Origin of the sequence: Curtobacterium sp. YR515 (genome assembly GCF_900113095.1) — a bacterium.
Lineage (GTDB): Bacteria > Actinomycetota > Actinomycetes > Actinomycetales > Microbacteriaceae > Curtobacterium.
The window spans coordinates 458819-515571 of sequence record NZ_FOOD01000004.1; the positions used below are offsets into that span (position 1 = coordinate 458819).

The 56753-nt window shown below is 71.0% G+C and carries 57 protein-coding genes (2 of these 57 running past the window's edge); 23 read left to right on the plus strand and 34 right to left on the minus strand.

Annotated features, from left to right (window positions below):
- On the minus strand, window positions 1–781 hold the 5' portion of the coding sequence (locus BM028_RS13455; protein WP_070419006.1) for an SPFH domain-containing protein. The gene continues 449 nt to the left of window position 1, outside the view; only the first 781 of its 1230 coding nucleotides appear in the window; it begins with the start codon at window positions 779–781; the stop codon falls past the left edge of the window.
- Window positions 778–1251, minus strand: a complete 474-nt coding sequence (locus BM028_RS13460; protein WP_254789583.1) for an NfeD family protein — start codon at window positions 1249–1251, stop codon at window positions 778–780. Before BM028_RS13460 ends, BM028_RS13455 begins: the two co-directional genes overlap by 4 nt.
- A 153-nt stretch (window positions 1252–1404) precedes the next feature.
- Here BM028_RS13460 and BM028_RS13465 point away from each other — a divergent pair, with 153 nt between their 5' ends.
- The 5 genes from BM028_RS13465 to BM028_RS18565 all read left to right on the plus strand — a co-directional run bounded on the left by BM028_RS13465 (window position 1405) and on the right by BM028_RS18565 (window position 5932).
- Window positions 1405–2166 (plus strand): SDR family oxidoreductase, encoded by a 762-nt coding sequence (locus BM028_RS13465; protein WP_071294704.1) that lies wholly within the window; start codon window positions 1405–1407, stop codon window positions 2164–2166.
- Between the two features lie 10 nt (window positions 2167–2176).
- The gene (locus BM028_RS13470; RefSeq protein WP_071294703.1) at window positions 2177–2632 is read left to right on the plus strand and encodes an NUDIX hydrolase; all 456 of its coding nucleotides are present in this window, start codon (window positions 2177–2179) and stop codon (window positions 2630–2632) included.
- Between the two features lie 66 nt (window positions 2633–2698).
- The gene (locus BM028_RS13475) at window positions 2699–5065 is read left to right on the plus strand and encodes an ATP-binding cassette domain-containing protein (protein WP_092387097.1); all 2367 of its coding nucleotides are present in this window, start codon (window positions 2699–2701) and stop codon (window positions 5063–5065) included.
- Window positions 5066–5203: 138 nt separating this feature from the next.
- The gene (locus BM028_RS13480; RefSeq protein WP_092387099.1) at window positions 5204–5509 is read left to right on the plus strand and encodes a hypothetical protein; all 306 of its coding nucleotides are present in this window, start codon (window positions 5204–5206) and stop codon (window positions 5507–5509) included.
- Window positions 5510–5770: 261 nt separating this feature from the next.
- Complete coding sequence (locus BM028_RS18565; RefSeq protein ID WP_156794908.1) at window positions 5771–5932, plus strand: hypothetical protein; 162 nt, start codon at window positions 5771–5773, stop codon at window positions 5930–5932.
- A gap of 24 nt (window positions 5933–5956) precedes the next feature.
- Here the strand turns inward: BM028_RS18565 and BM028_RS13485 are convergent, their stop codons facing one another.
- Together BM028_RS13485 and alr are read right to left on the minus strand one after the other, a co-directional pair.
- Window positions 5957–6943, minus strand: a complete 987-nt coding sequence (locus BM028_RS13485) for a D-alanine--D-alanine ligase family protein (RefSeq protein WP_092387101.1) — start codon at window positions 6941–6943, stop codon at window positions 5957–5959.
- A complete protein-coding gene (alr, locus tag BM028_RS13490) occupies window positions 6936–8066 on the minus strand; it encodes an alanine racemase (protein ID WP_092387103.1) in 1131 nt (376 codons plus the stop codon). Before alr ends, BM028_RS13485 begins: the two co-directional genes overlap by 8 nt.
- 355 nt (window positions 8067–8421) lie before the next feature.
- Here alr and BM028_RS13495 point away from each other — a divergent pair, with 355 nt between their 5' ends.
- Both BM028_RS13495 and BM028_RS13500 read left to right on the plus strand, forming a co-directional pair.
- Window positions 8422–9015, plus strand: coding sequence for a dihydrofolate reductase family protein (locus BM028_RS13495; protein WP_092387105.1), 594 nt, complete (start codon window positions 8422–8424; stop codon window positions 9013–9015).
- A gap of 10 nt (window positions 9016–9025) precedes the next feature.
- Window positions 9026–9742: a hypothetical protein gene (locus BM028_RS13500; protein ID WP_092387106.1), complete on the plus strand. Its 717-nt coding sequence runs from the start codon at window positions 9026–9028 to the stop codon at window positions 9740–9742.
- 16 nt (window positions 9743–9758) lie between these two features.
- On the opposite strand, the gene BM028_RS13505 is transcribed toward BM028_RS13500, so the two are convergent.
- Entirely contained in the window at window positions 9759–10790 is a 1032-nt protein-coding gene (locus BM028_RS13505; protein WP_092387108.1) for an alcohol dehydrogenase catalytic domain-containing protein, read from the minus strand.
- A gap of 77 nt (window positions 10791–10867) precedes the next feature.
- Here BM028_RS13505 and BM028_RS13510 point away from each other — a divergent pair, with 77 nt between their 5' ends.
- Window positions 10868–11308, plus strand: coding sequence for a GNAT family N-acetyltransferase (locus BM028_RS13510; RefSeq protein WP_092387110.1), 441 nt, complete (start codon window positions 10868–10870; stop codon window positions 11306–11308).
- A 191-nt stretch (window positions 11309–11499) separates the two neighbouring features.
- Here the strand turns inward: BM028_RS13510 and BM028_RS13515 are convergent, their stop codons facing one another.
- A complete protein-coding gene (locus BM028_RS13515; protein WP_092387111.1) occupies window positions 11500–12180 on the minus strand; it encodes an SDR family NAD(P)-dependent oxidoreductase in 681 nt (226 codons plus the stop codon).
- Window positions 12181–12282: 102 nt separating this feature from the next.
- On the opposite strand from BM028_RS13515, the gene BM028_RS13520 reads away from it, so the two are divergent.
- The gene (locus BM028_RS13520) at window positions 12283–13116 is read left to right on the plus strand and encodes a helix-turn-helix transcriptional regulator (RefSeq protein ID WP_092387113.1); all 834 of its coding nucleotides are present in this window, start codon (window positions 12283–12285) and stop codon (window positions 13114–13116) included.
- On the opposite strand, the gene helR is transcribed toward BM028_RS13520, so the two are convergent.
- The 3 genes from helR to BM028_RS13535 all read right to left on the minus strand — a co-directional run bounded on the left by helR (window position 13103) and on the right by BM028_RS13535 (window position 16396).
- Window positions 13103–15232 (minus strand): RNA polymerase recycling motor ATPase HelR, encoded by a 2130-nt coding sequence (helR, locus tag BM028_RS13525; RefSeq protein ID WP_092387115.1) that lies wholly within the window; start codon window positions 15230–15232, stop codon window positions 13103–13105. The two genes, BM028_RS13520 and helR, sit on opposite strands and share 14 nt — an antisense overlap.
- Before the next feature lie 103 nt (window positions 15233–15335).
- Window positions 15336–15680 (minus strand): P-loop nucleotide/nucleoside kinase family protein, encoded by a 345-nt coding sequence (locus tag BM028_RS13530; RefSeq protein ID WP_254789597.1) that lies wholly within the window; start codon window positions 15678–15680, stop codon window positions 15336–15338.
- Between the two features lie 209 nt (window positions 15681–15889).
- Window positions 15890–16396 (minus strand): nucleoside/nucleotide kinase family protein, encoded by a 507-nt coding sequence (locus BM028_RS13535; protein WP_092387117.1) that lies wholly within the window; start codon window positions 16394–16396, stop codon window positions 15890–15892.
- Window positions 16397–16591: 195 nt separating this feature from the next.
- Between BM028_RS13535 and BM028_RS13540 the strand changes: the two genes are divergently transcribed.
- Complete coding sequence (locus tag BM028_RS13540; RefSeq protein WP_092387119.1) at window positions 16592–17095, plus strand: GNAT family N-acetyltransferase; 504 nt, start codon at window positions 16592–16594, stop codon at window positions 17093–17095.
- Here the strand turns inward: BM028_RS13540 and BM028_RS13545 are convergent.
- On the minus strand, window positions 17082–18302 hold the full coding sequence (locus tag BM028_RS13545; protein ID WP_092387121.1) for a beta-ketoacyl-[acyl-carrier-protein] synthase family protein: 1221 nt from the start codon (window positions 18300–18302) through the stop codon (window positions 17082–17084). The genes BM028_RS13540 and BM028_RS13545 overlap by 14 nt on opposite strands.
- 56 nt (window positions 18303–18358) lie before the next feature.
- Here BM028_RS13545 and BM028_RS13550 point away from each other — a divergent pair, with 56 nt between their 5' ends.
- The gene (locus tag BM028_RS13550) at window positions 18359–18952 is read left to right on the plus strand and encodes a TetR/AcrR family transcriptional regulator (RefSeq protein ID WP_092387123.1); all 594 of its coding nucleotides are present in this window, start codon (window positions 18359–18361) and stop codon (window positions 18950–18952) included.
- Between the two features lie 20 nt (window positions 18953–18972).
- Here the strand turns inward: BM028_RS13550 and dhaM are convergent, their stop codons facing one another.
- The 3 genes from dhaM to dhaK are packed head-to-tail and all read right to left on the minus strand — an operon-like array spanning window position 18973 to window position 21377.
- Window positions 18973–19695 carry a dihydroxyacetone kinase phosphoryl donor subunit DhaM gene (gene dhaM / locus BM028_RS13555; RefSeq protein ID WP_092387125.1) on the minus strand — a complete coding sequence of 241 codons (723 nt, stop codon included), beginning with the start codon at window positions 19693–19695 and terminating at the stop codon, window positions 18973–18975.
- Window positions 19692–20318: a dihydroxyacetone kinase subunit DhaL gene (dhaL, locus tag BM028_RS13560; RefSeq protein ID WP_070418992.1), complete on the minus strand. Its 627-nt coding sequence runs from the start codon at window positions 20316–20318 to the stop codon at window positions 19692–19694. Before dhaL ends, dhaM begins: the two co-directional genes overlap by 4 nt.
- Window positions 20319–20375: 57 nt before the next feature.
- On the minus strand, window positions 20376–21377 hold the full coding sequence (gene dhaK, locus BM028_RS13565; RefSeq protein WP_092387327.1) for a dihydroxyacetone kinase subunit DhaK: 1002 nt from the start codon (window positions 21375–21377) through the stop codon (window positions 20376–20378).
- A gap of 312 nt (window positions 21378–21689) precedes the next feature.
- On the opposite strand from dhaK, the gene BM028_RS13570 reads away from it, so the two are divergent.
- Together BM028_RS13570 and glpK are read left to right on the plus strand one after the other, a co-directional pair.
- Window positions 21690–22412 (plus strand): MIP/aquaporin family protein, encoded by a 723-nt coding sequence (locus BM028_RS13570; RefSeq protein ID WP_092387127.1) that lies wholly within the window; start codon window positions 21690–21692, stop codon window positions 22410–22412.
- A gap of 45 nt (window positions 22413–22457) precedes the next feature.
- The gene (glpK, locus tag BM028_RS13575) at window positions 22458–23969 is read left to right on the plus strand and encodes a glycerol kinase GlpK (RefSeq protein ID WP_070418990.1); all 1512 of its coding nucleotides are present in this window, start codon (window positions 22458–22460) and stop codon (window positions 23967–23969) included.
- Between the two features lie 81 nt (window positions 23970–24050).
- On the opposite strand, the gene trpD is transcribed toward glpK, so the two are convergent.
- On the minus strand, window positions 24051–25106 hold the full coding sequence (trpD, locus tag BM028_RS13580; RefSeq protein ID WP_092387129.1) for an anthranilate phosphoribosyltransferase: 1056 nt from the start codon (window positions 25104–25106) through the stop codon (window positions 24051–24053).
- Window positions 25107–25176: 70 nt separating this feature from the next.
- Between trpD and ctaE the strand changes: the two genes are divergently transcribed.
- The 5 genes from ctaE (at window position 25177) to BM028_RS13605 (ending at window position 30560) form a co-directional block, all read left to right on the plus strand.
- The gene (gene ctaE / locus BM028_RS13585) at window positions 25177–25815 is read left to right on the plus strand and encodes an aa3-type cytochrome oxidase subunit III (protein ID WP_031260857.1); all 639 of its coding nucleotides are present in this window, start codon (window positions 25177–25179) and stop codon (window positions 25813–25815) included.
- A gap of 21 nt (window positions 25816–25836) precedes the next feature.
- Window positions 25837–26646 (plus strand): cytochrome bc1 complex diheme cytochrome c subunit, encoded by an 810-nt coding sequence (qcrC, locus tag BM028_RS13590; RefSeq protein ID WP_071294687.1) that lies wholly within the window; start codon window positions 25837–25839, stop codon window positions 26644–26646.
- A gap of 33 nt (window positions 26647–26679) precedes the next feature.
- Complete coding sequence (gene qcrA / locus BM028_RS13595; protein WP_070418987.1) at window positions 26680–27747, plus strand: cytochrome bc1 complex Rieske iron-sulfur subunit; 1068 nt, start codon at window positions 26680–26682, stop codon at window positions 27745–27747.
- The gene (gene qcrB / locus BM028_RS13600) at window positions 27747–29432 is read left to right on the plus strand and encodes a cytochrome bc1 complex cytochrome b subunit (protein ID WP_070418986.1); all 1686 of its coding nucleotides are present in this window, start codon (window positions 27747–27749) and stop codon (window positions 29430–29432) included. Before qcrA ends, qcrB begins: the two co-directional genes overlap by 1 nt.
- Window positions 29433–29600: 168 nt before the next feature.
- Window positions 29601–30560: a phosphodiesterase gene (locus BM028_RS13605; RefSeq protein WP_071294686.1), complete on the plus strand. Its 960-nt coding sequence runs from the start codon at window positions 29601–29603 to the stop codon at window positions 30558–30560.
- Between the two features lie 112 nt (window positions 30561–30672).
- On the opposite strand, the gene BM028_RS13610 is transcribed toward BM028_RS13605, so the two are convergent.
- The 4 genes from BM028_RS13610 to BM028_RS13625 form a co-directional block, all read right to left on the minus strand.
- Entirely contained in the window at window positions 30673–32226 is a 1554-nt protein-coding gene (locus tag BM028_RS13610; RefSeq protein ID WP_071294685.1) for a stealth conserved region 3 domain-containing protein, read from the minus strand.
- Between the two features lie 93 nt (window positions 32227–32319).
- Window positions 32320–32661 carry a DUF6804 family protein gene (locus BM028_RS13615; RefSeq protein WP_071294732.1) on the minus strand — a complete coding sequence of 114 codons (342 nt, stop codon included), beginning with the start codon at window positions 32659–32661 and terminating at the stop codon, window positions 32320–32322.
- 113 nt (window positions 32662–32774) lie between these two features.
- Window positions 32775–33359 (minus strand): GDSL-type esterase/lipase family protein, encoded by a 585-nt coding sequence (locus BM028_RS13620; RefSeq protein WP_071294684.1) that lies wholly within the window; start codon window positions 33357–33359, stop codon window positions 32775–32777.
- Window positions 33356–34888 carry an SDR family oxidoreductase gene (locus BM028_RS13625; protein WP_070418981.1) on the minus strand — a complete coding sequence of 511 codons (1533 nt, stop codon included), beginning with the start codon at window positions 34886–34888 and terminating at the stop codon, window positions 33356–33358. The genes BM028_RS13620 and BM028_RS13625 overlap by 4 nt, the downstream gene beginning before the upstream one ends.
- Before the next feature lie 42 nt (window positions 34889–34930).
- Between BM028_RS13625 and deoC the strand changes: the two genes are divergently transcribed.
- The 3 genes from deoC (at window position 34931) to BM028_RS13640 (ending at window position 37473) form a co-directional block, all read left to right on the plus strand.
- On the plus strand, window positions 34931–35662 hold the full coding sequence (deoC, locus tag BM028_RS13630) for a deoxyribose-phosphate aldolase (RefSeq protein WP_071294682.1): 732 nt from the start codon (window positions 34931–34933) through the stop codon (window positions 35660–35662).
- 128 nt (window positions 35663–35790) lie between these two features.
- A complete protein-coding gene (locus BM028_RS13635) occupies window positions 35791–36738 on the plus strand; it encodes an ROK family protein (RefSeq protein WP_092387131.1) in 948 nt (315 codons plus the stop codon).
- A gap of 156 nt (window positions 36739–36894) precedes the next feature.
- A complete protein-coding gene (locus BM028_RS13640; protein ID WP_175496080.1) occupies window positions 36895–37473 on the plus strand; it encodes a type IV toxin-antitoxin system AbiEi family antitoxin in 579 nt (192 codons plus the stop codon).
- 26 nt (window positions 37474–37499) lie between these two features.
- Here BM028_RS13640 and BM028_RS13645 read toward each other — a convergent pair whose 3' ends face one another.
- The 9 genes from BM028_RS13645 to BM028_RS13685 form a co-directional block, all read right to left on the minus strand.
- Window positions 37500–39860: a RelA/SpoT family protein gene (locus tag BM028_RS13645; protein ID WP_229085942.1), complete on the minus strand. Its 2361-nt coding sequence runs from the start codon at window positions 39858–39860 to the stop codon at window positions 37500–37502.
- A gap of 57 nt (window positions 39861–39917) precedes the next feature.
- Entirely contained in the window at window positions 39918–40265 is a 348-nt protein-coding gene (locus tag BM028_RS13650) for a rhodanese-like domain-containing protein (RefSeq protein ID WP_092387135.1), read from the minus strand.
- Entirely contained in the window at window positions 40265–41266 is a 1002-nt protein-coding gene (secF, locus tag BM028_RS13655) for a protein translocase subunit SecF (protein WP_070418977.1), read from the minus strand. Before secF ends, BM028_RS13650 begins: the two co-directional genes overlap by 1 nt.
- The gene (secD, locus tag BM028_RS13660) at window positions 41266–43017 is read right to left on the minus strand and encodes a protein translocase subunit SecD (protein WP_071294679.1); all 1752 of its coding nucleotides are present in this window, start codon (window positions 43015–43017) and stop codon (window positions 41266–41268) included. The genes secF and secD overlap by 1 nt, the downstream gene beginning before the upstream one ends.
- Window positions 43018–43104: 87 nt before the next feature.
- Window positions 43105–43512 (minus strand): preprotein translocase subunit YajC, encoded by a 408-nt coding sequence (locus tag BM028_RS13665; RefSeq protein WP_070418975.1) that lies wholly within the window; start codon window positions 43510–43512, stop codon window positions 43105–43107.
- 95 nt (window positions 43513–43607) lie between these two features.
- On the minus strand, window positions 43608–44645 hold the full coding sequence (gene ruvB / locus BM028_RS13670; RefSeq protein ID WP_092387137.1) for a Holliday junction branch migration DNA helicase RuvB: 1038 nt from the start codon (window positions 44643–44645) through the stop codon (window positions 43608–43610).
- Window positions 44642–45259 (minus strand): Holliday junction branch migration protein RuvA, encoded by a 618-nt coding sequence (gene ruvA, locus BM028_RS13675; protein ID WP_092387139.1) that lies wholly within the window; start codon window positions 45257–45259, stop codon window positions 44642–44644. Before ruvA ends, ruvB begins: the two co-directional genes overlap by 4 nt.
- Window positions 45256–45903, minus strand: a complete 648-nt coding sequence (gene ruvC / locus BM028_RS13680; RefSeq protein ID WP_175475696.1) for a crossover junction endodeoxyribonuclease RuvC — start codon at window positions 45901–45903, stop codon at window positions 45256–45258. Before ruvC ends, ruvA begins: the two co-directional genes overlap by 4 nt.
- A gap of 7 nt (window positions 45904–45910) precedes the next feature.
- Window positions 45911–46675, minus strand: coding sequence for a YebC/PmpR family DNA-binding transcriptional regulator (locus tag BM028_RS13685; RefSeq protein ID WP_070418971.1), 765 nt, complete (start codon window positions 46673–46675; stop codon window positions 45911–45913).
- Between the two features lie 131 nt (window positions 46676–46806).
- Here BM028_RS13685 and BM028_RS13690 point away from each other — a divergent pair, with 131 nt between their 5' ends.
- Window positions 46807–48069 carry an AAA family ATPase gene (locus BM028_RS13690; RefSeq protein ID WP_092387141.1) on the plus strand — a complete coding sequence of 421 codons (1263 nt, stop codon included), beginning with the start codon at window positions 46807–46809 and terminating at the stop codon, window positions 48067–48069.
- Window positions 48069–49526 carry a tetratricopeptide repeat protein gene (locus BM028_RS13695; protein WP_092387143.1) on the plus strand — a complete coding sequence of 486 codons (1458 nt, stop codon included), beginning with the start codon at window positions 48069–48071 and terminating at the stop codon, window positions 49524–49526. Before BM028_RS13690 ends, BM028_RS13695 begins: the two co-directional genes overlap by 1 nt.
- A 27-nt stretch (window positions 49527–49553) precedes the next feature.
- Here the strand turns inward: BM028_RS13695 and pdxT are convergent, their stop codons facing one another.
- The 7 genes from pdxT to BM028_RS13730 all read right to left on the minus strand — a co-directional run.
- Complete coding sequence (gene pdxT, locus BM028_RS13700) at window positions 49554–50150, minus strand: pyridoxal 5'-phosphate synthase glutaminase subunit PdxT (RefSeq protein ID WP_070418968.1); 597 nt, start codon at window positions 50148–50150, stop codon at window positions 49554–49556.
- On the minus strand, window positions 50144–51064 hold the full coding sequence (pdxS, locus tag BM028_RS13705) for a pyridoxal 5'-phosphate synthase lyase subunit PdxS (RefSeq protein ID WP_070418967.1): 921 nt from the start codon (window positions 51062–51064) through the stop codon (window positions 50144–50146). Before pdxS ends, pdxT begins: the two co-directional genes overlap by 7 nt.
- Before the next feature lie 12 nt (window positions 51065–51076).
- Window positions 51077–51760, minus strand: coding sequence for an HIT family protein (locus tag BM028_RS13710; RefSeq protein ID WP_083413678.1), 684 nt, complete (start codon window positions 51758–51760; stop codon window positions 51077–51079).
- On the minus strand, window positions 51760–53811 hold the full coding sequence (gene thrS / locus BM028_RS13715; RefSeq protein WP_402736570.1) for a threonine--tRNA ligase: 2052 nt from the start codon (window positions 53809–53811) through the stop codon (window positions 51760–51762). Before thrS ends, BM028_RS13710 begins: the two co-directional genes overlap by 1 nt.
- A 62-nt stretch (window positions 53812–53873) precedes the next feature.
- Window positions 53874–54416, minus strand: coding sequence for an adenine phosphoribosyltransferase (locus tag BM028_RS13720; RefSeq protein ID WP_070418966.1), 543 nt, complete (start codon window positions 54414–54416; stop codon window positions 53874–53876).
- 210 nt (window positions 54417–54626) lie between these two features.
- Window positions 54627–54860 carry a hypothetical protein gene (locus tag BM028_RS13725; RefSeq protein WP_139219829.1) on the minus strand — a complete coding sequence of 78 codons (234 nt, stop codon included), beginning with the start codon at window positions 54858–54860 and terminating at the stop codon, window positions 54627–54629.
- A gap of 585 nt (window positions 54861–55445) precedes the next feature.
- On the minus strand, window positions 55446–56753 hold the 3' portion of the coding sequence (locus BM028_RS13730; protein WP_092387146.1) for an ATP-dependent Clp protease ATP-binding subunit. The gene runs 1287 nt beyond the window's last position; the window shows 1308 of its 2595 coding nt (coding positions 1288–2595); its start codon lies beyond the right edge, outside the window; it ends in the stop codon at window positions 55446–55448.

Consider the following 56753-nt stretch of genomic DNA (forward strand, 5'->3'; position numbering starts at 1 on the left):
GCAGGTACTGGTACGACAGGAGCTTGTCGTCCGGGTCGCCGGTGTGGATGGCGTCGAACACCGTGGCGATCGCCTGCGCTTCACCCTCGGCGCGGAGGACCTGGGCCTTCGCGTCACCCTCGGCCGCGAGGATGGCGGCCTGCCGCTGCCCCTCGGCCTCGAGGATCTGGGACTGCTTCGTCCCCTCGGCCTGCAGGATGGCGGCACGACGGCTGCGCTCGGCACGCAGCTGCTGCTCCATGGCGTCCTGGATCGACACGGGCGGCTCGATCGCCTTGAGCTCGACGCGGCCGACGCGGATGCCCCACTTGCCGGTCGCCTCGTCGAGCACGACGCGGAGCTGGCCGTTGATGTTGTCGCGGCTGGTCAGGGCCTCTTCGAGGTTGAGGCCACCGACGACGTTGCGGAGCGTGGTGGTCGTGAGCTGCTCGACCGCGCCGAGGTAGTTGGCGATCTCGTAGGTGGCGGCGCGGGCGTCGGTGACCTGGAAGTAGACGACCGTGTCGATCGAGACCACCAGGTTGTCCTCGGTGATGACGGGCTGCGGCGGGAAGGACACGACCTGCTCGCGCATGTCGAGCAGCGGCCGGAGTCGGTCGATGAACGGCACCAGCAGGTTCAACCCGGGGTTGAGGGTCTTGTGGTACTTCCCGAGGCGTTCGACGATCCCCGCGGTCGCCTGCGGCACGATGCGGATCGCGCGGGACAGGACGACGATCACGAAGATGACGACGACGAGGATGAGGACGAGCAGTGCGATCGTCCCGGCTGAGATGGTCACGAGGTGGCCCTTTCTCCGAGGCGGACGACAGCCGTCGACCCCTCGATGGACTCGACGACCACAGGGGTCCCGAGCGGCGGTGTTCGGTCTGTGGCATCGGCGGAGATGCGGGCGCTCCAGGTCTCGCCGTTGGCCAGGCGGACCTGGCCGGGGGCGGACGCGGTGAAGGCGACGGCGACCGTGCCCGGCAGCCCGATGAGTCCCTCGACGTTGGTGCGGTGCGGGTCGGCGTTCCGACCGAGTGCCGTCAGGAGCCGCGGCCGGACGACCGACAGCAACAGCAGGGCGACGCCCGCGGCGATGATGGCCGACAGCCACCACGGCGCGCCGAGCAGTGCGGCGACCAGCCCGCCGGCAGCACCGGCCGCGAGCATGATGAAGATGAAGTCGAGCGTGAATATCTCGACCACGCCCAGCAGGAGCACCAGTCCGATCCAGATGACGGTCTGGATCCAATCGATCCCGTTCACGCGATCTCCCTCCCTCGGTCGCGCGCGGCTGCTCGCTGCGTCGCGACGGCCGGTCCAACTCCGTTCAACATATCAAGTCCGTGCTGTGCCCGCGCGGTGGTTGGTAGGCTCGTCGGCGGCCGACCCGCCGAACCAGACCTGGAGAACACGACTGTGAGCAACCCCCTCGCCCCCGGATCCCTCGCCGACAAGCGCGCCCTCGTCACGGGTTCGTCCCGCGGCATCGGCGCCGACACCGTCGGGTACCTGGCCGAGGCCGGCGCCAAGGTCGTCGTGAACTACCGCAACAAGGCCAAGCGTGCCGAGCAGATCGCCGAGAAGATCGTCGCCGCGGGTGGGTCGGCACTCGCCGTCGGTGCGGACCTGACCGACCACGACTCCGTCCAGGCGATGGTCGACACCGTCGTGCAGGAGTGGGGCGGCATCGACCTGCTCGTGCTCAACGCCTCCGGTGGCATGGAGTCCGGCCTGGGCGAGGACTACGCGCTGCGCCTGAACCGCGACGCGCAGGTGGACATGCTGCAGACCGCCGTGCCGCACATGCCCGCCGGATCGCGCGTCGTGTTCGTCACGAGCCACCAGGCCCACTTCGTCGAGACCGCCGAGACGATGGACGAGTACGTGCCGGTCGCCAAGAGCAAGCGGGCCGGCGAGCTCGCCCTCCGCGAGCTCGTGCCGCAGCTCGACGCGGCGGGCATCGAGTTCGTGGTCGTCTCCGGCGACATGATCGAGGGCACGATCACCGCCACGCTCCTCAACCGCCTGAACCCGGGCGCGATCGAGGGCCGCCGTGCCGAGGTCGGCAAGCTCTACAGCGTCTCCGAGTTCGCCGCCGAGATCGCCGCGGCCGCGATCGAGCCGATCCCCGCCGACCACACCAAGCTCGTCGGCGACGTCAGCGGCTTCGTCGGCTAACGTCGGACGGGTGACTGCGAAGCCCGGCCTGCGCCGCACCTCCCGGATCATCCTGCTCGACCCCGACGGTCGGGTGTTCCTGATGGACACCAACTCCCCGTCGTCGGACGGAGCGCACCGCTGGATCACACCCGGCGGCGGTGTCGACCCCGGCGAGGACCACCGCGACGCCGCGATCCGCGAACTGCGCGAGGAGACCGGCATCGTCATCGACGACCCGGGCGAGCCGGTGTGGTCGTGGGACTTCACCGTCGAGTGGGACCTGGCCGACCACGACCGCGGCCACGCGGAGTTCTACGTCGTCCGGACGCCCGGTTTCACGCTGTCGGACGCCGAGTGGACCGACGACGAGCGCGTGGACATCCTGCAGTCGCGCTGGTGGACGGCCGACGAGCTCGACGCCACCGACGAGCCGTTCGAGCCCGCCGAGCTCCCTGGTCTCGTCCGCACCCACGCGCCGTCCTGACGCGCCGGCTCGTTCCGGTGCGGAACCGTCCTGTGGAACGTCACACGTCACCGCTACCCTGTGGGCATGGAACCGAGTGCCGAGCACGCCGCTGACACCCACGACCGCATCCGGGTGCGTGGTGCACGTGAGAACAACCTGCGCGACGTCGACGTCGAGCTCCCGAAGCGTCGCCTGACCGTCTTCACCGGCGTGTCCGGGTCGGGCAAGAGCTCACTGGTGTTCGCGACCATCGCGGCGGAGTCGCAGCGCATGATCAACGAGACGTACAGCGCGTTCCTGCAGGGGTTCATGCCGTCGCTCGCACGCCCCGACGTCGATGTGCTCGACGGCCTCACCACGGCGATCGTTGTCGACCAGGAACGCATCGGCGCCGATCCCCGCTCGACGGTGGGCACCGTGACGGACGCCAACGCCATGCTCCGCGTGCTGTTCAGCCGCCTCGGGACGCCCCACATCGGTGGCCCGAACGCGTTCTCCTTCAACCTCGCCACGGTCACGGCCGGTGGTGCCATCACCGTGCAGAAGGGCAAGGACGCCAAGGCGGAGAAGGTCTCGTTCTCACGGCTCGGCGGCATGTGCGCCGACTGCGAAGGCCGCGGCACGGTCACCGACATCGACCTCACACAGCTGTTCGACGACACGAAGTCCCTGTCGGACGGGGCGATCACGATCCCCGGGTACGGCACGGACGGCTGGAACGTCCGGATGTTCGCCGAGTCCGGGTACTTCGACAAGGACACGCCGATCCGTGACTTCACGGACGCCGAACGCCAGGACTTCCTGTACCGCGAACCGACGAAGCAGAAGATCGCCGGCATCAACATGACGTACGAGGGGCTCGTCCCGCGCGTGCGGCGCTCGTTCCTGCAGAAGGACCGCGAAGCGATGCAGCCCCACATCCGGGCCTTCATCGACCGCGCGGTCACCTTCACCACCTGTCCGGCCTGCGGTGGCACCCGGCTGAACGACGTCGCACGGTCGTCGACGATCGCCGGCAAGAGCATCGCGGACGTCTGCGCGATGCAGATCACCGACCTCGCCGCCTGGCTACGGGGGATCGACGAACCGACCGTCGGGCCGTTGCTCGACGGCCTGCGGGACGCGGTCGACTCCTTCGTCGAGATCGGCCTCGGGTACCTCTCGCTCGACCGCCCCACGGGGACCCTGTCCGGGGGAGAGGGGCAGCGCGTCAAGATGGTGAAGCACCTCGGGTCGTCCTTGAGCGACGTCACCTACGTCTTTGACGAACCGAGCACCGGGTTGCACCCCCACGACATCGAGCGGATGAACGGGCTCCTGCTCCGCCTCCGCGACAAGGGCAACACGGTGCTCGTCGTCGAGCACAAGCCCGAGGTCATCGCGATCGCGGACCACGTCGTCGACCTCGGGCCGGGGGCGGGGACGAACGGCGGGGCGCTCTGCTACGAGGGGCCGGTCGACGGGCTCCGCACGAGCGACACGGTCACCGGTCGCCACCTCGACGACCGGGTGTCGGTGAAGGACGTCGTGCGCGAACGCACCGGCGTCCTCGAGATCCGCGGCGCCGACGCGCACAACCTGCAGGGTGTGGACGTCGACGTGCCGACCGGGGTGCTCACGGTCGTGACGGGTGTCGCCGGCTCCGGCAAGAGCACGCTCATCCACGGGTCGCTGTCACCGCGCGACGGTGTCGTCGCGATCGACCAGGGCGCGATCCGCGGCTCCCGGCGGAGCAACCCGGCGACGTACACGGGGCTGCTGGAGCCGATCCGCAAGGCCTTCGCGAAGGCCAACGGTGTGAAGCCCGCCCTGTTCAGCGCCAACTCCGAGGGTGCGTGCCCGGCGTGCAACGGCGCGGGGGTCATCTACACGGACCTCGGCATGATGGCCGGCATCGCGACGCCGTGCGCCGAGTGCGGCGGGAAGCGATTCGACCAGTCGGTGCTCGAGTACCGGCTCGGGGGAAAGGACATCAGCGAGGTCCTCGCGATGCCCGTCGCCGACGCTGCGACGTTCTTCGCGACGGGGGAGTCGAGGATCCCCGCGGCGCACGCGATCCTCGCCCGGCTCGTCGACGTCGGACTCGGGTACCTGACGATCGGCCAGCCGCTGACGACCCTGTCCGGCGGCGAGCGGCAGCGGCTCAAGCTCGCGACGCACCTCGGCGACCCCGGCGGGGTGATCGTCCTCGACGAGCCGACGACCGGGCTGCACCTGGCGGACGTCCAACAGCTGCTCGGCTTGCTGGACGGCATGGTCGAGGCCGGGCGGACGGTCGTCGTGATCGAGCACCACCAGGCCGTGATGGCACATGCCGACTGGCTCATCGACCTCGGGCCCGGCGCGGGCCACGACGGCGGCCGCGTCGTGTTCGAGGGCACGCCGGCCGAGCTCGTCGCGGCTCGGTCGACGATCACGGGGGAGCACCTGGCGGCCTACGTCGGAGCCTGAGGCGGGGGACAGGTCCGGGCGGAGTACCTGAACACCAGCTGGTCGAACGGTCTACCGTCCTGACTGACGCTCATGCTTGGGCCACCCCGCCCGCGGCTACCCGGTCGCATGACGAGCGTTCACGACGAAGGAGACCTCATGGCCGACCAGACCGGTGGACCGAACTACCCCGCAGCGAACACGCCCGGTGCAGCACCGGCCGGCACGGGTGGCGGACTCGCCATCGCGAGCCTCGTCCTCGGCATCGTCGGTGTCGTCGGTGGCATCTTCCTCGCGATCATCGGCGTGATCGCCGGCATCATCGGGCTCGTCCTCGGCATCCTGGCTCGCCGACGCGCGTCCGGTCGGGGGATCGTCCTCGGCGGCATCATCCTGTCGGCCATCGCGATCGTCATCGGCATCGTCGGCTACATCCTCACCGCGGTCGTGCTGTCCCAGGCCTGAGTCCACATCGCCGCTGACGTCTGACCGGGGATCACCGCCCCGAGTCGCCGCGCAGCGGTCCGCCAGCGAGGCGGGTCGGCAGCGATGCCGATCCGCCTCGCTGGCGTTCGGCGTCCGCGCGTCGCACCCCACGTCCCCACGTCCCGACGCCACGGCGGACGGGAGGCGCGGGTCGGGCCCGCACCGTTCCTCCTGGACCACGCAACGCGTGTTCCGGACCGCCGGACGCGCGCCCAGGTCGGCCCCTGTAGCTTCCGCCACATGAGCTACAGCCAGCCTGACCCTGCCGAGGAGACCACCCACAGCGAGGAGCCGGAACAGCCGGACACGGACCAGGAGAACCTCGAGGAGCAGGGCGGCGAACATGCCTCCCTCGAGATCGACGCCGACGACGTCCCGACGAGCGTCGATCCGCAGTCCTGATCGCACGGCGGCACGGTTCACCGGTCAGACGGCCCGTTCCGCCGCCTGCAGCAGGGCGCGAACGAGATTGACGTAGTCCAAGCCGACCGCCGCGAACATCCGGGGCACCTGCGACTGCTCGGTGAACCCCGGCGCGGTGTTCACCTCGTTCAGCACGACGCCGTCGTCGGTGAGGAAGAAGTCGAACCGCGCGACGCCCGCGCACCCGAGCGTGTCGTAGAGGGTCCGGGCTGCGTGGTCGATCGCTGCCTCGTCGGAGGCAGACAGCGCCGCCGGCACCGTGAACCGTGCGGTCCCGTCGTACTTCTCGGTGCGCCCGAAGACGTCTCCGTCGGCGACGCCGATCTCCAGCGTCGCGCCGGTGCGGAGCGTCCCGGTGTCGTCGCGGAACACGGCGATGTCGATCTCGCGCCCGGTGACGAACGCCTCGGCGAGCACGTCGGTGCCTGCAGCCCGGGCATGTGCCACGGCAGCCGCGTACGCGTCGGGCGTCCGGACCACCGTCACGCCGTTGCTCGACCCACCGGTCGTCGGCTTCACGACGAAGGGCGTCCGGAGGGGCACCGGGCCGATCTCGTCTCCAGCGCGGATCAGCACACCCGGCGCCGTGCGGACGCCGACGGCCTCGGCCACGGTCTTCGTGACCCACTTGTCCATGCCGAGTGCGCCGGCGCGGACGGGGGAGCCGACCACCGGCACGCCGATCATCGTGAGGAAGCCGGCGACCGCGCCGTCCTCACCGTGGACACCGTGGAGCACCGGGAACGCCGCGCGGCACGACGTCAGCACGGCGACGGCGTCCGCGGGGGACAGCTCGGCACCGTTCGTGTGCCGCCAGCTGCCCGTCCGGTCGATCGTCAGGGGGACCGCGTCGAAGCCGAGGGCCCGGACGGCTCGCGTGACCGCGGCCGCGGATGCGAGCGAGACCTCGTGCTCGTCGTTCGCGCCGCCACCGATGACCGCGATCCGGGTCCGGGCCGTAGGGGTGCGGGAGTCGTGGCGATCAGGCAACGGTGGCCTCCGGGGTGGTGACGGTGCGGTGGACCCGGGCGGCGCGCGTGCCGATGCGGGTGACGATCTCGTGCTCGATGGTGTCGGCCCAGCCCGCCCAGTCGTGGACGGTCGGCTCGCCGTCGAGGCCGCGCCCGAAGAACGTGACGGTCTCGCCGAGCTCCAGCCGGTCGTCGCCGGTGTCCACGACGACCATGTCCATCGAGAACCGGCCGACGAGCGGTCGACGGCGTCCGCGCACCTGGACCTCGGCCCGCTCGGACGCCGCGCGGGGAAGTCCGTCGCCGTAGCCCAGGGGGAGCAGCGCCAGGGTGGTCCGACGGTCGACGACGTGGTCGAGGCCGTAGCCGACGCCGGCCCCGGGGCCGATCACCCGGGAACCGACGACCGGAGCCGTCAGGGAGAGCGTCGGCTGCAGGTCCGTCGATGTCCGGGAGGGGTCGATCCCGAAGAGCCCCGCGCCGATGCGGTGCAGACCGTGGCGGCCGCCGACCCCGGTGACGGTCGCTGCCGTGGCGGCGAGGTGCGTGACGAAGCCGGACAGTCCGCGACGCCGGGCAGTACGGACCGCGTTGTCGAAGAGCAGCCGTTCGCGCGTGTTCTGCGGGTCGTCGGGCTGGTCGGCGCAGGACATGTGGCCCATCACCCCGACGACCCGGACCGTGCCGAGCCGCTCGAGCTCGCGTGCGGCGGTGCACAGTGACGGCCACGACCCGGGGTCGGCACCGTCGCGGGCCATCCCGACGTCGACGTGCAGGTGGACCCGGGCACGGCGTCCGGTCCGGACTGCTGCACGGCTGACGGCACTGAGCAGCTCGGCGCTCGGGATGGCTATGTCGACGTCGGCGAGCAGCGCACCGTCGAAGTCCGCGTCGACCGGGTTGAGCCAGCTGAGCACCGGCGCGTCCGTCACGGTTGCCCGGACGGCGATCGCTTCGTCGATGGTGGTCACGCCGATCGACGTCGCTCCGGCGGCGAGGACCGACCGGGCGATTGCCCCGTGGCCGAACCCGTCGGCCTTGAGGACGGCCATGACGCCGCCGTCCGTCCGGTCGGCGAACACGGCGGTGTTCGCGCGGACGGCGTCGTCGTGGACGACGAGCTGTGGGCGCGACGGTGTCATGCCTGCCTCCTGGAGATCGCTACCGAACTGATATGCATGATATCGATGGTCACCGAAACCACGGAGGAAGTCATCGGTCCTGGGGATGACGTCGCGCGCCGCGCGACCCAAGCCGTCGATGCCGTGCGGATGACGGTCGTCGCTGCTGCAGGAGGGACGGGAGGCGCGGCTGGCGTGAGCAGACCAGCTGCGGTGATCCGCGCCTCCTGGCCCCACTCGCTGCGCGCCGATAATGTATATTATGTCAACTCAGATCCATCGGGCCGCGCTGCGGCCGCACTCTGGTGGTCGACGCCACTCCCCTCTAGCATCGCCGTCATGAGCGCCGAGCGGTGCTCGGAAGCGGCGGTGTCCGATGCGGAAGCTCGTCCTCAAGATGTCGATGTCCCTCGACGGTTTCGTCGCAGGTGCACGTGCGGAGTCCGACTGGATGTTCCGTGCCGCGAGTCCGGACTCGGCCGCATGGGTGCTCGACACCGTTTCCGGCGCCGGTGTGCACGCGTTCGGTCGGCGGACGTTCGAGTCCATCGCCGGCTTCTGGGCGAACGCGACGACACCCGTCGCCGGTGCGATGAACACCGTCCCGAAGGTCGTCTTCACCCGCCAGGCCGGGTTCGATCCCGCCACGGTCGACACGGGTGGGGCCGACTCCCCCGCGGCGGCGACCTGGACCGGTGCCCGGGTGGCGAACGGCGACCTCGTGGCCGAGGTCGACCGGCTGCGGGCCGAGGACGGCGCTGACGTCCTCGCACAGGGCGGGACGGACTTCTGCCGGAGCCTCGTGGCCGCGGGCCTCGTCGACGAGTACTGCCTGGTGGTCCTGCCGGTGGTCCTCGGGGCGGGTGACGGGATCTTCTCGGGGCTGCAGGACGAAGTCGACCTGACGCTGATCAGCTCGACGGTGTTCGACGGCGGCGCGAAGGCGGACGTGTACCGACCGAAGCGCTAGCGTTCCCGGCATGGGTGCGTACGACGAGCAGATCGGCCGGAACCTCCGACGGGTGCGTCGGGAACTCGGGCACCTGGACCGATCGACGGTGGCGTTCCGGATGCGGCTCCGCGGTTGGCCGTGGGACGAGGACGTCGTCGCGGCCGTCGAGGACGGCGCACGACCGATCCTCCGTACCGAGGCGGTCGACCTCATGAGCGCGCTGGGGTACTCGACGGCGTTCATCACGATGCGGACCGACGCGGAGTCGGTGGCCGAGATCGCGGATCAGCGACTCGTGGTCGCCGCTGCCGACCTGCGGGAGGCGTCCGACCACTGGTTCGAGACTGCCGCCAGGTTCGACGCGAACGGGCTCGCGATCCCGACGACCATCGAACGGGTGCTGGTCGAGGGTCGGGAAGCCTTCGCGGATCCGGACGCCGTCCTCGGGACGCCCGCTCCCGCGCCGGAGGGTGGCGCAGCGTCGACGACCCTGGCCGAGTGGGAGGACCTGCCCGAGCGGCCCCCGCACCCGCTCGACACGATCGGCGTCGGCGTGCCGTGGACCGACGAACAGCTCGGCATGCAGTACGGACACGACCTCCGCGAGGCGTCCGACGCCGTGCGGGTCGCCGTGGTCGAGTGGCTGCGTGCCGCGGCAGCACATGCGCCCCACTGGCCGGACGACACCCCGGGGTCGCCCGAGCAGATCGTCGAGGACGTCCGATCGCTCCGGATCGGCGGCTGAGCGCGGTCGCCGGCGCTCAGAACACCGCGACCGTCATGCCCGCCGAGGTCGCCGGTCGGTCCATCGCGAGGATCGCCTCGGGAAGCTCGTCGAACCCGATCGTCCGACCGATCGACTCCGACGGGCGGAGACGACCGGCGACGACGTCGTCGAGCATCGCGGCGTACTCCCCCACCGAGATCCCGTGACTGCCGAGCAGCTCGAGCTCGTCGCCGATGACGCGGCCCATCGGGATCGCCGGCGCGGCCTCGTCGTCGAGCAGCAGCCCGACCTGGACGTGCCGACCCCGAGGCCGGAGTGCGGCGACCGCGGCGACCGACGTGGCGCGGCTGCCGAAGGCGTCCACGGACACGTGGGCTCCGCCGCCCGTGACGGCTCGGACGGCCTCCCCGACCGCGTCGTCCATCGGCACCGCGACCGCACCGAGGGCTTCCGCACGTGCGAGCGCGGCGGGCGAGACGTCCACCGCGACGACCTTCGCTCCGGCGGCGACCGCGACGATGACGGTCGACAGTCCGACTCCCCCGCAGCCGAAGACGGCCACCCACTCGCCGGCGGCCACCCGTCCCCGGGCGTGCAGTGCGTGGTAGGCGGTCCCGAAGCGGCAACCGAGTCCGGCGGCCTCGGCGAACCAGACGGCATCCGGCAGCGCGACGAGGTTGACGTCCGCGTGCGGGACCACCACGGCCTCGGCGTACGAACCGGGCAGCGTGAAGCCGGGCTGCTGCTGCCGGGTGCACACCTGCGTCGCACCGTCCAGGCACTGCTCGCACTCGCCGCACGCGAAGACGAACGGCGCGGTCACCCGGTCCCCCACGGCGAACCCGCGGACGTCGGGCCCGACGGACGACACCACGCCGGCGAACTCGTGCCCGGGGACGTGCGGCAGGCGCACCGAGTCGTCGTGCCCCTTCCACGCGTGCCAGTCGCTCCGGCAGACCCCGGTCGCGGCGACCCGGACGACCACCCCGTCGATCGGGGCTACCGGGTCCGGGACATCCACGACCGCGGGGACGGAACCGAACTCGTCGTACTGGACTGCGCGCATCCGGCCATCCTGACAGACGGTGCCCCGCGTGAGCGCCGCCGTTGCGCACCAGATGGCACCGCCGGTTCACTGGCTGCATGAACGGACTGCGCTTCTCCGCCGACCCCGCCGACCTCGACGTCCCCCGTGTCCACCGCTGGCTGAGCGAGGAGTCCTACTGGGCTCGGGGCCGAGACCGTGCCACGCAGGACGCGATCATCGCCGGCTCCCGGAACTTCGGCGTCTACGACGACACCATTGGTCAGCAGCTCGGGTACGCCCGTGTGATCACCGACGGTGTGACGTTCGGCTGGCTCGCCGACGTCTTCGTCGACCCGGTGGCGCGAGGCCGCGGTGCCGGTGTCGCCCTCGTGCAGGGAGTCACCGAGGCCATCGAGCCGCTCGGCCTGAAGCGGTTCGCACTCTTCACCGCGGACGCCCACGGGCTGTACGAGCAGTTCGGCTTCCGCCCGCTCCCCGATGCCGCGGGTTGGATGATGCGTCCAGGGCCGGGGTTCGGTGCCGACGTGCACGACTGAACCGGGCGCTCTGCGACCCGGCCACGGGACGGAGCGAGCTCGCCCGTCGGATGCGAGCCGTGCCTCCAGGCCGTCGCGCCCGCGGTGGGGACGCACTTCGTGAGCAGAAGGTGTCGGGTCCATCCGGCCGACCCGACATCTTCTGCTCACGAAGCGGCCGCGGGCGGGCCCCGCCCGCGCCCGGCCCCGCCTCAGTACGCGATGCGCCCGGCGCGGTCGTGGAACTCCCCCGTGGGACCGTCCGCGCCGAGCGTCGCCAGCGCCACCGTGGCGTCCGTCCCCTCGGTCACGGTCTGGTGCCCGCCGAACCCGTTGAACTCCGTCGCCGTGTACCCGGGGTCGCTCGCGTTCACCCGGAACCCGGGCAGGTTCTTCGCGTACTGCACGGTCAGGGCGATGAGTGCCGCCTTCGACGCCGCGTACGGCACCGCCGGCACCGGGTACTCGTCCCGCCCCGGGGTCGTCAGCCACCGCGGGAAGCCCACACCCGAGGCCACGTTCACGATGACCGGGTTCGCCGACTCCCGCAGCAGCGGCAGCGCCGCCTGCGTCACGCGCACGACGCCGGTCACGTTCGTGTCGAGCACCGCTCCGATCGCAGCGGCGTCGAGGTCGTCGACCCCGAACGACGTCCCGAGGATGCCCGCGTTGTTCACGAGCACGTCGAGTCCGGGCAGTCCGGCGACCGCGCGCTCGACCGAGGACTGGTCGGTGACGTCCAGCTGGACGACGTGCGCGCCGAGGGCACGCGCCGCGTCCCCCGTGGCCGGATCGCGCATGCCGGCGTACACGGTGTGCCCGGCCTCGACGAGGCGACGGACGGTCTCGAGCCCGAGACTGCGGTTGGCTCCGGTGATGAGTGTCGTTGTCATGCGCCCAGCCTCCGCCTCCGTGGCCGGGTCCCCCAGGCACCGCTCGACAGTGGGACCACCAGTACCAGGCAGGCCGGGAGGCGCGGGTCGAGGATGGTGGGCATGAGCGAGTTCGCGAGTGTGCTGCGTTCCTGGCGCGACCGGGTCCGTCCCGAAGCGGTCGGCCTGCCGGCCGGGCCCGGTCGACGGACGCCGGGTCTCCGTCGCGAGGAGCTCGCTGCGCTCGCCGGGGTGAGCGTCGACTACGTCGTCCGCCTCGAGCAGGGACGCGCGACGAACCCGTCGCCGCAGTTGCTCGGCGCACTCGCCACCGCGCTCCGTCTCACCGAGGAGGAACGCGACCACCTCTGCCGCGTCGCCGGGTCCGCGCCGCCGTCGCGCCGGGTCGTCCCCCGGCACGTCGCCCCGGGCGTGCAGCGCATCGTCGACCGCCTCGGCGACGTCCCCCTCGCCGTGTTCACCGCCGCGCACGACATCGTCCTGTGGAACGACCTCTGGGCAGCGCTCACCGGTGACCCCTCCCGGTACACGGGCATCGACCGGAACCTCGTGTGGCGACACTTCATGCACGGCCACGAGGAGGTCGAGTGGGACGACGAGCACCAGGAGGAGTTCTCCAGCGACCTCGCCGCCGACCTCCGCGCCGCCGTCGGACGGTATCCCGCCGACCGGGACCTCGCCGAGCTCGTGGCACGCCTCCGCCGCGAGTCCCCCGAGTTCGAGCGCCGCTGGGACACCGGACGCGTCGCCGAGCACCGGGCGAGCCGCAAGCGCGTGCACTCCCCCGTCGGCCCGATCGAGATCGACTGCGACGTCCTGAGCGTGCCGGGCGGGGACCTCCGCATCGTCGTCTACACGGCGGTCCCCGGCACCGAGGACGCCGCCAAGCTCGACCTCCTGCGCGTCACCGGCCTGCAGGAACTCACGCCGAGCTGAGCACGACCAGTCGTTGGGTCGCCCGCGTCATCGCCACGTACCGGTCGACCGGGCGCCACCGCTCCGGGTCCACCAGGACGACGAGGTCGAACTCGAGACCCTTCGTCGCCTCCGGGGACAGGGAACGGATCCGGTCCGTCCCCGCGTACCCGGCGTCGCCGACCACGCACGCGATCCCGTCGGCGCTCGCCGCGGCCCACGTGTCCAGGACCACGTCCCGCTCGTCGGCGGACCCGTACTGCACCGGCACGCCGGAGTCGCGGATCGAGGTCGGCACGTTCGCGTCCGGCACGGCTGCGCGGATGACGGGTTCGGCGACCGCCATCACCTCGGACGGCGTGCGGTAGTTGATCCGGAGACGCGCGGTCCGCACGTCCCGGAGCCCGATCCGGGCGAGCCGGTCCTCCCACGACTCGGCGAACGGCTCCCGCGCCTGGGTCCGGTCCCCCACGGCCGTGAGGCTCCGGCTCGGGCACCGCCGGAGCAGCATCAGCCACTCCGCGTCCGTCAGCTCCTGCGCCTCGTCGACGACGACGTGCGCGAACGGTCCCGCCAGGGCATCGACGTCCGGTGCCGCCGTCACCGCGTCGTCGTCGAGGCTGTTCCGCGCGTCCGCTCCGCGCAGCATGCTCATGAGCTGCAGCTCGGAGTCGTCGTTCGCGACGAGGTCCTCGATCACCCGGTCCATCCGCTCGCGTTCGGCGGCCCTGGCGGCCGCAGCACGCCGCTCCCGGGCCGGAGCTGCCGGGTCCCCGATCCGCCGACGGGCGGCGTCGAGCACGGGCAGGTCGGACCGGGTCCACGCGCGGGCGTCCGGGCGGTGCAGGCGTGCGCGGACGGCTGCGGTGAGGTCGGGCGCGCACCGCGCCAGGTGGTCGGGTACCGCGAGCAGGTCCGCGACGACACCGTCCGGGTCGAGCACGGGCCAGGCCCGGCGGAACGCGTCACGCAGGACGTCGCTGTCGTCCACGGAGGCGCGGATCGCCCTGGGTGGGGCCGCTCCCGCCAGGCGGTTGGTCACGATCTCGAGCAGCGCGTCCCAGACGTCGGAGCGTGCGGCGTTGTGCGGGTCGCCCGGGTCCGCTGCGTCGAACGCGTCGGCCCAGTCGTCGGGCGTGATCGGCACGTCCGCCCAGTCCGTCTCGACGATGACCGTCCGCTCCGGCGGCTGCTCGTACCCGCGGACCGCACGCTCGACCGCCCGGGTCAGCGCCGTACCCGCCTTGATCGCCGCGACGTCCGCATCGGCCTCGTCGGGGACGTCGGCGCCCTCGGGCACCAGGTCCGTCACGGTCGCGAGCTGCACCCCGTCCTCGCCGAGTGCCGGCAGCACGTCCCCGACGTAGTCGAGGTGCCCGTGCGTCGGCCCGACGAACAGCACACCCCCGTGCCGCGGGGACACGCGTGGGTCGGCGTACAGCAGGTACGCCGCCCGGTGCAGCGCGACGACGGTCTTGCCGGTCCCCGGGCCGCCGTCCACCACGAGTGCTCCGGCGGAGTCCGCGCGGATCACGGCGTCCTGGTCGGACTGGATCGTCCCGAGCACGTCCCGCATCCGCGGGCTGCGGCTGGTGCCGAGACTCGCGACGAACGCCGACTGGTCGTCCAGCGCTGCGGTGTGCAGCAGGCCCTCGTCGGTGAAGGCCTCGTCCCAGTAGTCCACGATCCGACCGCGCTGCCAGCGGTAGCGTCGCCGGCTCACCAGGCCACGAGGATCGCCGTGCGACGCCGCGAAGAACGGTTCGGCGGTCGCGGAGCGCCAGTCGACCAGCAGCCGCTCGAGGTCCGCGTCGGTGAGCCCCGAGCGGCCGACGTAGACCGGGTGCGGGCGGTCGGCGAACACCATCCTCCCGATGCACAGGTCGAGCCCGTACCGCCGGAGAGCCGTGAGCTCGCGGGTGACCCGGCGCACCTCGGCATCGCGCTCCACCGTGTACTCCCCGCCGCCCGCTCGGGTCCGGCGGAGCTCGTCGAGGCGTCGGGTGAGCGTCGTGGTCGAGGCGTCGAGGGTGGCGGCGATCGCGGCGAAGTGCCGCTCGTCGTCGGCGATCAGGGCCGGATCGGCCTTGTCGGCGAGGCGTTCGGGGAGGTCGAAGACGGGGTACGGCGTTGACACGAGGGTCGATTGTGGGGCACGACGGGGGTCTTGCGGCAAGCCCCTGGTCCGGCCGTATCCTGGTCATGGCAGGAGGGGTCCGCCGTCTCGCGGCCGCCTTCCGCTACCGCGACCTGATCGCGTCGACGACGGCAGCGACCGTCGACGCGTCTGCCGTACGAGCACCGTCGACGATCACCGGCTCTTCCGTCTCGGGCGGTTCGAAGCTCGCGGCGTGCTCTGCGAGCACGGCGTCGGTGACGTCGGGTCGTGCCGGCTCGGTCCGGTTCGCGAGGACGCGTCGCCGTTGCAGCTCCGGGGCGATCCGCACCCAGACGAGGGCGAACGGTGCCCCGGCGGCGGCCGCGGTGGCACGCCAGGCATCTCGGACGAATCGCGGAGAGCCCGTGTCGTCCACGATCACGTCGCGGCCGGACGCGAGCGATTCGCCCGCCCGCTCGTGCGCGATGGCGTTCGTCGTGGCCCACTCCTCCGGGGGGGATGCCCTGGCCGCCGTCGAGGCCGCGCTCCTCGTTGATCCGGTCGAGGCCCAACAGAACTCCGTCCAGCGCGTCGGACAACCGGACCGCCAGCGTGCTCTTGCCCGAGAACGAGAGACCGCACATCAGCACCAGCGCCATGCGTGGACCCTACCGAGCCCGGGTGGAGCACTCCACCTCACCGCACGCTCGCAGTCGCCCACGCACGGTGGAGCGCAGCGACCTGGTCGGCTTCGGCCATGTCGGTGACGTCGAGGACGAGGTCCACCGCCGGTGGGACCGCGGTCATCCGGTGGAGCAGTTCGAACTCGTCGTCGGTGATGGACACCGGTCGTGTGGCGGCTCGCGCTCGGGCCTCCTCGAGGGTGATCGCCAGGTGCACGACGAAGCACTCCGGGAGTTCGGCGCGGTACACGGCGAGCGTCTCCGCGGTGAGGACGTCCGACGCGGTGACGGCGAAGCCCGCAGCGAGCAGGTTCCGGGCCAGGGCACTCACGTTGCGGGCGGCGAGTGCGTGCTGGGCACGGCCCTCCGATCCCGACCAGAGCGTCGCATCCCCGGCGATGACGAGCTGGCGGACGTCGTCACCGTCGATGTACGCGCCGCGCGGTTCCGCGGCAGCGAGGGCACGACCGCAGGTCGTCTTCCCGACCGCCGGGCCACCCGAGAGGATCAGTGGTCGCATCGTGTCCGTCCTTCCGTCCCGGTCGACGCTACCCAGGCCCGTGCGGCGCTGCGGCGGGAACGGTGGGTAGCGTGGTGGCCATGGACTGCTTCGCGAGCTGGCGCACCCGCCACTGAAGGCGACGGCCTCGCCGTCACGTACCGCCACACCGAGCACGGTGTGGCGCCTTCAGACTGCTCAGAGAAGAGGCACACCATGCACATCCGCGCCTGCACGCCCGACGATCTGCCCACGCTCACCGAACTGACGATCGAGACCTTCCGCCCGCTCCTCGCCGGTGACCTGGTGAGACTGCGCCCGGAGGTCACGGCACACGACCACGCGCACTGGGAGGACGACTACCGGCACGAGGTGCCCGCGTTGCTCGACCCTGCCGAAGACCGGTTCATCACGCTGGCGGAGGACGACGACGGGCCTCTCGGGTACGTCGGGTGGCACGTCACGAACGGCGCGTCCGGCCGGCTGGAGATGGTCGCCGTCCACCCGCGTGCCCGACGACGAGGAGTCGCACGGGCACTGTGCACGACCGTCCTCCGCGAGCTCGGCGACCGCGGGGTCGAGGCGGTGCACATCGGCACGGGCGGGGACGCCTTCCACGCCCCGGCGCGAGCGCTCTACGAGTCACTCGGCTTCACGCCGTACCCCACGGTCGACTACGCCCGCACCCTGCAGTCCGGGCGCCCGGTCACGCCGCGGTGAACACCAGCGACGCGTTCTGCCCACCGAAGCCGAACGAGTTGTTCAGCGCCGTCCGGATCGGCACCTCCCGCGCGGCCCCGGCGACCACGTCCAGCTCGACCGCCGGGTCGAGGTGCTCCAGGTTCAGCGTCGCCGGCACGAGCCCGGTCTCGATCGCCCGCACGGCCAGGATCGACTCGACGGCCCCGGCTGCCCCGAACATGTGCCCGATGGCCCCCTTCGGCGCGGTCACGACGGCCCCGGTGCCGACGGCGCGAGCGATCGCAGCGGCTTCGCCGACGTCCCCGACGGGCGTGCTGGTCGCGTGCGCGTTGACGTGGTCGATGTCGTCGCCCGTCAACCCGGCCATCCGGATCGCCGCGGTCATCGCCCGCTCCTGCTCGGACCCGTCCGCCAGGGGCGCGGTGATGTGGAACGCGTCCGAGGTGATGCCCCATCCGGCGAGGGTCCCGTGCGAGCGCTGGGTGCGGGCAGCGGCGTGGTCGGCCCGCTCGAGCACGACGAACCCGGCACCCTCGCCGAGCACGAACCCGCGGCGCGATGCGTCGAAGGGGCGGGAGAGCGTCGTCGGGTCGTCGTCGCCCGGCTTCGCGAGGGCCTGCGACTGCGCGAAGGACGCCATGGTCACCGGCGTCACCGCCGCCTCGGTCCCACCGGCGATGACGACGTCGGCCTCCCCCGTGACGATCAACCGCGCGGCCGTCGCGATCGCCTCGGCCCCGGAGGCGCAGGCGGACACGGTCGTGTACGCCCCGGCCCGTGCACCGAACGCGATGCTGATCTGCGCCGCGGCGGCATTCGCCATGAGCATCGGGACGGTGCGGGGTGACACGCGACGGGCGCCAGCGGTGCCGAGCACGTCGTGGGCGTCGAGGAGCGTCTCCACTCCCCCGATCCCGGTGCCGACGACGACGGCGAGCCGGTCCCCCTCGACCGTCGGGGCGCCGGCGTCCGCCCAGGCCTCCTCCGCCGCGACGAGCGCGAGCTGCTGGCTGCGGTCGAGCCGGTTCGCCCGGACCCGCCCGAGTGCTCCGTCCGCGTCGAGTGCGGCGGCGGCGCCGACACGGATCGGGACCTGGTCCCAGTGCGTGCCGGTCCGGTCGAGGTCGTGCACGCCGGAGCGGCCGGCGACCAGGGCGTCCCAGAGCGTGTCGACGCCGTGGCCGAACGGCGAGATCGCTCCGTAGCCGGTGATGGAGATGTGCACGGGAGGCTCCTTCTTGTACGTTGAACAAGTGGAGTTGTACCACGTACAATTCCGGCATGGCAACCTCGAGCGACGCCCCGGGCACCCCGCGCGGGGCAGCCACCCGGGCGCGGATCCTCGCCGCGACCGCCGGACTGCTCAGCGGCACCGGCGGCCCGACCGAGCACCGGACGGTGACCGTGAGCGAGATCGCCCGGGCCGCGGGCGTCTACCCGAACCAGATCACGCACCACTACGGATCGAAGGACCGGCTGGTGCTCGACGCCGCGTTCGCGCTCTTCCTGCGCGACACGACCCGGTTGCAGGCAGCCGGGCGTCGCGCCACGAGCGCCGAGGCGTTCCGGCAGGTCCTCGCCCGCACCGCCCTCGCGATGCCGTCGACGCCGCTCGTCGTGCGGGCCCTCGCGAGCGCGGGCGACGACGCCGCGCAGCGCGACCGGGTGCGACTGCTCCTGCAGGTGCTGTTCCGGCAGTCGGAGCGCTACCTCGAACGGGTCGTCACCGAACACGGCTGGACGAGCCGGAGCGGCGTCGGACGCGACGCACGGACGTTCTGGAGCGCGGTGTTCGGCGCCACGCTGCTCGCCGACGCCGGGGTCACCGGCGGACCGTCCGACCTCGACCTCGCCGGCACCGTCTCGATCGCCTGACCCGCAGGAGGCGCAGCGCCCTACTCGCCGAAGCCGGACCGCACGAGCGCCACGAGCGCGTCGACCGCGTCCTGCGCGTCGGCTCCGGTCCCCTCGATGGTCACCGACGCCCCCCTGGGCAGTGCGAGCGCCATGATCGCGAGCAGGCTCTTCGCGTCCACCCCGTTGACCCGGACCTCGGCGTCGAACCTGGCGGCCGTCTTCACGAACTCCGCGGCCGGCCGGGCGTGCAGGCCGCTCTCGTTGACGAGTTCCACCGTCTCGGACGCGGCCACGTCGTCGACGGAGCCGGTCCCGGAGACCGGCGCCGCGCCTCCTGGGCCGTCGCCGGACCGACTGGAGGCACGACTCGCGTCCGCCTCGGAGCCCGCGGCAGACGCGGCAGCGGCCAGGACCGCGTCGACGTCGCCACCGGTCTGTGCGGCGACGGCCGCGGCGACCGCGCCCTCGACCAGCGGGGCCTGCGAGACGTGCACGCGTGCCCGGACGTCGTCGTCGAGGAAGTCGAGCGCCGTGTCGGTGGTCAGGTAGGCGGAGCCGAGGTCGCACAGGACGACCACTGCCTCGGCGTCGGCGAGTTCCTCGATGCCGGCCGTGATGGCCTCGAACGAGGTGCCGATGCCGCCGTCGTCGGTGCCGCCGGCGGCCACGAGCGGGACGTCCGCCGCCATCTGCCGGGCGAGCTCGACGGTGCCGGTCGCGATCGCCGCGCTGTGCGAGACGATCAGGATCCCGACGGTCACGCGGCGTCCACGGCCGCGCGGAGGATGTACACGGTGGACTGCGCGCCCGGGTCGCGGTGCCCGACGGCACGTTCGCCGAGGTAGCTCGCGCGGCCCTTGTGGGCGACCAGCGGGTCGGTCGACTCCGCGCCGGTGACGGCCGCGTCGGCGGCTGCGGCGAGCACCTGCTCGGGGCTGTCCCCGGCGGCGGCGGCGGCACCGGCGGCGTCGACCGCGGGCGACCAGGCGTCGACCATGGTCTTGTCGCCGACGGCGGCCTTGCCCCGGGACACGATGCCGTCACGGGCGGCGGTCAGCACCTGGACGAGCGTGTCGGCGTCGAGCTCCGCTGCGTCCCCGGCGGCCTGTGCGGCCTTGAGGTACGCGGTCCCGAACAGCGGACCCGCGGCACCGCCGACCGTCGAGATGAGCTTCGTCGCGACGACCTTCAGCACGGCTCCGGGGGTGTCGAACGAACCGGCGTCCACGGCCTCGAGCACGGCACGGAAGCCGCGGTCGAGGTTCTCACCGTGGTCGCCGTCGCCGATCTCACGGTCGAGCGTGACGAGCTCGGCCCGGTGCTCGTCGATCGTCGCGGCGGTGCGTCGGACCCAGTCGATGGCCCATGCGGTGTCGAGCGCCAATTCGTGTTCCTTCCTGCGTCCGGCTCCGTTCACGGGCCGGGTCGTGGTGCGGTGGGTTCAGCGTCCCCAGCGCAGTGCCGGGGTCTCCACCGGTGCGTCCCAGAGGGCGGTGAGTTCGTCGTCGAGCACCGTGACGGTGAGCGAGAACCCCTGCATCTCGAGGGATGTCACGTAGTCGCCGACCAGGCTACGCGTGACGTCGAACCCGCGGTCGGTGAGGACCTCGGCGGCGCGTCGGTAGGCGATGTAGAGCTCGGAGAGGGGCGTGCCGCCCATGCCGTTCACGAGGAGCAGGAGCTTCGACCCGGCGGGAGCGGCGAGGTCGGTGAGGATCGGTTCGAGCACGCGGTCCACGAGCTCGTCGGCCGGGGCCATCGGGATGCGTTCGCGGCCGGGCTCGCCGTGGATGCCGATGCCGAGCTCGACCTCGTCGTCGGCGAGGGTGAACGACGGCTCGCCGGCGTGCGGGACGGTGCCGGAGGCGAGCGCGAGCCCCATCGAGCGCGTGACGTCGTTCACGTGCCGGGCGACGGCGGCGACGGCGTCGAGGTCGTCCCCCCGCTCGGCTGCGGCGCCCGCGCACTTCTCGACGACGACGGTGCCGGCGACCCCGCGTCGGCCGGCCGTGTAGAGCGAGTCCTGCACGGCGACGTCGTCGTCCACCACGACGGACTCGACCCGCACGTCGTCCATGCTGGCGAGTTCGGCGGCGGTCTCGAAGTTGAGGACGTCGCCGGTGTAGTTCTTGACGATGTGGAGCACGCCGGCTCCCCCGTCGACGGCCTTCGTCGCGGCGACGATCGGGTCCGGTGTGGGACTCGTGAACACCGGCCCCGGCACCGCGGCGTCGAGCATGCCGTACCCGACGAACCCGGCGTGCAGCGGCTCGTGTCCGCTGCCCCCGCCGCTGACGATCCCGACCTTGCCGGACACCGGGGCGTCCGCGCGGTGGATGTGGATCGGGTCCTCCACCAGCACGACGTGGCCGGCGTGGGCACGGGCGAACCCGCGCACGGTCTCGTCGACCACGGCCTGCGGATCGTTGATGAGCTTCTTCATGCTGACCTCCACGGAGTGCGGGCGATCGCGAGGCAGCACCGCCGTCGTCGACCGGAGTGCCCTCAATCTACATCGCCGCCCCGGGCGAGCGTTCCCCCCGTGTGCACGTTCGTGCACCGCCCCGGGGGCGGCCCACCGGCCTCGGATGCGCGCACGCACACCGACCATGCACGTTCGTGCACAATCGCGCACTTCCCTCACGAATGCATCGCCATCCGTCGATGCCCGTCAGTATGCTCGGCCCCAATCACTCAACGGGGAGTGCCGGCGCTGTACCACCGGACCCCCACCCTCACGCACTGGAGGTCACCGATGGACGGCATCGGCGTCAATTTCCTCTCCGAGCTCGTCGGCACGGCGATGCTCATCATCCTGGGTGGCGGCGTCGTCGCCGCTGTCTCGCTGACGAAGTCCAAGGGCTTCGGAGCCGGCTTCCTCATGGTGACGATCGGTTGGGGCTTCGCGGTCTTCGCCGGTGTCACCGTGTCGTACAAGTCCGGCGGCCAGCTCAACCCCGCGGTGAGCCTCGCGCAGGCCATCCTGGGCAACATCACCATCGGTGAGATGTTCCTCTACTGGCTCGCCCAGCTGATCGGCGCGATCGTCGGTGCGGTCATCGTCTGGCTGGCCTACAAGCAGCACTTCGACGAGGAACCCGACGCGGCCGCGAAGCTCGGCGTCTTCTCCACCGGCCCGGCGATCCGCACGTACGGCTGGAACCTCGTCACCGAGATCATCGGCACCTTCGTGCTCGTCTTCGTGGTCATCGCCTTCACCAACGGCAAGACCCCGGCCGAGCTCGGCGCCATCCCGGTCGCCTTCCTCGTGATCGCGATCGGTGTCAGCCTCGGTGGCCCGACCGGCTACGCGATCAACCCTGCCCGTGACCTCGGCCCCCGCATCGCGCACGCCTTCCTGCCGATCAAGGGCAAGGGCTCGAGCGACTGGGCCTACGCCTGGGTGCCGGTCGTCGGCCCCCTCATCGGTGGTGCCCTCGCAGCCGGGCTGTCGTACGCACTCCTGCCCCTCGCCTGATCCACCCTCACCACACCCACCCGAGCAAGACCGTTAGGAGCACCAATGGCCGACTACATCGTCGCCATCGACCAGGGCACGACCTCCACCCGAGCGATCGTCTTCGACCACTCCGGCTCGATCGTGTCCGTCGGACAGAAGGAGCACGAGCAGATCTTCCCGCGTGCCGGGTGGGTCGAGCACGACCCGTCGGAGATCTGGGACAACACCCGTGAGGTCATCGGCCAGGCCCTGTCCCGTGCCGACATCACCCGCCACGACGTCGCGGCGGTCGGCATCACCAACCAGCGCGAGACCGCGGTGGTCTGGGACAAGAACACCGGCAAGCCGGTCTACAACGCGATCGTCTGGCAGGACACCCGCACGCAGTCGATCGTCGACAAGCTCGCCGACGGCGACACCGACCGCTACAAGTCGGTCGTCGGTCTGCCGCTGGCGACGTACTTCGCCGGCACCAAGATCGTCTGGATCCTCGAGAACGTCGAGGGTGCGCGCGAGAAGGCCGAGGCGGGCGACCTGCTCTTCGGCACCACCGACACCTGGGTCCTCTGGAACCTGACCGGTGGCGTCGACGGCGGCGTCCACAAGACGGACGTCACGAACGCGTCCCGCACGCTGTTCATGGACCTCGAGACGCTCGAGTGGCGCGACGACATCCTCGCCGACTTCGGCGTGCCGAAGTCGATGCTCCCCGAGATCGTCAGCTCCTCCGAGGTCTACGGCCACGTCGAGTCCTCGAACCTCCTCCGCGAGGTCCCGATCGCCGGCATCCTCGGCGACCAGCAGGCCGCGACGTTCGGCCAGGCGGCCTTCGACCAGGGCGAGTCGAAGAACACCTACGGCACGGGCAACTTCCTCATCTTCAACACGGGCACGGAGATCGTCCGCTCGGAGAACGGGCTGCTCACGACCGTCGGCTACAAGCTCGGCGACCAGGAGACGCACTACGCGCTCGAGGGGTCGATCGCCGTCACGGGCTCGCTGATCCAGTGGCTCCGCGACAACCTCGGCCTGATCGGCAGCGCCCCGGAGGTCGAGGCCCTCGCCAAGACCGTCGAGGACAACGGCGGCGTGTACTTCGTCCCGGCGTTCTCGGGGCTCTTCGCGCCGTACTGGCGTCCGGATGCCCGCGGTGCCATCGTCGGCCTCACCCGCTACGTCAACAAGGGCCACATCGCCCGCGCCGCCCTCGAGGCGACGGCGCTGCAGACCCGCGAGGTCCTCGACGCCGTCAACGCGGACTCCGGTGTGGACCTCACCGAGCTCAAGGTCGACGGCGGCATGACCGCCAACGACGCGCTCATGCAGTTCCAGGCGGACATCCTGAACGTGCCGGTCGTCCGTCCGGTCGTCGCGGAGACGACGGCGCTCGGCGCGGCCTACGCGGCCGGGCTCGCGGTCGGGTTCTGGGCGAACCTCGACGAGCTCCGTGCCAACTGGCAGGAGGACAAGCGCTGGGAGCCGCAGCTCGACGAAGCCGAGCGCGAGCGCACCCTGCGCCTCTGGAAGAAGGCCGTCACGAAGACGTTCGACTGGGTCGACGAGGACGTCCAGTAGTCCTGTCCTGAGGTGACTGCCTGGAGGCGCGGTGCCGGTCCCACGGACCGGCACCGCGCCTCCGCTGTGTTGCGTCTGCGCTCACGCGACGGGGGTCGCGCCCACCCAGTCGGCCAGCTTGCGCGCGGCGGCGCCCGAGTCGATCGCGTCGGCCGCGACGACCAGCTGCTCGCGGAAGCGCTGCAGGATCGGGCGGTCGACCTCGGCCGGGTCCTCCGCCAGGCGGAAGGACACCAGGCCGGCGGCGGCGTTGAGCAGGACGATGTCGCGGACGGGGCCGGTCTCCCCCGCGAGGACGCGGTGCACCACGGCGGCGTTGTGCTCCGGGTCGCCGCCGAGCAGGTCCTCGATCCGGGCCCGGGCGATCCCGAGGTCGCGCGGGTCGAGGTCGTGCTCGGTGACGCGGCCGCCGGTGACCTCCCAGATGTGGCTGTGCCCGGTCGTCGTCAGCTCGTCGAGGCCGTCGTCGCCGCGGAACACGAGCGCGGTCGCCCCGCGGGTCTGGAACACGCCCGTGATGATCGGGACGAGCTCGAGCTGCGCCACGCCCACGGCGTTCGCCTCGCACCGTGCGGGGTTGACGAGCGGACCGAGGAAGTTGAACACCGTCGGGACGCCGATCTCGCGGCGGACGGGTCCGGCGTGCGCGAACCCGGGGTGGAAGGCGCTCGCGAACGCGAAGGTCAGTCCGACACGCCGGAACGTGTCCGCGACACGCGCGGCGTCCATCGTCAGGTCGAGCCCGAGTGCGGCGAGGACGTCGCTCGACCCGGACTTCGAGGAGCTCGCCTTGTTGCCGTGCTTCACGACGGGGACACCCGCGGCGGCGATCACGATCGCGCTCATCGTCGAGACGTTCACCGTGCCGACGACGTCGCCGCCGGTGCCCACGATGTCCAGTGCCATCGGGTCGACGTCGAGCTGGACGGCCGCGTCGAGGATCGCGTCGCGGAAACCGACGACCTCGTCGACGGTCTCGCCCTTGGCGCGGAGGGCCACGACGAAGGCGGCGATCTGCGCCGGGGTGGCCCGACCTGCCACGATCTCCTGCATGGCCCATGTGGACTGGCTGATCGTCAGGTCTTCGCGCGCCATGAGCGCGCTGATCACGGCAGGCCAGGTGAGAGCGTCGAGCATGCTCTGATCGTAGTGAATTCGAGAGACCCGCCAGTTGGCTGCGAAAACACTGTCCGTGGTTTCGGCCATAATGGAGTCTGTGACTAGCACCCCTCTCTCCAGATCCGCCAGCGGTCCGGTCCTGAACAGGCCGAACGCCGTTGCCGTGGGGACGATCGTGTGGCTGGGCAGCGAGGTCATGTTCTTCGCCGGCCTGTTCGCGATCTACTTCACGTTGCGCAGCACCTCGCCCGAACTCTGGGCGACCGAGACCGCCAAGCTCGAGGTGCCCTTCGCCTCGGTGAACACGATCATCCTGGTGCTGTCCAGCTTCGCCTGCCAGTTCGCGGTCTTCGCGGCCGAGCGCTTCCAGGTGCACCGGACGAGCTGGAACCCCAAGGACTGGGGCATGACGGAGTGGTTCTTCGTCACGTACTGCATGGGCGCGATCTTCGTCTGCGGCCAGATCTTCGAGTACGCGAACCTCTGGCACGAGGGCGTGACGCTCTCCTCCAGCGCCTACGGTTCGGCCTTCTACATGACCACCGGGTTCCACGGTCTGCACGTCACGGGTGGCCTCATCGCCTTCCTGCTGACGCTCGGCCGCGGGTTCGCCGCCAAGAACTTCGGTCACAAGGAAGCGACCACCGCGATCGTCGTGTCGTACTACTGGCACTTCGTCGACGTCGTCTGGATCGGCCTCTTCGCCGTCATCTACCTTCTCAAGTAGGAACTGGATAGCCCCCACCGCATGTTCAACAGAACCAAGTCCAAGAAGGGCCGCCGTTCCCCGATGGCGACCGTGTCGCTCATCGTCGTCGGTCTCATGACCACCGGCGGTGCGTACGCGCTGTTCAGCTCCACGGCGAACGCCGACGACAGCACGAGCACCGTGGCGGCCTCGAGCCAGTCGAAGGTGAACGAGGGCCAGAAGCTCTTCGCCTCGAACTGCGCCACCTGCCACGGCCTCTCCGCGCAGGGCACCAGCGAGGGTCCGTCCCTCATCGGTGTCGGTGCCGCGTCGGTCGACTTCCAGGTCGGCACCGGCCGCATGCCGATGGCCGCCCAGGGCCCCCAGGCCGAAGAGAAGCCCGCGCAGTTCACGGACGAGCAGATCGACGCACTCGCCGAGTACGTCGCCTCGCTCGGCCCCGGCCCGGCGGTCCCCTCCGAGAGCCTCACCAACGGCGAGGACGGCGACGCCGCCGAAGGTGCGGAGCTCTTCCGCATCAACTGCGCCATGTGCCACAACGTGGCCGGCGCCGGCGGTGCCCTGACCGAGGGCAAGTACGCGCCGAACCTGCAGTCGGTGTCCGGCAAGCACATCTACGAGGCCATGGTCACTGGCCCGCAGAACATGCCGGTGTTCAACGACCTGAACCTCACCCCCGAGCAGAAGGCCGACATCATCACGTACCTCAAGTACGTGCAGGACAACAAGTCGCCCGGCGGGTTCGCACTCGGCTCCCTCGGCCCGGTGGCAGAGGGTCTGTTCATCTGGATCTTCGGACTCGGCGCGGTCGTCGCGATGACCGTCTGGCTGACCGCGAAGTCCAACTGATCGTCCGTGTCGAACGACACTGAAGGGAACACCATGGCAGAGCACGACGACGAGGCACTGAACTCGTCCTCGGCTGTCGAGAAGCACGGCACGACCACCACCTCGGCCGGGATCGCGGTCCTGCCGACGGACCCGTTCGAGAACCCGGGCGAGCCGCCGCACCGCGCACGCCGCACCGACGTCGACCCGAAGAAGCAGCGCCTGGCCGAGCGTCAGGTCGCCACGTTCTTCTACCTGTCGATCGTGGGCAGTGTCCTCGCGATCGCGGCCTACGTCGCCTTCCCGATCGACTCCGACGACTTCGGGACCGTCCGGACCGCCAACCTCTGGCTCGGCCTCTCGATCGCCCTCGCCCTCCTCGCGCTGGGCCTCGGCGCCGTGTACTGGTCGAAGTCGCTCGTGGTGGACCGCGAGATCACCGAGCTCCGCCACGGCACCCGCGGCACCGACGCGACCCGCGCCAAGGCGGTCGAGGCGTTCCAGCTCGCCGACAAGGAGTCCGGCTTCAGCCGTCGCAAGCTGATCCGCAACTCGATGATCGGCGCCCTGGCGGCCTTCCCCCTCCCGGGCATCGTCCTCGTGCGCGACCTCGCGCCCGCGGCCGACCCGAACGAACTCCTCCGCCACACCATGTGGGCGAAGGGCACGCGCCTGACGAAGGACCCGACGGGTCTGCCGATCAAGGCGTCCGACGTGACCATCGGTTCGGTGTTCCACGTCATCCCGGACGGCATGCTCGACAAGGAGGACATGCTCGAGGAGAAGGCCAAGGCCTCCGTCCTCCTCATGCGCCTCGACCCCAAGGACCTCAACCCCTCCAAGGGCCACGAGAACTGGGGCTACGACGGCATCGTCGCGTACTCGAAGATCTGCACCCACGTCGGATGCCCGGTCGCCCTGTACGAACAGCAGACGCACCACCTGCTCTGCCCGTGCCACCAGTCGACCTTCGATGTCTCGAACAACTGCGAGGTCATCTTCGGGCCGGCGGCACGCCCCCTCCCCCAACTTCCGATCGCGATCGACGACGACGGCTACCTGGTTGCGCAGAGCGACTTCCACGAGCCCGTCGGCCCGTCCTTCTGGGAGCGTGAACGCTGATGAGCAGCACGACCACCAACGCACCCGCGTCGTCGACCACCAAGCCGGCACCGGAGCGCGGATCCCGCATCATCGGCGGGGTCGCCAACTACATCGACGAGCGCACGAGCATCTCGGGCCTCGTGAAGGAGGTCGGGCGCAAGATCTTCCCCGACCACTGGAGCTTCATGCTCGGCGAGGTGGCGCTGTACAGCTTCGTCGTCGTCCTGCTGTCCGGTACCTTCCTCACGTTCTTCTTCCAGGCGTCCATGGCCGAGGTGGTCTACCACGGCTCGTACGTCCCGCTGAAGGGCATCGAGATGTCGACCGCACTGCAGTCGACGCTCAACATCTCGTTCGACATCCGCGGCGGGCTCTTCGTCCGGCAGATCCACCACTGGGCGGCCCTGCTGTTCGTGGCCTCGATCATGCTGCACATGGCCCGCGTGTTCTTCACCGGTGCCTTCCGCAAGCCGCGTGAGCTCAACTGGGTGTTCGGCTTCATCCTGTGGGTCCTGGCCATGGCCGAGGGCTTCACGGGCTACTCGCTCCCCGACGACCTGCTCTCCGGGAACGGTCTGCGCATCATCGTCGGCATGATCGAGGGTGTGCCGGTCATCGGCGTCTGGATCGCCTACCTGCTCTTCGGTGGCGAGTTCCCGGGTACCGACATCGTCGGCCGCCTCTACACGCTGCACATCCTGCTGCTCCCGGCGATCCTCGTCGCGGTGCTCGGCGTCCACCTCGTGCTGGTCGTCATCAACAAGCACACGCAGTTCGCCGGCCCCGGCAAGACGAACGAGAACGTCGTCGGCGTGCCGATCCTCCCGGCGTTCGCGGCGAAGGCCGGTGGGTTCTTCTTCATCGTCGCGGGCATCCTCGCCCTCATCGCGTCGCTGTTCACGATCAACCCGATCTGGAACTACGGCCCGTACGACCCCTCCCCGGTGTCCGCCGGTACCCAGCCCGACTGGTACATCGGCTTCGCCGACGGCGCGCTCCGTCTGGTGCCGCCGCACTGGGAGGTCGTGTGGTTCGGCTACACGGTGTCGTTCAACATCCTCGTGCCGATCGCGGTGCTGGTGTTCCTCATCCTCGCCATCTTCATCTACCCCTTCATCGAGGGTTGGGTCACCGGCGACAAGCGTGAGCACCACATCCTCGACCGCCCGCGCAACGCCCCGACCCGCACGGCGTTCGGTGCCGCCGGCATCACGCTCTACGCGAGCCTCTGGGCCGCCGCGTCGTCGGACATCATCGCGACCCACTTCTACGTGTCGATCGACCACGTCATCCACGTGATCCAGGCCACGACGGTCCTCGGCCCGTTCGTCGCCTTCTGGATCACGAAGCGCGTGTGCCTCGCCCTGCAGAAGAAGGACCGCGAGATCGTCCTGCACGGGTACGAGTCCGGACGCATCGTGCGACTCCCCCACGGCGAGTACATCGAGGTGCACGAGCAGCTCGACGAGTACGAGCGTTGGAAGCTCCTGCAGTTCAACGAGTACAAGCCGCTCATGATCCGTCCGAACGCCCGAGGCAAGATCTCGAGCCTGCAGAAGGCCCGCGCCAGCATGTCGCGCTTCTTCTTCGAGGACCGGATCACCCCGGTGTCCAAGGCCGAGCTCGAGGCTGCGCACGCCGCGCACCACGGCCCGGACCTCGAAGCCGGACACGAAGCGCCCGCGGTCGAGTCGAAGCACTAGGCACCCCGCGCACCGGAACCCCCGTCACCTCGGTGGCGGGGGTTTCGTCGTGCGTGCGGGAACACGCCGTGCCGCGTTCACGTTCGATTCACCGACACGTGCTGGACTCGTCCAGGACGGTGTGGCACTGTGTTGCACCACGCACCCGACCAACGGAATGAGACCCCGATGGACAGCCGGACGGCCGAACACCCCAGGCCGAACCACTTCCTGCTCCACCTCAGCGACACCCATCTCGTGGCGGGTGACGGCGACCTCTACGGTGACGTCGACTCAGCTGCGCGGCTCGGCCAGATCATCGCCGACATCGAGTCGTCGGGGACGCGTCCCGAGGCCATCGTCGTCACGGGCGACGTCGCCGACAAGGGCGAACCCGGCGCGTACGCCCGCATCCGCGACATCGTCGAGCCGGCCGCGCGGCGGATCGGCGCACAGGTCATCTGGGCGATGGGCAACCACGACGAGCGCGGCGCCTTCCGGCAGGAGCTGTTCGGGCTCCAGCCGACCGATCGTCCGGTCGACTTCGTCTACGACGTCAACGGCCTCCGGGTGATCACCCTCGACACGAGCGTGCCCGGTGCCCACCACGGCGAGGTCTCCCCCGAGCAGCTCGACTGGCTGGCCGAGGTCCTGTCGGAGCAGGCACCGCACGGCACCATCCTGGCGATGCACCACCCGCCGGTGCCGAGCGTGCAGGACCTCGCCGTCCTGGTCGAGCTCCGCGACCAGGACGCCCTGGCCGAGGTGGTCGAGGGCAGTGACGTCATCGCCATCATCGCCGGCCACCTGCACTACTCGACGAGTGCCGTCTTCGCGGGCATCCCCGTGTCGGTCGCGAGCGCCACGTGCTACACCCAGGACCTCACCGAGTACCAGGGCGGTACCCGAGGGCAGGACGGCGCGCAGTCGTTCAACCTCGTGCACGTCTACGGCCACAACGTGGTGCACTCGGTCGTGCCGATCGGGCACTACGCCACGGTCGGCGAGCCGGTGTCGTCCGCCCAGACCGAGGCTCGGCTCGCAGCGGCCGGCGTGACGATCCCGGCGGCGGCGGAACCCGCGCCGGTGACGTCGAGCATCCCGGTGTTCACGCTCGACTCCGTGCCGGTCTCCCCCGTCCACCGGTAGGCCGCCGCACTTCGTGAGCAGGAATGGTCGGGTCCGAACTGTGGACCCGACCATTTCTGCTCACCATGTGCCGGCGCGGGGCCCGCGGGCAGGCTCGCCCGCGCGCCCGGCCTCAGCCCGCGGGGCGCTCCCACGGCGCCGGGAACGGGAAGTACTTCTCGAGGAAGTCCGTCACCCGCTGCGTCCGCTCCTCGTCGCTGACCTCGGGGAAGCTCCCGTCGTTCAGGCAGAAGAAGTCCGCGTTCCGCTTCTTGAGCAGGTCGCCGAGCGCCCGCAGACCGGACTGCATCGTCGTGTCGATGTACCGCACCTCGGCGTTCTCCTGCACGATCGCCCGGCCGGTGAGCAGCGAGTAGTAGTGGTACAGCGAGTTCGTCACCGAGATGTTCTCGGCAGCACGGAACCGTGAGGCCGCGGTGGCCGCGAACTCGTCGGCGAACTCGTGCTCCATCTCGGTCATGATCGAGGCGCGCAGCGGGGTCGGCGCGTGCTCGAGGTGCCGGGTCGTCACCGCGCCGAACCGCTGCTGCAGGAGTCGGCGGTTGACCCGGGCGGAGTTCTCGAACCCGCTGCGTGCCGGGTTGTTCGACCCGAGGCCGATCCGCGTCGTCGCGAGGATGAACTTCGTCACCGAGCCCGGGCTGAAGAACACCGAGGGGTCGACCAGGCGGCCGAAGAACATGTCGTCGTTCGAGTAGATGAAGTGCTCGCTGATGCCCGGGATGTGGTGCAGCTGCGACTCGACGGCCTGCGAGTTGTGCGTCGGCAGGACGGAGGGGTCGGCGAAGAACTCCTCGGAGCGGACGATGCGCACCTTGGGGTGGTCGGCGAGCCAGGCGGGCGCCGGGGAGTCCGTGGCGATGTAGATCTGCCGGATCCACGGCGCGAACGTGTGCACCGACCGGAGCGCGTACTTCAGCTCGTCGATCTGGCGGAAGCGGGCGGGCGCGTCGTCGCCCTCGCCCAGGACCGCACCGGACTGCGCTGCCTGTCGTGCACGCTGGTACTCGATGGCGTTGCCGTCGACCCACGAGAACACGATGTCGATCGGGAACCGGATGTCGGACACGTGGTCGTCGAACATGTGCTCGACCGTGCGCCAGGTGCGGCCGTACCGCTCGATGTCGACGAGCACGAACTCGTCGACGGGCAGGCTGCGGCGCATCAGGGCGTTCTCGACCGGCGCGAGGACCTCGGTGTCGGTGACCCGCCAGAACTCGAGCTGCACGCTCGTCTCGGCGCCGTAGCGCAGGCGTCCGAGCGGCTCGAGGCGCGGCCGGAACACGCGCAGGACGGGCTCGTCGACGGAGCCGAGGCCGTCGTCGATGACGAGCACCGCGGGCTTCCCCGGTGGCTTCGCGTAGAAGGGCTCGTTCGCGGCGGCGGCCATCACGGCGCTCTCCGCCCGCTGCCGGTCGCGCTCGTCGAGGGCGATCACCGGCCGCTGGTCGTTGCCGCGGATGAGCAGGTGGTCGACGTCACCGGCGGTGAGGGCGTCGTCGAGGAACAGGAGGTCCTCGATCATCGACTGCTGCGGCGTCAGGTGCCCGTTGACGAGCGTCAGGCGTCCCTTCCGCACGACGACGTCGGGACGTTCGAGACCGCCGGAGGACGGTCGAGGGTTCAGCAGAGGACTCTCGGTCACCGGCTCGGTCTCGTTGCTCATCCACACCCTTCGGATCAGTGCGCCGGACCCGTTTGCCCGGCGACTCATCCTACCGTCCGCGCGGACGCTCGGTCCGCTCGTCGGTCGCCCGGGCTAGGGCCTGGAGGCGCGGCTCGCCTCCGCCTCGCGCGGCACCTTCACGACGATGCCGACGACGATGAACAGTGCGGCCGCGACGAGCTGCAGTGCCGCCCACACCTCGCCGGGGATCGGCACGACCGCGAGCGGGTTCCAGCAGACGGCGATCGCGGCCATCAGGAGCGCCGCCCACCACGTCCGCCCCCGCACGGCGAAGACGAGGACGATGAGGCTGAGCACGGTGACACCCCAGCGGGCGAACACGAAGCCGGACGAGTCGACGATCGCGACGCAGGCGAGGAGCACGATCGCCGCGATCAGCGACGGGGCGAGGGCGGGCCGGGTGAACGGCGGCAACTCGCGCCCTGCCCCTCGGCCGGACGCCGAGCCAGACCGCGTCGGCTCCGCCCCGCCCACCGGCACGCCGTGCAGCGACGATCCCGCCGGTGGTCGGCCCTTCCGTCCTGCCATCAGGCGGTGGCCCCGTCGAGGTCGATCGCCTGGATGGACCGGGACATCGGCGGGAGCTCGCGCACCCGTTCGAGCGCGGGCACGAGCTCGGCGACGTAGGCCCGGTAGCCGTCCTCGGTGAGGTGCAACCCGTCGTCGGTGAACCGGTCGTCGAGGTGGTCGCCGTCGGCGAGGGCCGGCCACGCGTCGAGGTACTGGGCGTGGCAGGTGGCGACGAACTGGCGGAGGTGCCGGTTCGCCTCCTCGATCTTGGCCGTGTACTCCGCCTGCCGCGGCAGGATCGACACGAGGAGCAGCCGGACACCCGGGAGCTCGCGGCGGAGGGTCACGAGCACGGACTCGACCCCGCGGACGACGTGCTCGACGCTCTTGCGGTGGTTGCCGAAGTCGTTCGTGCCGATGAGCAGGACGATGACCTCGGGCTGCTCGGCCACGACGGCGTCCAGGCGTGCGAGGACCCCGTCGGTCGTGTCACCGCCGATGCCCTGGTTGACGGTCCGCTCGTCGGGCAGCCAGGCGTCCCACGACCCCTGCTCGGTGATGCTGTCGCCCAGGAACAGGACGCTCGTGCGTTCCTCGGTCATGCTGCCTCCTCGTGTGCGGGTTCCGGGTTCCCATTCTGCTGGGTCCAGTTCCGCCCCGTCGACTCGGTGTGCTCGGACTCCCGCTCGGCGGCCGCCGTGATGCGCTCGACCATCCCGGGGAAGATCACGCCGTGGAACGGCAGGATCGAGTACCAGTACAGGCGGCCGGCGAGCCCCTGCGGGAAGTAGATCGCCCGCTGCCGGTAGTCGCTGCCGCCGTCGTCCGCGGGGGTCACGGTCATCTCGAGCCAGGCGCGGCCCGGGGACTTGAACTCGGCGCGCAGTCGCAGGTAGCGCCCGCGCTCGAGTCGCTCCACGCGCCACCAGTCGAGGGCGTCGCCCTGTTCGAGGCGCTTCTGGTCGCGGCGACCGCGGTTCAGGCCGACTCCCCCGGCGAGCTTGTCCATCCACCCGCGGGCCACCCAGGCGAGCGGGAACGAGTACCACCCGTTCTCGCCGCCGATCGACTCGACGACCCGCCAGACGTCGTCCGCAGATGCGGCCGAGTGGCGCTTGCGGTCGTCGACGTAGACGGTGTGGCCGGCCCAGTCCGGGTCGCTCGGCAGCGGGTCCGCGGGTGTGGCCGCGAGCGTCGCGTTCCGCCAACTGGTCTCGACCTCGCCGGTGCGCATGCGGCTCAGGGCGAGACGGACCGCGCGGCGGTACCCGGTCAGCCCGCCCTCCGGCCGCGGCACCACGTCGTCGATGTCGTGCTCGCGCTGGACGCACTCGAACTGGAGCGACTCGATGATCGGCTTGGCGAGCTTCCGCGGGATCGGCGTCACGATGTTGAACCAGTGCGCCGCGAGCCCCGGGGTGAGGACGGGCAGCGGCGAGATCGGGCGCTGCGGGAGCTTCGCCTCCACCGCGTACCCGTTGAGCATCTGCCCGTAGCGGAGGACGTCCGGGCCGCCGATGTCGAACGTGCGGTTCACGTCGGCGGGGATGTCGAGCGCCTTGACGAGGTAGTAGAGGACGTCACGGACGGCGATCGGCTGGATGCGGTTCCGGACCCACCGCGGCGCGGGCATCCACGGCAGCACGTCGGTGACGTGGCGGATCATCTCGAACGAGGTGCTCCCGGACCCGATCACCACGCCGGCCTGGTACGCGATCGTCGGGACGCCGGAGTGGAGCAGGACGTCCCCGACCTCCTTGCGGCTGCGGAGGTGCTTCGAGAGCTCGCCGTCGGGGTGCAGGCCGCCGAGGTACACGAACCGCCGCACGCCGGCGGCCGAGGCCTCGCGCGCCATGGTCTCGGCAGCGTCCCGCTCGGCCCGCTCGAAGTCGCCGTCCGCCCCCATCGCGTGGGCGAGGTAGTAGACGGCCTCGATGTCGGCGACGGCCCGGCGCACGGCGTCGGCGTCCTGCAGGTCGCCGGCGGTGATCTCGACGTCGTCGTGCCAGGGGACGTCCTGCAGCTTCCGGGGCGTGCGGACGAAGACGCGGACGGTGTGACCGGCTTCGAGGAGACGTGGGACGAGACGACCGCCGATGTAGCCGGTGGCCCCGGTGACGAGGACGCGCATGCGGGGCACGGTACGCGGCTCGGCTCCGGGTAGGCTTGCCGGGTGGACAAAGCAGCGTTCTCCGTCACCGCCGATGCCGTCCGTGGTCTCATCGACCACGCGATCCTCAAGCCCGAACTCACGCGTTCGGACGTCGACGCCCAGCTCGACGAGGCCGCCGCGTACCGCGTGTTCAGCGTGTGCGTCCGCCCGAGCGACGTCGCGCACGCCGTCGAGCGCCTGACCGGCACCGGCGTCGGCGTCGGCACGGTCATCGGCTTCCCGCACGGCACCACCTCCACCGCGGCCAAGGTCGCCGAGTCGCTGCAGGCCCTCGCCGACGGTGCGTTCGAGCTCGACATGGTGCAGAACATCGGCGCCGCGAAGTCCGGCGACTGGGAGCGCGTCGAGGCCGACGTCCGCGCCGTGGTCGACGCCGCGGGCAGCACCGTCGTCAAGGTCATCCTCGAGACCGCCTTCCTCACCGACGACGAGATCGTCGCCGCATCGCGTGCCGCACGGTCCGCCGGTGCCGCCTTCGTGAAGACCTCCACCGGGTTCGCCGGCGGCGGCGCCACCGCGGAGCACATCGCCCTCATGCGCGCCACGGTCGGCCCCGACACCGGCGTGAAGGCCTCCGGCGGCGTCCGCGGGCTCGACACGCTGCTCGAGATGGTCGAAGCCGGTGCGGACCGCATCGGCACGAGCGCCTCGGCACGCATCCTCGACGAGGTCGCGCACCGCGCCGAGACCGGCACCGCGTCGGCCGTCGGCGACGACACCACGTCCTACTGACGGTCCGGGGCGCGAGCCCCCGCGACCTCCAGCACCACCCGACCCACCACCAGGGGCCGGCGCCCACCGGACGCGACGACGCGTGCGGGACCGGCACCGCGCCTCCAGACCGCCGCATCGGAGCGCGCATGTCCACGACCCAGTCCACCCCCCTCGCCCTCGCCGTCGACCTCGGCGGCACGAAGGTCGAGGCGGCCCTCGTCACCGACGCCGGCGTCGTCCTCCCCGCCACGCGGTTCCGCAGCCCGACCGGCCCCGGCCGGACGTCCGACGAGCTGCAGGCCGCGGTCGACGAGGTCGTGACGGCCGCCCTCGCCGCGCTGCCGACGGACGCCACGCTCGTCGGTGTCGGCATCGGCTCGGCCGGTCCGGTCGACGAGGAGCACGGACTCGTCTCCCCGCTCAACATGCCGGTCTGGCGCGGGTACCCGCTCCGGGACCGCGTCGCCGCGCACGTCCCCGCCGGCGTCCCGGTGACGCTCCGCATGGACGGCCTGGCGATCACGCTCGCCGAGCACTGGGTCGGCGCGGCGCAGGGCTCCGACCACGTGATGGGCATGATCGTGTCGACCGGCGTCGGCGGCGGCCTGATCCTGCACGGCCGGACCGTCAGCGGCCCGACGGGCAACGCCGGGCACATCGGCCACGTCGAGTGCGGCGGCTTCGACGACCGCTGCGCGTGCGGCGGCACCGGATGCCTCGAGGCGATCGCCAGCGGCCCGAAGACCGTCGCGTGGGCGCAGCGGCAGGGGTTCACGGGCAGCACCGGCGAGGAGCTCTCCGCGGCCTACGCGGCGGGCGACGAGATCGCCGTCGCGGCCGTCAAGCGCAGCGGTCGCGCCCTCGGGCAGGCCATCGCGGCGGCCACGAGCCTCGTCGACCTCGAGGTCGTGGCCATCGGCGGCGGGTTCTCGCACGTCACGCCCGACCTCTTCGAGTACGCGCGCGAGGCGGTGGCGGAGCGCGTCGAGTTCGGCTTCGTGACCAAGGTGCGGATCGTCCCGACGGGGCTGTCGCAGGACGGTCCCCTGATCGGCGCCGCGGCGCTCGTGCACCGGGCCGACGTGCTGCGCTGACGACGTCGGCTCTCGACGGCACGTGCTGACGGACGGGAGGCGCGGTGCGGGGCGGACCCGCGCCTCCTGGCCCACAGGTGGTCACGTCCCGGCCGCACGTCCGTCGCTCTCCACAGGGCGCGTCGACGCGCCGTGCGCGTCGGGCAGGATGTCCGGGTGTCCCGAACCCGGCTGCTGACGAGCGACGACTGGCCCGAGGCCGAGCTGCGCGCAGCGGTCCTCGCCGGCGAGCTCGTGGCCGTCGGGGCGTGCTGGGCCTCCCCCGCCGAACCGCAGACCCCGGCGCTCCGGGCGGCAGCCGCGGCGTGGGTGCTCCGGGACGCGCGCCTCATCGCGAGCACCCGGACGGCCGCGTGGGTCTGGGGTGCCGTCTCGCGTGCACCGACCCCGCTCGAGGCCTGTGTCCCGCTCCGGGTCCGCGTGCACGTCGACGGCGCGCTGCGCGTCCGCGAGGTCGTGATCACGGACGAGGACGTCCTCGTGCTCGGTGGCCTCCGCGTCACCACACCGCTGCGCACGGTCGTGGACCTGCTGCGCAGCCCCGGGGACCGGCCCGGTGGGTTCGACCCGTCGGACGCCGCGGCGGTGGTCGGGCTCCTGACGATCGGTGCGGTGTCGGTCGACGCGGTCGCCGGGTCCCTCGCGACGCTCGGGACGATCCCGATGGTCCGGCAGGCGGAGCGGCGGTTGCGGGCTGTGCTCGACGCTGCCGGGGACTCGGTCAGCCCGCGCTGAACCGGTCTGGTCGACCGGGTCTCGGGTCAGCCCGCGCTGACCCGGTAGACGTCGTAGACCGCGTCGATCCGTCGCACCGCGTTGAGCACACGGTCGAGGTGGGTCGTGTCGCCCATCTCGAACACGAAGCGGCTCAGCGCGAGCCGGTCGGAGGACGTCGAGACCGTCGCGGACAGGATGTTCACGTGGTGGTCCGTCAGCACCCGCGTCACGTCGCTGAGGAGCCCCGACCGATCGAGCGCCTCGATCTGGATCTGCACGAGGAACACCGACTTCGAGGACGGCGCCCACTCGACCTCGATCATCCGGTCGGGCTCGTTCATGAGCGACTTCACGTTCGTGCACGAGGCCTGGTGCACCGAGACGCCCTGGCCGCGGGTGATGAACCCGACGATCTGGTCGCCCGGGACCGGCGTGCAGCACTTCGCGAGCTTGACGAGGATGTCCGGCGCGCCACGCACGAGGACGCCGCTGTCGCTGTTGCGCAGCTGCCGGCTCGTGACCTGGCGGGGGAAGCTGAGCTCCGGCTCTTCCGTCTCGGTCTCGGTCTGGACGTTCCCGAGGACCTTCTCGATCACCGACTGCGTGGAGACGTGCCCCTCGCCGACGGCCGCGTACAGCGCGGAGATGTCGTCGTAGCGCATCGACGACGCGACCTCGGAGATCGAGTCCTGGCTCATGATGCGCTGGAGCGGCAGGTTCTGCTTCCGCATGGCCCGCGCGATCGCGTCGCGGCCCTGCTCGATCGCCTCTTCGCGGCGCTCCTTGGTGAACCACTGCTTGATCTTGTTCCGGGCGCGTGGGCTCCGGACGAAGGTGAGCCAGTCCTGGCTGGGGCCGGAGTCGGGGTTCTTCGAGGTGAAGATCTCGACGACGTCGCCGCTCGACAGGGCGCTCTCGAGGGGCACGAGACGCCCGTTGACCTTGGCGCCCATCGTGCGGTGGCCGATCTCGGTGTGCACGGCGTACGCGAAGTCGACCGGGGTCGCACCGGACGGCAGCCCGATGACCTTGCCCTGGGGCGTGAAGACGTAGGTCTCCTTCGCACCGATCTCGTACCGGAGCGAGTCGAGGAACTCACCCGGGTCGCTCGTCTCGGCCTGCCAGTCGGTGATGTGCGCCAGCCACGCCATGTCCTGGTCGGTGGCCGACGAGGAGTCGACGTCGCGGCCGGCCGCGCGCTGCTTGTACTTCCAGTGGGCGGCGACACCGAACTCGGCCCGCTGGTGCATCTCGTGCGTGCGGATCTGGATCTCGACCGCACGGCCCTGCGGCCCCAGGACGGTGGTGTGCAGCGACTGGTACAGGTTGAACTTCGGCGTCGCGATGTAGTCCTTGAACCGACCCGGCAGCGGCGTCCACCGCGCGTGCACGGAACCGAGCATCGCGTAGCAGTCGCGCACGGTCGGGACGAGCACGCGGATGCCGACCAGGTCGTAGATCTCGTCGAACTCGCGCCCACGGACGATCATCTTCTGGTAGATCGAGTAGTACTGCTTCGGGCGGCCCATGACCTCGCCGCGGACCTTGGCGGCCTTGAGGTCCTTCTTGAGCGTGCCGATGACGTTCTGGACGAACTGCTCGCGCTTCGGCTGGCGTTCCTTCACCAGGCTGTCGATCTCGACGTACAGCTTGGGGTGGAGCACCGCGAACGAGAGGTCCTCGAGCTCCAGCTTGATCATCTGGATGCCGAGCCGGTGCGCGAGCGGCGCGTAGATCTCGAGGGTCTCCTTCGCCTTGCGCGTGGCGGAGGTCGACTCGACGAAGCCCCACGTGCGGGCGTTGTGCAGCCGGTCGGCGAGCTTGATGACCAGGACACGGATGTCCTTCGACATCGCGATGACCATCTTGCGGACGGTCTCGGCCTGGGCGCTGTCGCCGTACTTGACCTTGTCGAGCTTCGTGACGCCGTCGACGAGCATGGCGATCTCGTCGCCGAAGTCCTCGCGCAGCTGGTCGAGCTGGTAGTCGGTGTCCTCGACGGTGTCGTGCAGGAGCGCCGCGGCGATGGTGATCGGCCCGATCCCGAGGTCGGCGAGGATCTGCGCCACCGCGACCGGATGCGTGATGTACGGCTCGCCCGACTTGCGCTTCTGCCCGTCGTGCGCGCGTTCCGCGACCGAGTAGGCGCGCTCGATGAGCGTCACGTCGGCCTTGGGGTGATGCGACCGGACGGTACGGATCAGGGTGTCGACGGCACCGGCGGGCTGGGCGCGCGAGAACAGCCGCGGCAGCAGCGACCGGAGCGAACCGAGGTTGCCGGTCGTGTTCGGCCCGAGCGGACTCGTCGGCCGGGGTGCGGAGCCGGGGCGGCTCGCGGAGCCGGTGTCCTGCCCTGCCCGCGGCGCAGAGGCGTCCTGCGGCGTGGACTCACGCGTGTCCGTCATGCTGCGCCTCCCGGGATGCCCGTCCGAGCTCGATCCGACAAGACTACGCGTGTCCGGTCAGTGCTCGTGACGCGGTTCGCCCTGGGCGTCGCGCACCACGGGGGCGCCCGACTGCTCCCACGCGACCATGCCGCCGACGAGGTTCACCGCGGGGACACCGGACTGCTCGAGCGCCGCCACGACCCGTGCGGAGCGTCCGCCCGAGTGGCAGACGATGATCGCGGGCTCGTCGCCGCCGTCGATCTCCTTCCACCGGGCGACCAACTCGGACATCGGCACGAGGGTCGCCTCGGGAGCGTGGACCTCGTCCCACTCCCCCTGCTCGCGCACGTCGAACAGGCGCGCGCCGGCGTCGATCCGCCGACGGGCCTCGGCGACGTCGATGTCGACGATCTCCGCGGGCATCAGACGCCCGCCGTCGCGTCGACCTCGCGCTGACGCTTGGCGGCAGCGGCCTGCTTCTTGGCGTCGGCCTGCTTGATCTTCGGCTCGTTCTCACGCAGGTGCGCGTACATCGGCGACGCGATGAAGATCGTCGAGTAGGTGCCGACGATGATGCCGATGAACAGCGCGAGCGAGATGTCGCGGAGCGTTCCGGCGCCCAGGATGTACGACCCGATGAAGAGGATCGCGCCGACCGGCAGCAGTGCGACGACCGAGGTGTTGATCGACCGCACGAGCGTCTGGTTGACCGCGAGGTTCACCGACTGCACGAAGGTGCGGTGGGACTCCTGGCTCGTGTTCTCGCGGACCTTGTCGAACACCACGACGGTGTCGTACAGCGAGTAGCCGAGGATGGTCAGGAAGCCGATCACCGCCGCGGGCGTGACCTCGAGCCCGACGATGCCGTACACGCCCGCCGTGATGAGGAGGTCGTGGAGGAGCGCCACCATCGCGGACACCGACATCTTCCAGGTGCGGAAGTACAGCGCCATGAACACCGCCGCGAGGGCGAGGAAGATCACGAGGCCGCGGATCGCCTGGTTGAGCACGTCGGCACCCCAGGTCGCACCGATGAAGGTCGCGGCGACCTGGCTGTCCGGGACGTCGTAGGCCTTCGCCAGGGCGTCCTGGACCTCGGAGGTCTCACGGTCGGTGAGCTGGCCGGTCTGCACGCGGATGCCGTGCGTCCCGAGCTGCGAGACACGCGGGACGCCGTCGGGGACGATCGACTCGACGGTCTCGGTGGCGAGGTTCTGGTCGAGCGTCTTCACGTCGGAGAGCGTGAACTCGGACCCGCCGGTGAACTCGATGCCGAGCTGGTACCCGCCACGCAGCCACGGGACCGCCAGCGAGACCACGATCGCGATGATCGCGATGACGTACCAGGTCTTGCGTCGGCCGACGATGTCGTACGAGCGCTTCCCCGTGTAGAGGTCGCTGCCGAACTGGCTGAAGCTGGCCATCAGTCGTCCTTCCCGTCCGGCGTCGTGCCGTTCTCGCCGGAGGCCTGCGCGGCCTTCCGCTCTGCGATCGTCTGTCGACGCTGCGCCTCACCGGCGCTGCGCTGACGCCTGCCGTCGACGACCGGCGCGCGGAACTGCGCGCGACCGCGGTAGACGGCCCCGAGGGCCGCGGGATCGAGCCCGCTGAACCGGTGTCCCTCGCCGAAGAAGCGGCTGCGGGCGATGAGCTGCATCATCGGGTGCGTGAACATCACGACCACGACGACGTCGATCAGGGTGGTGAGGAGCAGCGTGAACGCGAAGCCCTTCACGTCGCTCACCGCGAGGATGTAGAGCACCACGGCGGCGAGGAAGTTGATCGAGTCGGACGCCAGGATCGTGCGCAGTGCACGCTTCCACCCGGACTCGACGGCACTCTCGAGGCCCCGGCCGTCACGGAGTTCGTCCCTGATGCGTTCGAAGTACACGATGAACGAGTCCGCCGTGATGCCGATCGCGACGATCAGACCCGCCACACCCGCCAACGACAGGCGGTAGTCGACGCGCCAGGACATGATCGCGATCACGAGGTACGTCAGCGCCGCGGCCACACCGAGCGAGAGGACCGTGACGAACGCGAGCGCCCGGTACTGGATGACCGAGTAGATGATGACCAGGATCAGACCGATCAGGCCCGCCACGAGGCCACCGACGAGCTGCGCGGTACCGAGGGTCGCGGAGATGTTCTCGTTCGACTGGACCTGGAAGTTGATCGGCAGCGCGCCGTACTTCAACTGGTCGGCGAGGGTCTTCGCGGAGTCGGCCGTGAACGAGCCGGTGATCTGCGCCTTGCCGTTCGTGATGGCCGCGTTCGACGCCGGGGCCGTGATGACGGAGCCGTCGAGGACGATCGCGAACTGGTTCTGCGGCGGCTGCAGCTTCACGAGCCGGCTGGTGACGTCACGGAAGTCGTCCGAGCTCTTGCCCTTGAACGTCAGGTTGACGGCCCACTGGCCCGTCGACGTGCCCTGCGAGTCGGTCGCGAGGCCGGAGGTGGCGTTGCTGATGCCCGAGCCGGACACCTCGACCGGGCCGAGGATGTACTTCGCGGCACCGTCCTGGTCACAGGTGACGAGGGGCTCGTCGTCCGGCGCCGTCGTGACGTCGTCCGGAGCGTTGCAGTTGTAGTTCGTGTACAGGTCCTGCAGCGCCGGCGTGACCCAGTTCAGGTCGCTGCCGTTGGTCGGCTTGGCGCTCGGCGTCGCGGCGAGCGATGCCGGCGGGGAGTACGGCGTCGCGGAGGCCGACGAGGATCCGCTGCCGCCCACCGCGGTGTTGGTCGCCGCCTCGGTGTAGAGGACCGGGCGGAACGTGAGCTTCGCCGCCGCCTCGATGCGGTCGATCGTCGCCTTGTCCGGCTTGCCCGGGATGGAGACGACGATGTTGTTCGTCCCCTGGGTGTTGATCTGCGATTCCGAGACACCGGTCGCGTTGATGCGCTGCCGGATGATGTTCACGGCCTGGTTGAGCTGCTGGCTCGTCACCGAGCCGCCCTCGGTGTTCTGCGCCGCGAGCGTCAGCTGCGTGCCGCCCTGGAGGTCGAGGGCGAGTTCCGGGACCCAGCTGGCCCCTTCGAACCACTTGCCGCTGTCGTCCTTGGTGTTCCCGGCGAGGACCGACGCGGCGGTGTTCAACCCCGCGAGGACCGCCATGAGGATCACCAACCAGGTCAGCGAGCGGATCGCCTTCTTGACGGGTGTCGATCGTGCCACCGGTCGTCTCGTCTTTCTGTCAGGACCGACGGCGGTTGACCGGCGGCAGGTGTCGCCGCCGGGTCGGTGGACCCGGCGGCCGAGGAGTCAGTCTTCGGTCTTGCGCTTCGCCGCGTCGGTGTCGGCGTCCGTGGACTCGACACGCTCGCCGTAGATCGGCTCCCCGTTGAGCTCGGCGACGGGCTTCGGCGCTGCCGGCTCATCCTCGGGCGTGGCCGTGGTGGTGATGTCCGACGCGGTGTCGTCGACGACACGCGACAGGGTCTGGCGGTGGACGGTGACGACCGTTCCGGGCGCGATCTCGACGTCGGCCGTGACCTTCTCGTCGTCGACCGACAGGAGCGTGCCGTACAGACCGAAGGACAGCATGACCTTCGCGCCCGGCACCATCTTGGTGGCGAGCTCGCCCTGCTGCTTCTTGCGCTTCCGGCTGTTGTAGAACATGAAGGCCGCGAACGCCACGACGATGACGATGAGGATGACTTCTTGACCCATGATGCGTTGCCTTCTCTGGTTGCTCGGTTTCGGGCCGTAGCAGTCTAGGGCACACGTCTGTGCGTGGCATGTCACCGAGACCGCGGACGGGGACGTCAGTCGGCGTCGTCGTCGAACAGTCCGGGCTGTGCGAGGCCGGTCTGCCCGGGTGTCATGTCGAAGTGCCGCCAGGCCTGCGGGGTGGCGATCCGGCCGCGGGGGCTGCGGGTGACGAGGCCGACCCGGACGAGGAACGGTTCGACGACCGACTCGATGGTCTCGGACTCTTCCCCGACGGACACCGCGAGGGTGTTCAGGCCGACGGGACCGCCGTCGAAGCGCATCAGCATCGTCTCGACCACGGCGCGGTCGAGACGGTCGAGGCCGAGTTCGTCGACGTCGTAGAGGTCGAGAGCACCCTGCACGGCGGCCATGCCGTCGGTGGTGCGGTGCACGAGGGCGTAGTCGCGGACACGTCGGAGCAGGCGGTTCGCGATGCGCGGTGTGCCCCGGGAGCGCCCGGCGATCTCGCGCAGGGCGGACCGGTCGATGTCGAGTTCGAGCAGGTGCGCCGCCCGGATGAGGACCTGCTCGAGCTCGTCCTTCTCGTAGAACTCGAGGTGGGCGGTGAACCCGAAGCGGTCGCGCAGCGGGTTCGGCAGGAGGCCGGCACGCGTGGTGGCGCCGACGAGGGTGAACGGCGCGAGGTCGAGCGGGATGCTCGTGGCGCCGGCCCCCTTGCCGACCATCACGTCGATGCGGAAGTCCTCCATCGCGAGGTAGAGCATCTCCTCTGCCGAGCGGGCCATCCGGTGGATCTCGTCGATGAACAGGACCTCGCCGGGGACGAGGGACGACAGCACCGCGGCGAGGTCGCCGGCGTGCTGGATCGCCGGGCCGCTCGACATCCGCAGGGGGCGACCGGACTCGTGCGCGACGATCATCGCGAGGGTCGTCTTGCCGAGTCCGGGAGGGCCGGCCATCAGGATGTGGTCGGGCGTCCGGTCCTGCAGCGCCGCCGCCTTGAGGAGCAGGTCGAGCTGCCCCCGGACCTTCCGCTGCCCGACGAACTCGTCGAGGGACTTCGGGCGGAGGGCCCCCTCGAACGCGAGTTCCTCTTGTGACTCGGCGCCCGCGGCGGTGATCCCGCTCACCGGCCGGCACCGGCGGGACGGAGCGCGCCGAGGGCGGCGCGGAGCAGTGCCTGGGTGCCCATCGAGGCGACGCCCGGCTCGGACGCGATGGTCTCGTCGACCGCACGCTGCGCGGCGTCCTCGCGCCAGCCGAGGCCGACGAGGGCGGCGACGACGTCGGTCGCGGCCGGGTGCGCGGTGCCGCCGCGGGCCGCCACGACGGGGGCCTGCTCGAACGCGGCGAGCTTGCCGGAGAGGGCGACGATGATGAGCTTGGCGGTCTTCGGGCCGATGCCCGAGACCTTGCGGAAGGCGCCGTCGTCGTCGTGTGCGACGGCGTTCGCGACCTGGGCCGGGTCCATGTGGGCGAGGACGCCCATCGCCGACTTCGGGCCGACGCCGGACACGCTGCGGAGGAGGTCGAACACCTGGAGCGCGTCGGTGGACTCGAAGCCGAAGAGGAGGTGCTCGTCCTCGCGCACGATCATCGCGGTCCGGACGAAGACCTCGGACCCGTGGCGCATCGTCAGCGCGTGCGCCGGGGTCACCGTGACCGCGTAGCCCACTCCCCCGACCTCGATCACCACGCCGGAGCCGGCGACGTCGATGCAGGTGCCCCGGAGACTCGCGATCATGCCCCGAGCCTACGGCCGGCCACCGACGATGCCGACGAGCCACGCTGCGAGCGACCGGCGGCAGCGGCCGCGGCGCGTGCCAGCGGCGAGTCGACCGTGCCGCCCTGTGCGTCCCGCCACGCACGCTGTGCCGGGGTGAGGTTCGTGGCGCGCGTGCCGACCGTGTCGGGTGACCCGAGCCTCCAGGCGTGGCACACCGCCAGGGCGAGCGCGTCCGCGGCGTCGGCGGGCTTGGGGGCCTCGTCGAGGCCGAGCACGCGCGCGATCATCGTCTGCACCTGGCGCTTGTCCGCGTTGCCGTACCCGGTCACGGCGGCCTTCACCTCGGACGGGGTGTGCAGCCCGACCGGCAGCCCCCGTGCCGCCGCGGCGTGCAGGGCGAGGCCGGCGGCCTGCGCCGTGCCCATGACCGTCCGGACGTTCGCCTGCGCGAACACCCGCTCGACCGCGACGGCGTCGGGACGGTGCTCGTCGATCTCGGCGGCGATGCCGTCGGCGATGCGGAGCAGCCGCTGCTCGAGCGCCATGTCCGCCGGGGTGCGCACGACCGTCACGTGGACGAGCCGGGCGCGGCGGTTCGATGCGACCTCGACGATGCCGACGCCGCACCGCGTGAGCCCGGGGTCGACCCCGAGCACGCGCAGCATCGGGCTAGTCCTCGTCCTCGTCGAGCTCGGCCTGGACGTCCGCGGGGATGTCGAAGTTCGAGTAGACGTTCTGCACGTCGTCGCTGTCCTCGAGCGCGTCGATCAGGCGGAACACCTTGCGCGCCGTGTCGGCGTCGACCGGCACCTTGAGGCCGGGGACGAACTCGGCGTCGGCGGAGTCGTAGTCGATCCCGGCGTCCTGCAGCGCGGTGCGGGCCGCGACGAGGTCGGTCGCCTCGGTGATGACCTCGAAGCCGCCGCCCTGGTCGATGACGTCCTCGACGCCGGCGTCCAGCACCGCCGTCATGACGGTGTCCTCGTCGAGGCCGTCGGTCTTGGTGACGGAGATGACGCCCTTGCGGGAGAAGTTGTAGGCGACGCTGCCCGGGTCGGCCATCGTCCCGCCGTTCCGCGACATCGCGGTGCGGACCTCGGCAGCGGCACGGTTCTTGTTGTCCGTGAGGCACTCGATGAGCATCGCGACGCCGTTCGGGCCGTAGCCCTCGTACATGATCGTCGTGTACTCGATCGTCTCACCGGTCAGGCCGGCACCGCGCTTGATGGCGCGGTCGATGTTGTCGTTGGGGACCGAGGTCTTCTTGGCCTTCTGCACGGCGTCGACGAGGGTCGGGTTGCCGGAGAGGTCGGCGCCGCCCATCTTGGCGGCGACCTCGATGTTCTTGATGAGCTTCGCGAACGACTTGGCACGTCGCTGGTCGATGACGGCCTTCTTGTGCTTGGTCGTTGCCCACTTGGAATGCCCGGACACGGTGCTCCTTGCGTCTTGCGGAAAGTCCCGTCCAGCTTAGCGGCCTGGAGGGACGGTGCGGCCCCGCCTCGCGGGCGGGCTCGTCGACGCACGTACGATGGGAGCAGCACCGGGACGACCAGGGGGAACGCATGACCGATCCGCTGTCCGCACTCGAGGCCGCCGTCCAGGCGCTCCCCGACGACCGGACCCTCCGGGTCCGCTACGCCGAGCTGCTCGCCGACGCCGGCCGGCACGGCGAGGCGATCGAGCAGGCGAGCGTCGTGCTGCGCGAGGCGCCGGAGGACGAGGCGGCGACGGCGGTCGTCCGGCGCGCGGCCCTCGCGGCATCGGAGCCGCCGGAGCCGGCGGTCGCCCCGCCCGCACCGAGCGACCGGCACGAGGACATCGACTGGTCCGAGCTCGAGGCGTCGATCGCGAACCCGACCGAGCCGCCGTTCGTCGAGCGGGTCGTGGCCGAGCACGACGAGGAGCTCGTGGCCGAGGCTGCCGAGACCGCCGAGGACGCCGACCCGGTGGCGGAGCTGCGCCGCGAGACCGTCCGACTCGCCGACGTCGGCGGGCTCGAGGTCGTGAAGCGGCGGATCGACGAGTCGTTCCTGCAGCCGATGGCGCACCCCGAGATCGCTGCCGCGTTCGGCAAGAAGCTCCGCGGCGGCCTGCTGCTGTACGGTCCGCCCGGCTGCGGCAAGACGTTCCTCGCCCGCGCGATCGCCGGCGAGCTCGGGGCGCACTTCATCTCCGTCACGCTCAGCGACGTGCTCGACCGGTTCATCGGCGAGAGCGAGAAGAACATCCACCGGGTGTTCCGCACGGCCCGCGAGCACGCGCCGGCCGTGCTGTTCTTCGACGAGATGGACGCGATCGGCGCGAAGCGGAGCGGGAACACGTTCTCGTCGTTCCGGAACGTCGTCAACCAGATCCTCGTCGAGATGGACGGGGTCGACTCGCAGAACGACGGCGTCTACGTCCTCGCGGCCACGAACCACCCGTGGGAGGTCGACGCCGCGCTGAAGCGACCGGGACGCTTCGACCGGATGGTCCTCGTCCGTCCGCCGGACGACGATGCCCGCGAGGCGATCCTCCGTGTCCACCTCCGCCGACGGCCGATCGAGGGCATCGACCTCGGCGACCTCGTCCGTCGCACGAAGGGGTTCTCCGGCGCCGACCTGGAGCACCTCGTGACCACCGCGGCGGAGAAGGCGATGACGGAGTCGATCCGGACCGGGTCGGTGCGGCCGATGCGGATGGACGACATGCGCGCCGCCCTCAAGGAGGTCAAGCCGTCGATCGGCCCCTGGGTGCAGACCGCCCGCAACGTCGCGGAGTACTCCAACGGCAGCGGCGAGTACGACGACATGGTCGAGTGGCTCCGCGAGGAGAAGCAGCTCTGATGCCCGACGCGGTCGACGTCGTGGTCGAGCGCGCCGACGCGCTCCTGGGCTTCAAGCGCCCGGACGAGGCGCGGGCCGTGCTCACCGCCGCCGTCGCGAGCACACCGGACGACCCCCGGCTGTGGGCGACGCTCGCACGGGCGGAACGTGCACGCCACGACCACGCCGCCAGTCGCACCGCTGCCGAGCGCGCCCTCGCGCTCGACCCCGACAACGCCACCGCACTGTCCGCCCGGGTGAACGCGATGCTCGACGCGAACGAGCGCCAGGTGGCGAAGGCCGCAGCCGAGGAACTGCGCGAGCGCCGGCCGGACTGGGCGACCGCGCACCTGCTGTGGGCGTTCGCACACACACGCTGGTCGCACGCGAAGCGGTCCGCAGCGGAGGAAGCCGCGTGGCCGACGGCGGACGTCGCCCGGTCCGCGGCAGCCCTCGACCGCGCGCTCGAGCTCGCACCCCACGACGCCCGGCTGTTCGCCGACGCGGCGCAGTGCTACCGCGCCCTCTCGTGGACCGACGCGGCCCTCGCGCCACGGGCACGCGAGGCCATGGACCGAGCACTCGAGCTCGACCCGAACGACGAGTGGGTGATGCTCGCCGCCGGGTCGGTCCTGCAGCTGTCCGAGCGGGTCGCGCAGTCCGCTCGGGTCCTCGCGCAGCACCCGACGTCGTGGGAGGCCCGCCGGCGTGTGGACGACGGGCTCTGGAGCCTCGTGTCCGTGCCGGTCGGCGTCGTCGCCTGGTCGCTCGTCGTGACGGTGCTCGGCGCCCACATCGCTGCCGGGGGCGGTGCGAACGTCGTCACGAAGACGCTCGGGTGGACCCTGACCGGCATCGCGGCGCTCTGGGTCTGCTTCGTGGAGGTGCACTCGTTCGCGAAGTTCCCGCGCGGACTGCTCCTCCGGACGATGCGGCGGGTCCCGCTCGTGCCGGTCGTGCTCGGCGTCGCGGCAATCACCTGGATCACCGGTGCCGCCGGAGCGGTGCTCCTGCTCGCCGGCATCGTCCCACCAGCCGGCGACGGGTACACCACCGTCGTCACCGTGCTCGCCGTCGCGCTGCTGCTGCAGTCCGCTGCGCAGGACGTCACCACGATCGTGCAACGCCGACGTCAGGTGCGGTCCGGGCTGTGGGACGGGCTCGTCGCCGACCGCGGACGGCGTCGCAAGGAGGAGAACGACCGCGGTGGTGCGTACATCGCCGGCTTCGCCGCGCTCGTGACCTGGGGCATCGTCGCGCTGGCGGCGCCGACCACGGGGACGTGGGCCGTGGCCGCCGTCCCGCTGCTGCTCGCCACACGGGTGTTCGTGCTGCAGAGCGCGGCGGAGATCCTGCGTGCGGTGGCCCGGCCGCGGCGCGCTCGGCTCGTCGTGTACGCGGTGATCGCCCTCGGGTTCGGCGTGTTCGCCGTCCGGGCCGTCGTGGTGCAGGTGCTGGTCGCCGCCGGCGTGGCCTGACCCCGTCGAGCGACCGGCCGGTCGGCGTCAGGCGGCGCGGACGAGGTCGAGGAAGCGCCGGTGGAAGCGGTCCTCGCCGGCGACCTCGGGGTGGAACGCACTCGCGATGACGGCGCCCTGCTGGACCGCGACGACCTGCCCGTCGGGGAGCGCGCCGAGGACGTCGACCCCGGGGCCGTGCTGCTCCACCACGGGCGCGCGGATGAACACCGCGTGCACCGGGGCCTCGCCGAGGGCCGGCATCGGGATGTCGATCTCGAACGAGTCGTTCTGGCTGCCGAAGGCGTTGCGGCGCACCGTCGTGTCGAGCACGTCGAGCGTCTGCTGCCCGGGGATGCCGGCAGCGATGCGCGAGGAGAGCATGATCATGCCCGCGCAGGTGCCGTACGTCGGCAGCCCGCCGCGGATCGCCTCGGACAGCGGCTCGGCCACGCCGAAGGCACGCGCGAGCTTGTCCATGACGCTCGACTCCCCGCCCGGGATGACGACGCCGTCGAGGGCACCGATCTCCTCCGGGCGACGGAGCGGCACCACGTCGGCACCGAGTTCCGTCAGCGACGCGATGTGCTCACGGAAGTCGCCCTGCAGCGCGAGGACCCCGATGCGGGGCCGGGCGCTCACCAGCCGCGCTCAGCGAGACGGTGCGGTGCGGGGACGTCGGCGACGTTGATGCCGACCATCGCCTCGCCCAGACCGCGGGAGACCTCGGCGATGACCTTGGGGTCGTCGTGGAAGGTCGTTGCCTTGACGATCGCAGCGGCACGCTTGGCCGGGTCGCCGGACTTGAAGATGCCGGAGCCGACGAACACGCCGTCCGCGCCGAGCTGCATCATCATCGCGGCGTCGGCCGGGGTCGCGACGCCACCGGCGGTGAAGAGCACCACGGGGAGCTTGCCGGTCTGCGCGACCTCCTTCACGATGTCGAACGGGGCCTGCAGGTCCTTCGCGGCGACGTAGAGCTCGTCTTCCTTGAGGTGGCGCAGCGCCGCGATCTCCTTGTTGATCGTGCGGATGTGCTTGGTGGCCTCGGACACGTCACCTGTGCCGGCCTCGCCCTTGGAGCGGATCATGGCCGCGCCCTCGGTGATGCGACGGAGCGCCTCGCCCAGGTTGGTCGCACCGCAGACGAAGGGGGTGGTGAAGTTCCACTTGTCGATGTGGTTGACGTAGTCGGCCGGCGACAGCACCTCGGACTCGTCGATGTAGTCGACGCCGAGCTCCTGCAGCACCTGCGCCTCGACGAAGTGGCCGATGCGGGCCTTCGCCATGACGGGGATCGACACGCTCGCGATGATCTCCTCGATCATCGAGGGGTCGGACATGCGGGCGACGCCACCCTGCGCGCGGATGTCGGCGGGGACGCGCTCGAGGGCCATGACGGCGGTCGCGCCGGCCTCTTCCGCGATGCGGGCCTGCTCGGCGTCGACGACGTCCATGATCACGCCGCCCTTGAGCATCTCGGCGAGGCCGCGCTTGACGCGGTCCGAGCCGGTGATCGAGGTGCCGGGGGTGCTCGTGGTGCTGCTGCTGTCGCTCATGATGCCGACAGTCTAGTGCTCCGACGGCCACCCTTCGGCGACGAGTCGGCGGGTCTCGCCGAGCAGCTGGGACATCGACTTCGTCCGCGCGATGATCGGGAAGAAGTTCGCGTCCGACTGCCACCGCGGCACGATGTGCTGGTGCAGGTGACCGGCCACACCGGCGCCGGCGACCTCGCCCTGGTTCATCCCGATGTTGAAGCCGTCGCAGTGCGACACGGCACGCAGGACGCGCATCGCCGTCTGGGTGAGCTCGCCGATCTCGCGGAGTTCGTCCGGCGTCGCCTCGTCGTAGAGCGGGACGTGGCGGTACGGGCAGACGAGCAGGTGCCCGTTGTTGTACGGGAACAGGTTGAGCAGGACGTACGCGTGCTCGCCCCGCGCGACGATGAGGCCGTCCTCGTCGGACTTGTGCGGAGCCTCGCAGAACGGGCAGTCGTCGTCGTGGCCGCGGCCCCTGCCCTCGCGCCCGGCGTCGATGTACGCCATCCGGTGCGGGTTCCAGAGGCGCTGGAACGCATCGGGCACCGCGGCGCCGGTCGCGGCGTCACGGATCACGAGCGGGTCGTCCGCCCCGCCGGCGCCGGCCGCACCGGCCGGACCCGACGAGTCGGCAGCGGGCACGGCGGTGGAACCGGCCGCGTCGTCGACGCGACCGGTCCCACCGACGGGATCCGTGCCTCCTGGAGGGGTCATCAGACCTGCGCGCGCTCGCGGATCGCGGTGAGGATGCGCTCGACCGCCTCGTCCACGGGCACACCGTTGTCCTGTCGACCGTCACGGAAGCGGAACGAGACCGCGCCGGCGTCGCGGTCGTCGCCGCCCGCGATGAGCTGGAACGGCACCTTCTGCTTCGTGTGCGTGCGGATCTTCTTCTGCATGCGGTCGTCCGAGTGGTCGACCTCGGCACGGACGCCGTGCGATCGCAGCTTCGCGACGACCTCGTCGAGGTAGTCGCCGTACTCCGCCGCGACCGGGATCGCGACGACCTGGACCGGGGCGAGCCAGGCCGGGAACGCGCCGGCGTAGTGTTCGGTGAGGACGCCGAAGAACCGCTCGATCGAGCCGAACAGCGCGCGGTGGATCATGACGGGGCGCTGCCGCGTGCCGTCCGCCGCCGCGTACTCGAGGCCGAAGCGCTCGGGCAGGTTGAAGTCGAGCTGGACGGTCGACATCTGCCAGGTGCGGCCGATGGCGTCACGGGCCTGCACGGAGATCTTCGGGCCGTAGAAGGCGGCACCGGCGGGGTCCGGCACGAGTTCGAGTCCGGTCTCCTCCGCCACCTCGCGCAGGGTGTTCGTGGCGACGTCCCACACGTCGTCGTCGCCGACGTACTTCTCGGGGTCCTTCGTGGAGAGCTCGAGGTAGAAGTCGTCGAGGCCGTAGTCACGGAGCAGCGACAGCACGAACTGGAGGGTCGTGGTGAGCTCCTCCTTCATCTTCTCCTGCGTGGTGAAGATGTGCGCGTCGTCCTGGGTCAGGCCGCGCACGCGGGTGAGGCCGTGGATGACGCCGGACTTCTCGTTGCGGTAGACCGTGCCGAACTCGAACATCCGCAGGGGCAGGTCGCGGTAGGACCGGGCCTGCGAGCGGTACGCCAGGATGTGCATCGGACAGTTCATCGGCTTGAGGTAGTAGTCGGCGCCCTGGCGGGTGATGTTGCCGTCTTCGTCGCGCGCCTCGTCCATGTGCATGGCCGGGAACATGCCGTCCTTGTACCAGCCGAGGTGCCCGGAGGTCTCGAACAGGTCGCCCTTGGTGATGTGAGGCGTGTAGACGAACGAGTAGCCCTCTTGCTCGTGCCGACGGCGCGAGTAGTCCTCCATCTCGCGGCGGATGATGCCGCCCTTCGGGTGGAAGATCGCCAGGCCCGACCCGATCTCGTCGGGGAAGGAGAACAGGTCGAGCTCGGCGCCGAGCTTGCGGTGGTCGCGCTTCGCAGCCTCTTCCAACCGGAGCAGGTAGGCCTTGAGCTGGTCCTTGTCGGGCCACGCGGTGCCGTACACGCGCTGGAGCTGCGGGTTCTTCTCCGAGCCGCGCCAGTACGCCGCGGCGACGCGCATGAGCTTCGACGCGTTGCCGATGATGCGGGTGTGCGGCAGGTGCGGGCCGCGGCAGAGGTCCTGCCAGACGACCTCGCCCGTCTTCGGGTCGACGTTCTCGTAGACCGTCAGCTCGCCGGCACCGACCTCGACGCTCTCGCCCGAGTCGCCGGCGTCCGCAGCGCCCTTGAGGCCGATGAGCTCCTGCTTGTAGGGCTCCCCCGCCATGCGCTCGCGGGCTTCCTCGTCGGTGACGACGACACGGCGGAAGCGCTGGGCCTGCCGGATGATCCGGTCCATGTTCTTCTCGATCGCCTTGAGGTCTTCGGGGGTGAAGGGCTCGGCGACGTCGAAGTCGTAGTAGTAGCCGTCGGTGACGGGCGGGCCGATGCCGAGCTTGGCGTCGGGGTTGATCTGCTGCACCGCCTGCGCCAGGACGTGCGCGGCCGAGTGGCGCAGGATGTCGAGGCCGTCCTGCTCGTCGAGGGTGACCGGCTCGACGAGGTCACCGGCGTCGACCGAGGCTGCGAGGTCCTTGAGCACACCCGCGACACGGATCGCCACGACGCCGCGGACGCCGTCGAACAGCTCGGTGCCCGTCGTGGTCGTCGTCGCGGTGCGGGGCTCGGGTGCCTGGGGCACGGCTGCGGGCTCGGCGTTGTCCGGCGACGCGCCTTCCGGCGCTGCGGCGACTGACTCGGTCACGATGATGGGACTCCTCGGTTGGATGGTGGATCAAGACTAGTGCGCGGGGCGCCTGCCGAGGCTCACGCGGGGACGGCGCCGAGGGTCTGCACGGGCAGGCGCGGTTCGAGGCGCTCACGACCCGACAGGCCGTCGAGTTCGAGCAGCGCGGCGAAGCCGATCGCCTCGTAGCCGGCGCGCTCGAGCAGGGTCACGGTCGCGGCAGCGGTGCCCCCGGTCGCGAGGACGTCGTCGACCACGAGCACGCGCGTGCCCGCGGGCAGCTGCCCGGGGCGGAGCTCGAGCTCGGCCTCGCCGTACTCGAGCGCGTACTGCTCGCTGAGGACCTCGCCGGGGAGCTTGCCCGCCTTCCGGACGGTGAGGACGCCGACCTGGTGCTGCGCGGCGATCCCGCCGGCCAGTGCGAAGCCGCGGGCCTCGATGCCGGCGACGGCGGCGAAGCCCTCGCCGATCGCGAAGGGTGCTGCGAGTGCCTCGCACACGCGGCCGAACGCGACGGCGTCGGAGAACACCGGCGTGACGTCGCGGAACAGGATCCCGGGCGACGGGAAGTCCGGGACGATGGCGGTGAGGCGTTCGACGAGTGCAGCTGCGGTTTCGGTCACCCGACAACGGTACGGGAGGCGCGGGGTGCGCCCGACCCGCCCCGCACCGTACGAGGTGGGGCGCGCAGCGCGCGGGGGCGCGGTTCGCGTGGCAGTGTGCGAGGTCCCGCGCTCCGTGCGGGGCCAGGGGCCGGGCACGGAGAGCGGAACCTCGCACACTGCGGCAGCCGCGGGGCGGCGCGCGCGGCGCGCCGCGGCGCGCAGCGCGGCTCAGCGCCAGCGGTTGAGCGTGCCGACCTGCGTGAGCCACGCGACCTCGCGGGCGGCGCGCTCCTGTTCGAGGCGCCGGCGCGTCTCGAGGTCGACCGACGGACGCACGTGGTGCGTCCGACGACTCCAGATGATCAGGGACATCCCGATGCGGAGTGCGATGCGGTCGGAGAGCGAGACCCGACGGCGCACCGCACGGGTATCGGGGGGACGGTTGACGGTCTTCGTTGACAAGGTGGTGCCTTTCAGGCGTGACGACGACTGCCAGGGCATGGCAGTACTGCCCGGAACGCGGGCAAGGGAGATGAATGCGCGAGAATGCATTCCGCGCCCCGTCGAAGAATGCACGACGGGTGCGGTCAGGAATTGCTGCCGATGGAAGGAGCGTCGCACCGGCCACCGACATTCACGACCGGTGTCGGGCACGCGCCGAGTGCGTCACCGCGAGGGCGACGGGCGATTGCGACCGAGGGTCGGAACGGCACCGGACGGCGAGGAGGACCTCAGCGCGGACGGGCCGGTCGGAGATGCGACTGGTGTGGGACGCCCCGTGTCAGCGGACCCGGATCGGGGTGCCGCCGGACGTACGGATTCCACGGAACGGAGTCGTTTCGGTGAACATCATGGTCAGGCCCCCTCTCGGTCTCGTGCTGACGCGGTGATTGCTGCTCGTGAACACTATCCACACCGGTATTCCCCGCGCAACCCTTTTCTCGAGATTCGTCCGGAATTGCATTCCCGAACAGTTCGGGGACGCCGGACACGCAGAACGCCCCGGTCCCACGAGGGGTACCGGGGCGTTCGATGCGGACGAGGTGCCTAGACCGCGGCGGGGACCGCGACCGTGGCGTCGAGCGCGCCGTCGACCACGTCGACCCGGACGGTGTCGCCCGCGGCCACGGCCTCGTCGACCACGAGGCTCGCGATGCGGTCGTCGACCTCGCGCTGGATCAGCCGACGGAGCGGACGGGCGCCGTACTCCGGCTCGTAGCCGTGCTCGGCGAGCCACCCGACCGCGGCGTCCGTCACCGTCAGGGTCATCCCCTGGGCGACGAGGCGGAGCGCGGTGTCCTCGAGCAGGAGCGACACGATCGACTCGATCTGCGAGCGGTCGAGCTTGCGGAACAGCACGATCTCGTCGATGCGGTTGATGAACTCCGGCCGCATCGCCTCACGGAGCTTGCCCATGACCCGGGCGCGCAGGTCGTCCTCGGCGAACCCGTCCCCCGCGCCGACCGGCGCGAAGCCGAGTGCACCGGAGCGCGACGCGAGGAACTCCGAGCCGAGGTTCGACGTCATGATCACGACGGTGTTCCGGAAGTCCACCGTGCGGCCCTGGCCGTCCGTCAGCCGACCGTCGTCGAGCACCTGCAGCAGCAGGTTGAACACGTCCGGGTGCGCCTTCTCGACCTCGTCGAGCAGGACGACCGAGTACGGGTTCCGACGGACACGCTCGGTCAGCTGCCCGGCCTCGTCGTAGCCGACGTACCCGGGAGGGGCGCCGACCAACCGCGACACGGTGTGCCGCTCGCCGAACTCGCTCATGTCGAAGCGCAGCATCGCCGACTCGTCGCCGAACAGCGACCCGGCCAACGCCTTCGCGAGCTCGGTCTTGCCGACACCGGTCGGACCGAGGAACAGGAAGCTGCCCACCGGACGACGGGGGTCGCCCATGCCGGTCCGGCTGCGCCGCACCGCGGTCGCGATCGCCCGCACGGCGTCGTCCTGCCCGACGACGCGCTCGTGGAGTTCGTCCTCGAGCGCGGCGAGCCGGGAGCGGTCGCCCTGCGTCAGGCGGGTCGCCGGGATCCCGGTGGCACGCGACACGACGGCCGCGATGTCCTCCTCCGTGATCGAGGTGCCCACGGATTCCGGACCGGAGGCGCGACCTGCGTCGGCCGATCCGGCGGCGGTGATCCGCGCCTCCAGTCCGTCGATCTCGTCGCGCAGGCGCGACGCTTCCTCGTAGTGCTCCTCGGCGACGGCCGCGTCCTTCGACGCGGTGAGCGTCGCGACCTGTGCGCGGAGCGCTTCGACGTCGACGTCGCCCGACAGGGCCAGGCGACGACGTGCGCCGGCCTGGTCGATGAGGTCGATGGCCTTGTCCGGCAGGTGCCGGTCGGTGAC

Coding starts and splice junctions, on each gene's coding strand:
- BM028_RS13520 (WP_092387113.1), top strand. CDS start 12,283: ATGAGCGAGTTCGCGAGTGTGCTGCGTTCCTGGCGCGACCGGGTCCGT.
- BM028_RS13610 (WP_071294685.1), bottom strand. CDS start 32,226: ATGAGCAACGAGACCGAGCCGGTGACCGAGAGTCCTCTGCTGAACCCT.
- alr (WP_092387103.1), bottom strand. CDS start 8,066: ATGACACCGTCGCGCCCACAGCTCGTCGTCCACGACGACGCCGTCCGC.
- BM028_RS13550 (WP_092387123.1), top strand. CDS start 18,359: ATGGCAACCTCGAGCGACGCCCCGGGCACCCCGCGCGGGGCAGCCACC.
- qcrB (WP_070418986.1), top strand. CDS start 27,747: ATGAGCAGCACGACCACCAACGCACCCGCGTCGTCGACCACCAAGCCG.
- qcrC (WP_071294687.1), top strand. CDS start 25,837: ATGTTCAACAGAACCAAGTCCAAGAAGGGCCGCCGTTCCCCGATGGCG.
- BM028_RS13535 (WP_092387117.1), bottom strand. CDS start 16,396: ATGCGACCACTGATCCTCTCGGGTGGCCCGGCGGTCGGGAAGACGACC.
- BM028_RS13690 (WP_092387141.1), top strand. CDS start 46,807: ATGACCGATCCGCTGTCCGCACTCGAGGCCGCCGTCCAGGCGCTCCCC.
- BM028_RS13570 (WP_092387127.1), top strand. CDS start 21,690: ATGGACGGCATCGGCGTCAATTTCCTCTCCGAGCTCGTCGGCACGGCG.
- BM028_RS13710 (WP_083413678.1), bottom strand. CDS start 51,760: ATGACCCCTCCAGGAGGCACGGATCCCGTCGGTGGGACCGGTCGCGTC.
- BM028_RS13625 (WP_070418981.1), bottom strand. CDS start 34,888: ATGCGCGTCCTCGTCACCGGGGCCACCGGCTACATCGGCGGTCGTCTC.
- secF (WP_070418977.1), bottom strand. CDS start 41,266: ATGGCCAGCTTCAGCCAGTTCGGCAGCGACCTCTACACGGGGAAGCGC.
- pdxS (WP_070418967.1), bottom strand. CDS start 51,064: ATGAGCGACAGCAGCAGCACCACGAGCACCCCCGGCACCTCGATCACC.
- BM028_RS18565 (WP_156794908.1), top strand. CDS start 5,771: ATGAGCTACAGCCAGCCTGACCCTGCCGAGGAGACCACCCACAGCGAG.
- BM028_RS13495 (WP_092387105.1), top strand. CDS start 8,422: ATGCGGAAGCTCGTCCTCAAGATGTCGATGTCCCTCGACGGTTTCGTC.
- BM028_RS13475 (WP_092387097.1), top strand. CDS start 2,699: ATGGAACCGAGTGCCGAGCACGCCGCTGACACCCACGACCGCATCCGG.
- BM028_RS13510 (WP_092387110.1), top strand. CDS start 10,868: ATGAACGGACTGCGCTTCTCCGCCGACCCCGCCGACCTCGACGTCCCC.
- BM028_RS13650 (WP_092387135.1), bottom strand. CDS start 40,265: ATGCCCGCGGAGATCGTCGACATCGACGTCGCCGAGGCCCGTCGGCGG.
- BM028_RS13540 (WP_092387119.1), top strand. CDS start 16,592: ATGCACATCCGCGCCTGCACGCCCGACGATCTGCCCACGCTCACCGAA.
- BM028_RS13500 (WP_092387106.1), top strand. CDS start 9,026: ATGGGTGCGTACGACGAGCAGATCGGCCGGAACCTCCGACGGGTGCGT.
- BM028_RS13645 (WP_229085942.1), bottom strand. CDS start 39,860: ATGACGGACACGCGTGAGTCCACGCCGCAGGACGCCTCTGCGCCGCGG.
- glpK (WP_070418990.1), top strand. CDS start 22,458: ATGGCCGACTACATCGTCGCCATCGACCAGGGCACGACCTCCACCCGA.
- qcrA (WP_070418987.1), top strand. CDS start 26,680: ATGGCAGAGCACGACGACGAGGCACTGAACTCGTCCTCGGCTGTCGAG.
- BM028_RS13515 (WP_092387111.1), bottom strand. CDS start 12,180: ATGACAACGACACTCATCACCGGAGCCAACCGCAGTCTCGGGCTCGAG.
- ruvA (WP_092387139.1), bottom strand. CDS start 45,259: ATGATCGCGAGTCTCCGGGGCACCTGCATCGACGTCGCCGGCTCCGGC.
- BM028_RS13605 (WP_071294686.1), top strand. CDS start 29,601: ATGGACAGCCGGACGGCCGAACACCCCAGGCCGAACCACTTCCTGCTC.
- BM028_RS13635 (WP_092387131.1), top strand. CDS start 35,791: ATGTCCACGACCCAGTCCACCCCCCTCGCCCTCGCCGTCGACCTCGGC.
- BM028_RS13480 (WP_092387099.1), top strand. CDS start 5,204: ATGGCCGACCAGACCGGTGGACCGAACTACCCCGCAGCGAACACGCCC.
- BM028_RS13505 (WP_092387108.1), bottom strand. CDS start 10,790: ATGCGCGCAGTCCAGTACGACGAGTTCGGTTCCGTCCCCGCGGTCGTG.
- ctaE (WP_031260857.1), top strand. CDS start 25,177: ATGGAGTCTGTGACTAGCACCCCTCTCTCCAGATCCGCCAGCGGTCCG.
- BM028_RS13695 (WP_092387143.1), top strand. CDS start 48,069: ATGCCCGACGCGGTCGACGTCGTGGTCGAGCGCGCCGACGCGCTCCTG.
- trpD (WP_092387129.1), bottom strand. CDS start 25,106: ATGCTCGACGCTCTCACCTGGCCTGCCGTGATCAGCGCGCTCATGGCG.
- dhaK (WP_092387327.1), bottom strand. CDS start 21,377: ATGAAGAAGCTCATCAACGATCCGCAGGCCGTGGTCGACGAGACCGTG.
- BM028_RS13620 (WP_071294684.1), bottom strand. CDS start 33,359: ATGACCGAGGAACGCACGAGCGTCCTGTTCCTGGGCGACAGCATCACC.
- BM028_RS13665 (WP_070418975.1), bottom strand. CDS start 43,512: ATGGGTCAAGAAGTCATCCTCATCGTCATCGTCGTGGCGTTCGCGGCC.